Consider the following 47,590-nt stretch of genomic DNA (forward strand, 5'->3'; position numbering starts at 1 on the left):
CGAGGCCTGCTGCGAGGCGCTCAAGACGGATCGGCGCACGCGGCGCGAGGTCGTGGCGATCGGGGCCGTCACCCTGCCCTCGCCCGCGGAGCCCGGATCCGAGGCGGACGTCCGCCGGCTGCTGCGAGCGCACGGGTCCCGTCCGGCGCCCGACCGGATCGCCGTGGCCCGCGCGGATCTCGCCGCCGGATCGCTCCCGACCGACGGCCTCGACGCGCTGCGCGCCGCGGTCGAGGCGCAGGTCGCCGCGGGGGCGCCCTTCGCGATCGCCGATCTCGACATCAAGGGGGGCGATCTCACCGCCGCGCTCGGGATGGCGCCGGGGCCGCAGGTCGGCCGCCTCCTCGAGACGCTGCTCGATCACGTCATAGATCACCCCGAGGACAACCGCCGCGACGCGCTCGTCGAGATCGCGAGGGCGCGCGGCCGGATTTGACGCGCCGCGAGCGGCGGGATAATCCCCGAGGTCATGATCTGGCCCTTCGGCGAACGTCGTCCCGCGCCGTCGAGGATCCGCGAGCTCGCGCCCGGCGGGCTCGTCGATCTGCACGGCCACCTCCTGCCCGGGCTCGACGACGGCCCGGCCGACGCCGCCGAGCGCCGCGCCATGCTGGATCTCTACGCCTCGATCGGCTACGCCCGCGTCGCGGCCACGCCGCACTGGAACCACTCGGGGTTCGAGACGCCGGCGCGGGCCGAGGTCGAGCGGCTCGTCGCCGAGGCGAACGCCGAAAGGGGCGGCGCGCCGCCCGAGGTCGTGCCCGGCGCGGAGATCGCGTTCGACGAGCGCTTCCTGCCCGCGTTCGCCGCGGACGAGCTGCCGCGCCTCGGCGCCGGGCGCGCGCTCCTCGTCGAGCTCTCGGCGCTGCCGGGCGCCCTCCCCCGCGGCTTCGACGAGCTCGTCTTCCGGGCAACGGCCCGGGGCGCGGCGATCGTGCTCGCCCACGTCGAACGCGTCCCCGATCTGCGGCGCGATCGCGGCCCGCTCGCCGATCTCCGGCGCGCCGGCGCGCTCGTGCAGGTCGATCTCGTGTCGCTCGCGGGGAAGCACGGGCGGACCGCCCGGCGGCACGGGTGGGCGCTCGTGGAGGGCGGGACCGCGGACGTCGTCGCGACGGACGCCCACGGGCCCCGCGACTTCCCGCTCGTCGAGCGCGCGCTCGAGGATCTCGCGCTGCTCGACGCCGCCGAGGCCGCCCGCCTGGCGGCCGCCAACCCGGGCCTGATCCTGTCCGGCGCGCACGGCGAGGTCGAGCGACATGACTAAGATCCTCGTGCGGCTCGCCGTCTCGATCGCGATCGCCGCGGGGCTCGCGTACTGGCTCCTCTCCCAGGGCTTCGACGTCGTCCCGTCCTGGGGCTCGATCGTCGAAGTCGCCGATCCGCTCTCGGCGCTCGCGTACGTCGCGCTGTTCGCGGTGTTCAACGTGCTGCGCGCCTTCCGCTGGGAGTACCTGCTCAGGCCGTTCACCGCGGTGCGGCGCGGCCCGATGATGGAGACCGCGTTCGTCGGCTTCGCGGCGATCCAGATGATGCCGCTGCGCACGGGTGAGGTCGCCCGCCCCTACCTGCTCGACCGCTATGCCGGCATCTCGAAGAGCGCGCTGTTCGGCACCATCGCGATCGAGCGCGTCATCGACGGGCTGCTCGTCTCGCTCCTCCTCACCGTGGCGCTGCTCACCGTGCCGCTCGGGAGCGGGCCGTACGTGCTCGCCCTGCGCGTCGTGCCGCTCGCCGTGTTCGTCGCCGCGCTCGCCATACTGGTGGCGTTCCACAGATCGCCGGATCGCGTGGGCGCGGTCCTCGGCAGGCTCATCGGCGCCTTCTCGAAGCGGCTCGCGGAGTTCACGGTCGGCGTCGTTTCGCGCTTCCACGCCGGCCTCGCCGCGCTGCCGGACAAGCGCGCGTTCTGGACGTTCACGGTGCAGTCGGCGCTCTACTGGGGCGTCAACGCGCTCGCGTTCTGGATCCTCGCGCGCGGCTGCGGTCTCGAGCTGTCGTTCTCGGGCGCGGTGGCGGGAATGGGCGTGCTCGCCGTCGGGATCCTCCTGCCGAGCGGCCCGGGCTACTTCGGCAACTTCCAGATCTCGGTCCTCGTCGCGCTCGAGATGTACCTCGGCGCCGCGGCGCGCACCGAGAACGCGGCCGTGTTCATCTTCCTCCTGTACGTCTTCCAGACCGGGCTCACGCTGATCTTCGCCGCCGTCGCGGCGATCCCGATGCTGCGCCGCCCGGTCGTGCACCGCACGTCGCTGCCGCCGCCGCCCGACGGAGATCGCCCCTGACGCCCCGGTACCCGATTATTTTACTAGCGTAAACGGCCGCACTCTCGCACTCGATCCAGGGAGGTGAAAAATGCGGAAACTAGAATTCACGGCGGCGATCTACTTAGCGGCGTTGCTCGCGCTCGGCTGCAACTCGACGTCAGAGAACACATGCGACGAGTGCGACGACGGCGACTGCGGGGACACGGATACGGATTCGGATACTGACACCGACTCGGATACTGATACCGGTTCGGACACAGACGGCGATACCGACACCGACAGCGACACCGATTCGGACGCCGTCGAATGCCCGGAACCGATCGGGGAGACGTGCCCGAGCGATCTGGAGGCTGTGATCCCGCCGCTCGTGTTCGAGGCATCCGAGTTCGGGGAAGGGACGCGTTTCATCGACGCGGCGCCGTGGTCGGTCCTCGCCGAGCGCGAGGGTGTCGGCACGCGCACCATCTCGATCATCGCGTACGACCAGGAGGGCGACGGGACGTGGACGGCCGCTAACTCCCTGGTGGCCGCGCTCGATGTATCGACCGACTCCGGCGTGCGCGCGCTCGCCCTCTCAACAACGGAGTACGGTGGCGGGCCCGATCTGCCGTCGTATGTGGCCATACTGTGCAACGACGTCGCCTGCGCGCTGTATGGCGCCGATCTCGACGCCTATTCGCCCGACGCGGAGCTCGCACCGATCCCGGGCGGCGACCTCCCGCCGAACACGGCGGTTCACGGCCTCTGGCGAGGTTTCGAAGGCGACTTGGTTTGCGCGTACGGCGACGGGATCCACTGCTTCGACGGGACTACATGGACGTCGCCCATCCCGGCCGACGCCGAGAATCCGCTGTTCAACGACATGTGCACCGCGTTTTTCGACGATACCGCGGGAGCGTTCGCCGTGGGAGATCTCGGCCGCTACGCCATGTCCGGCTTCCCGGATTGGGAGAGCTCCTGGGGGACCGCGTACCCCGACAGGACCGCCGTGGCCGCCTACTACCCCGACGGCTGGACGATCGCCATCGAGGGAGGCGACCTGCAGATCGAGGTCGGCGACGAGGTGCTCTACAGCTGCGACTTCTCGGGCGAGGACATCGTCGAGCTGCACGTGTTGAACTCGTGGTTCTGGTCGGAGAACAAGAGCTTCGGCGTCACGGCGTCGGGCCGCGTGTTCGCTGCCCACGGTCCGGTCACCGCGATGGAGGGCGCGTGCTATGCAGAGCAGACCCTCGGCGCGAATTCTAAAGCCCTCTCCTTCTGGTGCGGTATCGCCATAAACGTGTTCTTGATGGACGAGAACGCGCTGTACGGCACGACCGAGTGCTACATAGACTAGCGCCATGGAGGCGAAAATGCGGAGGCGCGGATTCATCGCGACGGTGCTCTCGGCCGCGTCGCTCACGACGATACTCGGCTCGGGGTGCGGCGAGGACACCCGCGGGAGCGGCGGCGGGGGAGCGGACTCGGATACCGACTCTGACACCGACTCGGACGCCGACGCCGGCACGGACACCGATACCGATTCGGATTCGGACACCGACACCGACGGGGACTGCACCGAGGCCGACTACCCGCCCGGTCCTTACGCCTGGTTCCTCGACGGGGTGGTGGACGACGTGACGTTCCCGGCGATCTTCGACGACGCCGTGACGGAGCTCGTGCTGAGCGAGGCCCACTGTTCGGAGGTGAAGTCGCTGGTGTTCGCCCTCGGCGCCAACACGTGAAGCAGCTGCCCTGCCCGGTTCGGGCAGATCGGCGAGATCGAGGACGAAATCCACGCCGCCCACGGCGAGCTCGTCGGCCTCTACTGGGCGGACATGGTCACCTATTCAAATCAACCGCTGGAAGACATCGACGAAATCCTCGACTCCGACGGCTGGGAAGGCGGCTGGCGCGTCCAGGAGGACGCCGCCCAGACGATTTCGTCTACCCTTTACGACATTCCCTACTTCTTCGAATACCTGCCGTTCGTGTTCATCATCGAGACGTCCACGATGCAGATCGTCGCTACCGACAGCGGCGACGCGGTCACGCCCATCAACGTGGACATCCTCGGCGTCGTGCAGGAGATCGACGACGCCGATTGAGCGTGCGGATTCGCACGAGACGCACCTGACGATCCGGCGGCCGTGGTATCCTCCCGGACGAGGGAGGCGAACATGAAGACGCTGGGAACCATCGCAACGGTGCTTTCGGCCGCGGCGCTCGCGATCGGCTGCGGCGAATCCGGATCGCCCGGGGATGGCGACGCGGATTCGGACGCGGACTCCGACACCGATGGGGATTCGGACACGGACACCGACACCGACGCCGACACCGACACCGACACCGACGCCGACACCGATTCCGACACCGATTCCGATTCCGACCTGTGGCACCCGGCGCCGGGCACGACGTGGCAGTGGCAGCTCACCGAGGAGATCGATACGAGCTTCGATGTGGCGATGTACGACATCGACCTCTTCGACGCGCCGGCGGAGACGATCGCGGCGCTGCAGGGCGCGGGCCGCGCGGTCGTCTGCTACTTCTCGGCCGGCAGCCGCGAGGACTGGCGGCCGGACGCGGCGGACTTCCCGGAGGAGGCGATCGGTTCGGCGCTCGACGGGTGGCCGGGCGAGAGCTGGATCGACGTCACCTCCGAGGCGATCCGGGAGATCATGACGGCCCGGCTCGACCTCGCGGTGGACAAGGGCTGCGACGGCGTGGAGCCGGACAACGTGGACGGCTACGCGAACGACAACGGGCTCGGGCTGACGGCCGAGGCGCAGCTCGACTACAACGCGTTCCTCGCGGACGCGGCGCACGCGCGGGGCCTGTCGGTCGGGCTCAAGAACGATCTCGAGCAGGTCGCGGCGCTCGCGCCCCTGTTCGACTGGGCGCTGAACGAGGAGTGCCTCTCCTGGGACGAGTGCGGGATGCTCGCGCCGTTCCTCGCCGCAGACAAGGCGGTGTTCCACGTGGAGTACGTCGACGACGAGCCCGAGGGCGCGGCGAAGATCGCCGAGGTGTGCGGCGATCCTGCGATCGAAGGGTTCTCCACGCTCGTGAAGACCTGGGATCTCACCGCCTGGATGCTCGCCTGCGATTGACGATCCGCGCCGGGCGTGTGGTAATGTCCGCGCGGAAAGCCGCGAGGGTAGAGCTTGGATCTCCAGGAGCACGCCGAGTCGGCCATCGCCCCCGGGACGCTGGTCGACAACTTCAAGGTCGCCCGTCTGATAGGCCGCGGCGGCATGGGCGAGGTCTACCTGGCGCGCGACATGAAGCTCGGCCGCAAGGTCGCGCTCAAGGTGGTCCACCCGGAGGCGCTCGGCGACGCCACCGCCGTGGAGCGGTTCCAGTTCGAGGCGCGGGTCACCGCGCGCTTCAGCCACCCGCACATCGTGACGATCTTCGCGGTCGGCGAGCACAACGGGAGCCCGTACGTGGCGCTCGAGTACCTCGAGGGCCAGACCCTGCGCGAGCGCATGGAGGAAATGCGCCTCTCGGTGCGCGAGACGATGCGCATCGGCCTCGCGATCGCCGAGGCGCTCGCAGAGGCGCACCGGCACGGCGTGCTGCACCGGGATCTCAAGCCCGAGAACGTGCTCCTGCCCCGTGACGGCCGGCTGCGGGTCGTCGACTTCGGGCTCGCCAAGGCGGTGGCGGGCCAGGAGGGGCTCCTCACCCAGACGGCGCGCCACGCGGCCACCGTCCGGCTGGAGTCCTCGACCCAGGCCCGCTTCCTCACCAGCGGCGGCGTGGTCGGCACCCCGCTCTACATGGCGCCCGAGCAGTGGATGGACCAGGAGCACACCTCGGCGATCGACGTCTGGGCGCTCGGCACGATCCTCTACGAGCTGATCTGCGGCCACCCGCCGTTCGACGACGAGACCATCTTCGCCCTGTGCGCGCGGGTGTGCTCCAAGGACCCGTCCCCGGGCCTGACCCAGGTCGACGACGTGCCCGCCGAGCTCCAGGAGATGATCCGGGCCTGCCTCGACAAGGATCCCGCGCGGCGTCCGGCGGCCGACGCCGTCGTCGAGGCGCTGGGCGGCCTGGTCTATCGCGGGAAGGTGCGCCTCGAGGGCGAGGTCAGCCCCTTCCGCGGCCTCCTGCCGTTCACCGAGCGCCACGCCGATCTGTTCTTCGGGCGCGAGGACGAGATTACCGCCTTCCTCGAGCGCATCCGCGTCGAGCCGGTGCTGCCGGTCGTCGGGCCCTCCGGGGCCGGCAAGAGCTCCTTCGTGCAGGCGGGCATCTTCCCGCGACTGCGCGAGCAGGGGCGCTGGTCGGTGCTGTCCCTGCGGCCCGGCCGGCAGCCGTTCGAGACGCTCGCCTCGCGCGTAATCCGCGGCGAGAGCGACGGCGCCTACCTGAGCGCGTCGATCCGGCAGACCCGCCACTCGGTGCCGGCCGACCGTCCGTCGCAAACGACGACGGACGAGGAGAGCCTCGGCCAGCAGCTGCGCGAGTCGCCCGGGCGGCTGTCGCTGATCCTGCACCAGCTCGCGGAGCGTGACGGCGTGCGGGTGCTCCTGTTCGTCGATCAGCTCGAAGAGCTCTACACGAACGTCGACGACGACCGCGAGCGGTGCGCCTTCATGGAGGCGATCTGCCGCGCGGCGGACGATCCGAACGGGCCCGTGCGCGTGGTGTTCAGCCTGCGCGACGACTTCATGGTGCGGCTGGCCGAGACCGCCGTGGCCCGCGACGTCATGGCGCACATCGCGGTGCTGCGCAGCCCGGGCCCCGAGGCGCTCAAGGAGATCCTGACCCGATCGCTGGAGGCCAGCGGCTACAGGTTCGAGGACCCGCAGCTGACCTCGGACATGGTGCTGGCCGTGAGCGGCGAGCCCTCGTGCCTGCCGCTCCTGCAGTTCGCGTGCAGCCAGCTCTGGGAGCGGCGCGATCGCGAGCGGCGCGTGCTCACCCGCGCGTCGTACGAGGCGATGGGCGGCATCGAGGGCGCGCTCGCGAGGCACGCCGACTCGATCCTGGCGGGCTTCACGCCGGAGCAGACCGACGTCGCGCGCCAGATCTTCCTGCGGCTGATCACGCCCGAGGGCACGCGCCAGGTCGCGTCGCGCTCGCAGCTCGTCGAGGGGCTCGGCGCGGCCGGGGAGGAGGTGCTCGACCGGCTGATCAACGAACGCGCGGTGCTCGTGCGCAAGGGCCGGGAGCGCAGCGGCGGCGCCGAGGTGGAGCTGGTCCACGAGTCGCTGATCCGCAACTGGGAGCAGCTGCGGCGATGGATCGACGAGAGCCGCGAGGAGGTCGCGTTCCTGGCCGAGGTCAGCCAGGCGACCCAGCTCTGGGAGAAGCGCGGCTGCCGGCGCGAGGAGGTCTGGCAGGGGGACGCCCTGCGCGACGCCCTGCGGAAGGCGGATCGCCTCGCCGGCATGCCGGAGACCGCACGCCGCTTCCTCGACGCGGGCAAGCGCAAGGAGGAGGCCCGGCTCCGCCGTCGGCGGTTCCTGACCCTCTCGGGCGTCGGCCTGCTCATGCTGATCGCCGTGGTGTCCGTCATCGTCACGCTGGTCGTGATCAGCCAGGCCCGCGAGGTGCGCCTGCAGCACGACCGGGCAGAGGAGAAGGGGGCCGAGGCGCTGCGGGAGAGCGCCCGCGCCGCGATGATGCGCGGCGATCTGCTCGAGACCCGTGCCAAGCTGCGCGGCTCGCTCGAGTCCCAGGACTCCACGCTGGCGCGCGTCCTGTGGCTGCAGCTGCAGGAGAACTCGCTGATCGGCTCCAAGGAGCTCGGCATCTTCGTCAAGCGCATCTCGGTCTCCCCTGACGGGCGCACCTTGGCCGCGGTCGGATCGAACCGCGCGGTCTACCTGATGGACGTCCAGACCCACGCGATCCGCGTGCTGCGCGGACACTCCGAGACCGTGGTGACCGCGTCTTTCTCGCCGGACGGGAAGCTCCTGGCGACCGGCACGATCGACGGCGACGTGTGGCTGTGGAACCTCGAGCGCGACACCCTGACGATCCTGCGCGGGCACGAGCGCGGCGAGGCGGGCAAGGTCACCGACGTGTGCTTCAGCCCCGACGGCAAGCTGCTCGCCAGCAACAGCTACGATCAGACGATCCGGCTGTGGGACGTGGCCACCGGCGCGCAGCGGAGCGCCATCGACAGCGGCAACCGGGGCGGCAGCCTGGCGTTCAGCCCGGACGGCCGGACGCTGGCGTCGACCGGTCGCGACGCGCTGGTCCGCCTGTGGGACGTCGCCTCCGCGGCGCAGGCGCGCGAGCTCGCCGGGCACCGCGACTGCACCAACGCCGCGGTGTTCAGCCCCGACGGCCGGCTGATCGCGTCGTCGGGCTGCGACCGCCGGGTAGTGCTGTGGGACGCGCGGAGCGGGAGCGAGCTCCGCGAGCTGGGGGGCCTCGGCGACATCGCCACCGGCGTGGCGTTCAGCCCGGACGGCGAGCTCGTCGCCGCCGGCAGCTGGGACAAGACCGTGCACGTGTGGGACGCGGCCACGGGCGCGGTGGTCAGATCGATCCAGGGGCACGACGACATCGTGACCGCGGTGGCCTTCGGTCCCCGGGGCCGGGTGCTCTTCTCGGCCGGCGCCGACAAGACCATCCGCATCTGGAACGTCGAGGCGGGCGAGTCGCGGGGCGCGCGCGGCGGGCACCAATCGCGGGCGCTGGCGGTGGCGTTCAGCCCGGACGGCAAGCTCCTCGCCTCGGTCGGGACCGACAAGACCGTGCGACTCTGGGACGCGTCCAGCGGCGAGCTCCTGCGCGTGATGCTCGGACACGAGGCGATCGTCACCTGCGCCGCCTTCAGCCCCGGCGCCGAGACCCTCGCCACGGGGTCGATCGACGGCAGCGCGCGGCTCTGGGACACGGCCACCGGGAACGAGCTCGCCGTGCTCGGCAAGCACGAGAGCGGGGTGCGCGAGGTCGCGTTCAGCCCAGACGGCGCCACCCTCGCCTCGGGTTGCAACGACGCGAGCGTGGATCTGTGGGACGTGAAGACCGGCACGCGGCGCGGCAGGCTGTCCGGCCACGCCCTACAGGTCTGCGCGATCGACTTCAGCCCCGACGGCCGGTACCTGGCCACCGGCAGCCGCGACAAGACGATCCGCGTCTGGGAGAGCTCCGGCGGCGAGCCGATAGCGGAGCTCACCGGCCACGAGGCCGAGGCCTGCCCGCTTCGGTTCGATCCGAACGGGAGGGGCCTGGTCTCCGCGAGCAGCGACGGGACGATCCGGATCTGGAACACCGACACTTGGAAGGGCGAGCTCGGCGGCCGACACGGCGGGAACCCGCACGCCCTGCACGCCATGGGCGACGACGTGCGCGTCTGCGTCGAGCGCGAGGCCGAGGGCCGCGGCCAGGAGCACTCCCTCTTCCTCTGGAGCGCCGCCGGGGCGACCCCCACGAGGCTGGGGTTGACCATCCCGCCGGCGTCGCGGGTCTCGTTCAGCCCGGACGGCTCCCGGGTCGCCACGTCCACGGAGGAGGGCAACGTCGTGCTGTGGGACGCGTCGACGGGGCGGCAGATCTGGCGCGCTCCGCTTCTCATGCACGATCCGCCCGCGGTGCTGACCCACCAGGGCTGGGTCGATCTGCGCGCCGCGCCGACCCCCGGACCGGCGCCCGAGGCGCGCTGGCGCGACGCGGTCGTGCGGCGGGCCGATCAGGCCTCGCAGAGCGCGGACGGAGCGCTCCTGTGCATGCGCACGTTCGACGACGAGCTCGAGTTGTGGAGTCCGCCCCGGGACGAGCGGCTCTTCGCCGATCGGATCGAGGATCTGGCGCAGGCCCTGGCGCTGCCGAAGGGTTGCCTCGCGCGCACCGGCTCCGGTGAGCTCCGCCTGTACGGCGAGAGCGGATCGCACCAGCTGCTGCACGAGCAGGCGCGCGCCGTCGCACGCGACGACACGACCGGCGAGATCCTCGTCGCCGCGGACCGCGAGGTGAAGATCTTCGACGCCGCCGGCGGCGTGCGGCAGACGCGCAAGGTCGACCCGGGCGTCACCGCGCTCACCCGCATCGGCGAGGTCCTCGTGCTCGGCTTCCGCGAGGGCGACATCCAGCTCGTCGATCTCGGCGGCGGCGAGCCGACGGGCGGCCCCCGCGGCACGGAGTTCGGCTTCGAGGGGGTGCCCGCGAGCGAGGTGCGCAGCTTCCTGCCCGGCCCGCTCGACACGCTGGTGGCGGGCTACGCCAACGGCTTCCTCGGGATCTGGAGCCTGCGCAGCGGCACGCTGCTCTACCAGCTTCGGCTCCACGGCTCGATCGATCACCTGGTGGTCGACGACGAGACCCTCTACGCCGCGTCGGGCCTGGGCGACCACGTCACCCTCGATCTGGGCGTGCTCGGGCGCCCCTACTGCGATCTGATGCGCGAGGTGTGGTCGGCGGTTCCGGTCGCCTGGTCCGATGGCCACGCCATCGCCCAGCCTCCGCCGGGCAAGCACGTCTGCGCCGGCCCGTGACCCTTTCGCGAAACCTGTCACGCGGCCCGGGGTGTGCTATTATCTCGACATGAGGATATTCATCACCGCGCTGGTTGTCGCAGCGGCCGTCGTCGTCGCAGGACCGTCCTGTGTCATCGGCGGGGACGAGCCCTGGGACGACAACCCCGGCGACACGGACACGGACATCGACGGCGACGGCGACGGCGACGGCGACACGGACACGAACACGGCGCTGTACGACGGGGACGGCGGGATCGACGGCAGCGTCGACGCGGGCTGATCGCGGGGAACGTGACATGAGCAAGGCGCGCGCGCTGTTCGTATTCGCCCTCGTCGCGACGCTCTTCTCGGGCTGCATCATCGGCGGCGACGAGCCCTGGGACGACAACCCGGACGACACGGACACCGGCATCGCCTCCGACGCCGACACGGACTCGGACGCGGACACCGACTCCGGCGGCGACGCGGACGGCGACGCGGACAGCGACGCCGACGACGGCGGCCCGACCTACGGCGACGGCGGCGTCGACGCCGGCAACGACGCCGGCTGAGCGCGACGCGGGGAGTGTGACATGAGGATCTTGCGCGCGATGCTCGGGATTGCTTTCGTTGCGACGACCGCCTCGAGCTGCATCATCGGCGGGGACGAGCCCTGGGACGACAACGCCGGCGGCACCGACAGCGACGGGGACACGGACGTCGATTCCGACACGGACACGGACACCGACACCGACACCGACACGGGCCCGGACGGCGACTCGGACACCGACATGGATTCGGACGATGACAACGCCGGGCTGGAGGCCGCCAACGACGGCTTGCTGCACCTGATGCCCGACGGCGGGGTCGACGCCGGCACCGACGCCGGCTAGCGCGCCATCTTCCGGATCAGGATCTCGGAGATCTCGGGGCGGATGATGCGGGCGTCCGGCTTGGTGCCGGCGAGGAGCTCGGCGCGCACCTGCTTGCCGGAGATGAACACCGGCTTCTCGTCCGGGTGGTTGTCCATGAGGTCGACGCGGCCCATCGACTCGTAGTACGCGGCGAACCCGACCTTGACGGGCTTGATGTGGAGCTCGCCGGGGAGCCTGTCGAAGATCGCCTGCGCGTCGAAGTCGCCCCAGATCGCGCTGCCGTCGTCGAACGGCGCGTCCGCGTGCTTGCGGCCGATCACGATGTGGGAGAAGCCGAAGTTCTGTCGGTAGATCGCGTGCATGAGCGCCTCGCGCGGGCCGCCGTAGAACATCTTGATGTCGAGCGCCCAGAGCTCGAACTGGTCGTTCAGATCGTAGCCCTTCGACTTCCACAGCGCCTCGTCCTTGTCGCCCTGGCCGAGCAGCTTCTCGTCGCGCAGCGCCTCGTAGGTCCGCATGCGGGTCACGGCGTCGACGTCGTCGCCCTTGGTCTCGCCGACGAGCGGGTTGAGCACGACGCCCGCGAAGAGTCCCTTGCGCGTCAGCTCCTCGACGCCGTGCACGAGCGCGTACTCGTGGGCCCTGTGCAAAGGGTTGCGCGTCTGGAACGCGACGACCGCCTCCCACTTGCGCGCCGCGATCCGCGCCCGCGTCTCGACCGGCGAGAGGACGTACTTGCCGAAGTGCGGGTTCTTCGGGCGATCGAGGACGGAGATCTCGCCGCCCACGAGCCAGCCCCGCGGATCGTCGTTCGCGATGCGCGCGCCGGGGTGATCGGCCCGCGGCGTTCCGTACACCGCGGCGTTGTACCGCGCCTTGTCCCAGGCGAAGATCGACGAGAGCCGGATCGTCCCGAGCAGCTCGCCCTTCTCGTCCGCGAGCGCGGCCTCGCCGCCGACCTTCAGGGCCTTCCGCTCGTCGTCGGTGACGGGAAGCGACAGCGGGATGCCCCACACGTACGGCTTGCCCCCGCGCACGATCGTCGTCGTGTCGAGCACGCGGTAGAACTCCGCCTCGTCCATGAATCCCTCGAGAGGGGTCAGCGTGCCGTCCGCGATCCGGCCGACCGTCGAACGATCCGAGTCCTTGACCGCGATCCGCGGCAGCTTCGCGGCGCGCGCGGCGAGCTCCTCGCCGGCCTTGCCCTGGACGATTCGGTTCACGGGCGCGTCGAGCCCGCCGTGCCATGGTACGAGATGTGTCATCGTCTCCGTCCTTCCTGAAGCGCCGTCGCGCGCCTTCGTTCGTTCATCCCGTACGATGATTCCCGGCGAATCGCAAACTTCTTTCCCGGTCGCGGCGGGCAGATTTCTGGACATCCGCGCGTTCGAAGAAACATCCTCGCCGCAGGAGGAGGGTCGATGGTCCGCAAGGGAAACCGGAAGAGGAAGCCGAAGGGCGATTCGCGCGCCCCGGCCGCGGCGCTCGCCGCCATAGGCGCGCTGGCGCTGTGCGCGTTCGGTCTGTGGCGTTGCATGGACGGAGGCGACGAGGCCGGGCCCGAGACGCCGCGGCTCCGCGCCGCCGCGGTGAGCGCCGTGGACGTCGGACCGGGCGCGGAGGTCGATCCGACGATCCTCGGCGAGGCGAACCTGCTCGAGCAGGAGAAGGCGCCGCCCGCGGCCGAGGACGCCGCGGCGGCCGTCGATCCGAAGGCCGCGCAGCCGTCCGCTGGGATCGACGCCGCGGGCACGTCGGCCGCGGCCGAGACGATCGCGGCGCCCGCGGTCTCGGAGGCCGAGTTCCCGCTGCACGCGGTCGCGTTCCACTTCCACACGCAGATCTTCGCCGAGCCGAAGGACGGCGCGCGCGTGATCGCCTACGCGCGGCGCGGGGCCCAGTTCCGCGTCGGCGAGCGGGTCTCGACGGACGGCTGCAAGAGGGGCTGGCACGAGATCGCGGGCGGCGGCTTCGTGTGCGACGGCCAGGGGATCAACGTCGCGAAGCAGAAGGTGACGTTCTCGCCGTCCCCGCCGGAGCCGGACCTTACGTCGCCGCTCCCGTACAGCTACAAGTACGCCGTGGGCGACGAGACGCCCGAGTACTGGCGCATCCCGACCCCCGAGGAGGTGGCCCTAGCGGAGAAGGCGTTCGCACGGCTCGCCGAGGCGCCGAAACCCGGCCCGAACGGCGAGCGCCACGACGCCGAGGCGCTCCGCGAGGTGCTCGCGCGCGCGGCGGCGCTGTCCGAGGCGGCCGACGCCGGTCCTATGGAGGCGCCGTCCCGCGCGCCGGCGGCGGCGCCGAGCGCCGAGGCCGACGCCGGCGAAGACGACGACGGGCTGCCCGCGTACGTCTACCAGCGGATGATCAAGGGCTTCTACGTGAGCACCGACGACACGGTCACCGAGAACGGCGTGACCTACGCGCGGACGGTGCGCGGGCGCTTCGTCCCCGACAAGAACCTCGCGAAGGCCAAGGCGTCGACGTTCGAGGGCGTGCTCCTGAGCGAGCGCCGGACGCTTCCATTCGCGTTCGTGGTCGCCGGCGGCTCGAAGACGCTCACGAGAAAGGTCTCGGGCGCGCTCAAGGAGGCCGGCGCGGTCTCGCGGTACGACCACTTCCCCGTGCTCGAGGAGCTCACGTACAAGGGGCAGCGGTACGTGCGGATCGGCGACGAGGCGTTCCTCCCTGCCCGCTCGGTCGCGATCGCGCGCGCCGCCGAGCCGCCGGCGGATCTCCTCCCCGACGAGCGCTGGATCGACGTGAACCTCGCCGAGCAGACGCTCGTCGCCTACGAGGGCGCGACGCCGGTCTTCGCGACGCTGATCTCCTCCGGCAGGCCGGGGCACGAGACCCCGATCGGCTCGTTCCGCATCTACGGCAAGCACGTCGCCATCACGATGGACGACACGGCCGCCGGCGACGAGGCCTACTCGATCGAGGACGTCCCCTGGACCCAGTACTTCCGCGAGGGGTACGCGCTGCACGCGGCGTTCTGGCACGACAGGTTCGGCCGCGTGCGATCGCACGGCTGCGTCAACCTCTCCCCGTCCGACGCGCGCCGCCTGTTCTTCTGGACCGGCCCGCGGGTCGGGGCGAGCCTCCACGGCACGGTCGCGACCAAGGCCAACCCCGGCACGCGCGTCGTCATCCACAAGTAGAGGACATCACATGCCGCGACTCTCGATCATCGCCATCGCGCTCCTCGCTCTCACGGCGTGTTCCGGCGCGAAACCGAAAGAGCCCGCCACGGCGCCCGCGCCGCCGCCCGGCCCGACCGCCGGGGTCGTCGATCTCTCCACACACCTCCGCGGCATGGACGGCGCTTTCGTCCTGTACGACCGGAACGCGGATCGCTACGTCCGGCACAACCCGACGCGCGCCGCCAAGCGGTTCTCGCCGTGCTCGACGTTCAAGATCGCGAACTCCCTCATCGCCCTGGACACGGGGGTGGCGAGCGGCGCCGAGTTCGCGATCCCGTGGGATCGCGAGAAGGACCCGCCGCAGCCGTGGTGGGCCGAGCTCGGCCTCGACTGGGAGCGCGACCACACGCTCGCCTCGGCGCTGCGCAACTCGGTGGTGTGGTTCTACCAGGAGCTCGCGCGGCGGATCGGCGCCGAGCGCATGGCCGCGTACCTCGAGCGGTTCGACTACGGCAACCGCGACATCTCGGACGGCGTCGACCGGTTCTGGCTCACGGGCAGCCTCGCGATCTCGGCCGACGAGCAGGTCGGGTTCCTGCGCCGGCTGTACGACGAGCGCCTCGGCGTCTCGCGCGACGCCACGGAGGTCGTCAAGCAGATCCTCGTCCTCGAGCGCGGGGACGGCTACACGCTGAGCGCCAAGACGGGGTCCGGCGCCGTGGAGGGCGCGCCGACGATCGGCTGGCTCGTCGGCTGGGTCGAGGCGGGCGGCAACGTCTTCTTCTTCGCGTTCAACGTCTCCGGCACGGACGCGGCCGCGGTCCGCGCCGCCCGGATCGATGTCCCGAAGGAGATCCTCCGGGAGCTCAGCGCCCTGCCCGCGGGCGGGTGAGCGCCAGCGGATCCCCGGCGCGATCCCCTGCCCCCAAGAATATTCTGCCCTCCGTGCAAACTTCGAGTTGAACTGTCCGCTTCGGGTTGCTAAACAGAAGAACAGGCTCCGGTCGGCGGTGAAGCGCCGCCCGGATCTCGGTCAGCCAACGGGAAAGGCGAAGATGGACAGCTCAGGCGAATCAGGTGGCCCTAGTAGCGTCGCGAGACGCACCGAGATGACACCCCGGTAGAGGAACCCGACCCCGCGCGATCACCCACCCGCGGGCGCGCTCCTCTCCCGGAAGGGAAAGAGGAGGTGCCCGATGGCACACGTTCCTTGCGGTTCGACGACCACCTCCGGCGGTGGCGGCCAGGAGGCGGACCGATGCTCGACGTGCTAGTTCCGTCGGCCGGCAACGGGCTCGTGCGCGGCGACGAGATCGCGGAGGGCTGCTGGATCAACCTCGTCGCCCCCACCGAGGACGAGATCCGCGCGGTGCAGGAGCGCCTCGGCATCGAGCCGGACCTGCTCCGCTACCCGCTCGACTCCGAGGAGCGCTCCCGCGTGGAGATCGAGGAGGACCAGATCCTGGTGACGGTCGACATCCCGATCATCAAGGGGACGCAGGAGTACGCCACCATACCGCTCGGCATCGTCCTCAAGGGCGACACCATCGTCACGGTCTGCCTGAAGCCGAACCCGATCCTGGACGAGTTCACCGACAGCCGGGTCAAGGCGTGCTCGCCGCGGCGGCGCAACCGCTTCGTGTTCCAGATCCTGATGAAGACGGCGACCTACTACCTCCGCTACCTCAAGACCATCCACAAGGTGTCGGAGGAGATCGAGGACGATCTGCAGCGCGCGATGAAGAACACCGGGCTCGTCGTGCTGATGGCGCTCGAGAAGAGCCTCGTGTACTTCGGCACCTCGCTGCGCGGCAACGAGCTCGTGCTCGAGAAGCTCGCGCGCCTGAAGTCGCTCGCGATCCAGGAGGAGGACGAGGAGCTGCTCCAGGACGTCATCATCGAGAACAAGCAGGCGATCGAGATGAGCGCCATCTACACAGGCATCCTGGGCGGGATGACGAGCGCCTTCGCGTCGATCATCTCCAACAACATGGCCCGCGTCGTCAAGTTCCTCACCGTCGTCACGATCATGATCGCGATCCCGACCATGGTGGCGGGCTACTTCGGCATGAACCTCGAGCTTCCGGGTCAGCACAGCCGCTGGGCGTTCTCGATCGTCGCCGGCGCCTCCCTCGCGGTCTCCATAGCGCTCGGCTTCATCCTCGGGCGCCTGAAGATCGGCTGAGCGGCGGCGGCGGGGCGCGCTCTCCTCGCCCCCGACGAATCAGAACCCGTGCAACGCGCCGTGCTTGGCGGTGAGGTAGTCGACGAAGTGGCGGGCGTCGGGCGGCGCGCCGCACGCGGTCTCGATGAGGTCGCGCGGGCGGAACGTCCCTCCCCGCTCGTGGACGTTCGCCGCGAGCCACTCGAGCAGCGGCGCGAACTCCCCGCGCGCGAACCCGTCGCCGAGCGGGCCGAGCGCCGCCTCGGCGGCGGCGTAGAGCTGCGCCGCGTAGAGGTTGCCGAGCGTGTAGGTCGGGAAGTAGCCGACGAGCCCGGCGGACCAGTGCACGTCCTGCAGGACGCCGCTCCGCCGATCTGGCGGGGTGAGCCCGAGGTGCTCGCGCGTCTTCTCGTTCCACGCGTCCGGGAGCTCCGCGACCTCGAGCGCGCCGCGCAGCAGCTCCACCTCGAGCTCGAACCTGAGGAGGATGTGCAGGTTGTACGTCACCTCGTCCGCCTCGACGCGGACGAGGCTCGGCTCCACGGCGTTGATCGCCCGCAGGAACGCGTCGAGCGGGATCCCCGCGAGGCTCGGAAAGGCCGCCTGCGCCTTGGGGTACGCGAAGCGCCAGAAGCCCGCGGAGCGCCCGACGAGGTTCTCCCAGAGCCGCGACTGCGACTCGTGCACGCCGAGCGAGGGCACCTGCCCGCGGGGGGTCCCCCAGTGCGCCTGCGGGAGCCGCTGCTCGTAGATGGCGTGCCCCGCCTCGTGCAGGCAACCGAACAGCCCGCCGCCGAGGAACTTCTCCTGGTAGCGGGTCGTGATGCGGACGTCGCCCGGCCCGATCCCGATCGTGAACGGGTGCGCGGACAGGTCGACGCGGCCCGCCTCGAGATCGTAGCCGATCGCGGCGACGATCTCGCGCGAGAACGACGCCTGCTCGCCCAACGGGAAGCTCCCGACGAGGGGCGAGCGATCCGGGGATCCGCCCGCGCCCCGGATCCTCTCGACGAGGCCCACGAGCGCCGGCCGGAGCCGGCCGAACAGCTCCGCGATCTCCGCGGTCGTCGTGTCCGGCTCGTACTCGTCGAGCAGGGCGTCGTAGCGCTCGCCCTCGTGGCCGAGCGCGTCGGCCTTCTCGACGAGCAGCGCGACGATCCGCTCGAGCAGCGGCGCGAACCGCGCCCAGTCGTCGTCCCGCTTCGCCCCCTCCCACGCGGTCTCGCCCTCGGCGGTGGCGCGCGCGAGCTCCACCGCGAGCCGCTCGGGGACGCGCGTCGACTTGTCGTAGCCGCGCCGCCACTCGCGGACGTTCACGGCCTCGGGCGACCCGGCGTCCGCGACCACGGCGCTCCCCTCGACGGCCGCGAGGCGATCGCCGATCCGCTTGTCCGTGGCGCGCTCGTGCAGGAGCTTCGCGAGCACGGCGATCTGCTCGGCGCGGTGCGGGCCCCCCTTCGGAGGAATCATGGTCCGCTGATCCCACGCGAGCACCTCGGCCGCGGACACGATGTAGCTCGTCTCTATGGAGTGCGCCTTCAACCAGGCGTAGGCCTGCTCCGGGATCATTCCGCCGCCTTCCCGCCGGCTGCGCCGGCCGCCCCCGCCGTCTCCTCGGCGCTCCGCCCGTCCAACGCGGCGCGGACCGCGGCGCCGAGCACGTCCATGGGCCCGGGCTTCTGGAGGAACGCCGCGGCGCCGGCCTCCGCCAGTGCCCGCTGGTACGCCCCGCGATCGTACCCGCTCATGACGACGATCGCCATCCCCGGGCGCGCCTCCCTGAGCGCGTGGAAGAGATCCATGCCGTCCATGCCGGGCATGATCATGTCGAGCAGCGCGAGGTCGATCGCACCCTCGCGCCGGGCGCAGATCTCGAGCGCCTCGTCGCCGTCCGAGGCCTTGAGCACGGCGTAGCCGCACCAGGAGAGGCAGCGCGACACCGCGTGCCGCACGATGTCCTCGTCGTCGATGACGAGCACGACCTCGCCGCGCCCGGTCTGCTCCTCGACCGCGGGCCTCGGGGTCGCGGAGCCGATGCCCGCCCGCGTCGCCCCCTCGGCGTCGGCCGCGGGAAGGTAGACCGTCACCCGGGTCCCGACGCCCGGCGCGCTGTCGACGGCGATGTGGCCGCCGTGGCCGTGCACGACCCCGAACACGCCGGCGAGGCCGAGCCCGCGCCCCTTGCCCTTGGTGCTGAAGAAGGGCTCGAACATCCTCGCGCGGATCTCCGGCGCCATCCCGCACCCTCCGTCGGAGACCTCGAGCACCGCGTAGCGCCCGGCCTCGAGCCACGGCCGCTCGGGATCGTCTCCGGAGACGATCTCGGGGGCGGTCGTGACGAGCACGCGCCCGTCGCCGCGGATCGCCTCGATCGCGTTCGCCACGAGCTGCGCCGCGAGGAGGCTCATCTGCGACCTGTCGGCCTCGATCCGCCAGGCCGCGCCGTCGAGCCGCGTCTCGATCCGGATCCCGCCGGGGCAGCTGCGCGCCTGGATCGCCACGGCCTCCTCGATCACGCCGTTCAGGTCGATGATCTCGGGCGCGAGCCTGCCGCCGCGGGCGAACGCCAGCAGGTGATCCGACAGCCGGCCGGCGGACAGGGCCGCCGCCTCGATCTCGCCGAGGAGCGGCGCGGCGGAGGGCCTGTCGCCTATCTCCCGCAGGACGAGGTTCACGTTCGCCGCGACGCCCGCCATCAGGTCGTTGAGCTCGTGCGCGATTCCCCCGGCGACCGTGGCGGACGCCTGCGCCCGCACGGCGACCTTGATCGCCTCCTCGGCCGGGGCCAGCGCCGACGCGTCGAGCGTGCTCGCGATCGCGCCGATCGTCCGGCCGTCGTCGCCCACGACCGGGAACGCGCGCTGCAGCATCCTCCCACCGTCCGGGCTGACGACGACGGCCTCGTGCGGCTCGCCTTTGCGGAGCGCGCGCGGCACCGGACACTCCGCGCCCGAATCGCCCGGACGCCAGATCTCCTCGTCGAGCGTCCCGAAGAGCGGGTCGATGCGGCGGTTGTCGGCGTCGGTCTCGCCGGCGTTCGACCAGAGGATGCGCCCCTCCGCGTCGTGGTAGGTGATCAACGACAGGCACGCGTTCAGCATCGCCGACCACTGGCGCTCCTTGTGGCGCAGCGCGTCGACCACCCGGCTGCGCGCCTGGGCGTCCCTGTGGCGATCGATGGCCCACATCAGCACGGCCGGCACGAGCCGCAGGCAGTCGCGATCCGCGCCCTTGACGACGTAGCCGTCGAGCCCGGCCTCGAGGCTCGCGTAGATGAGGTCGCAGCTCTCCGGAGGCAGGAGGCCGAGGACCGGCGCGCCGAGGCGGGCGGCCCCTTCGACGAGCCTCGGAACCTCCCGGATCGGGACCCCGTCGAAATCGATCAGCGCCGCGTCGCAACGCGGCGAGGCCGCCACGGGGAGCCTCGGCCCCCCCTCCCCGAGCGCCTCGGCGAGCGGGACGGTCGAGATCGCGCACGGGTAGCCGCACTCCCTGAACGTCCGCTGGCAGCGCAGGCCGACGCTCCCGTCGGCCGCGATCAGGACGATCCGCAGGGCGGACTCGCCGAGCCTTTCACCCATGACACAGTGCCCTTTCCGCCGATTCCAGGAGGTCAGTATAGCGCCGATCCGGGCGCGCGCTCCCCGAACTCCGCACGCCCCCAGGCCGTCTCCTGGCCTAGGCGGGCGAGGTGTGGTAACCGCTAGTCGATGAGCCGGTTCGCGCACACCGCTTTCGCCGCCGCCGCAGGGGTGCTGCTCGTGACCACCCTCTTCGTCGTGCTCTTCGTCACGCCCGCGGAGGCGTCCCTCGGGATCGTGCAGAAGATCTTCTACTTCCACGTGCCGGCTGCGTACGCGATGTACCTCGCCTGGGCGACCTGCGCCGTGGCGTCCGTGGTCTACCTCGCGCGCCGCGGCGAGCGGGCCGACGCGCTGGCGCGGAGCGCCGCCGAGGTGGCGCTCGTGTTCGCGATCGTCGTCATGATCAGCGGGCCGCTCTGGGGGCGGAAGTCCTGGGGCGCGTTCTGGACCTGGGACCCCCGGCTGACGTCGACGCTGCTGCTCACGGCGATCATGGCCGGGTACGCGCTCGTGCGGACCCTCGGCCGCGGCGAGGCCGAGAGGAGGTTCGCGGCCGCCCTCGCGATCCTCGGCGCGTGCGTCGCGCCCATCATCCACGTCTCGGTGTCGATGTGGCGCGGGCAGCACCCGACGGTGTTGGGCGACGCGGGCGGCGGCCTGGCGCCCGAGATGGTCCCCGCGTTCGCGCTCGGGCTGGCCTCGTTCACGATCTTGTCCGCCGCGCTCGTCGCTGCGCGCTACCGGCTCGAGCGCGCGCGGCGCAGGCTCGCCGATCTCGAGGAGCGGGCGGTGGTCGCCGGGATCGCGGCCGCGGAGGAGCCGTGAGGCGGGGGGCCTGGGCAGCGGCCCTCGCCGGGGCGCTCCTCTCGGGCTCGCCCGCGCTCGCGGACGGCGCCGCGGGAATCGCGTTCGCTGCGGACGCTGCTCCGCCGGGAGAGGCGCTCGGGTCCGCCGCGTGGATCCTGTTCGCCGGCGCGTGCGCGGCGCTCCTCGCGTTCGTCGCCCTGCTCGCGGCGGCGCACGGGGCGCTCGGCCGCTGCGGGGCGAGCCTCGACGCGGCCGAGCGATCCTTGCCGGACGAGGAGGCGAGATGAACGGTTTCGTCCCGTTCGACCCGGCGGCCCAGGACGCGGTGAGCGGCGCCGCGCTCATGATCGCGGCGTACGCGGTGATCTGCGGTATCCTGGTGCTGTACGCCGCCACGCTCCTCGCGCGCTCCGCGTCCGTCCGAAGGCGCGCCCGGGCGCTCGAGGCGAGGCTCGCGCGCGGCGCCGGGGCCGGGGGGACGACGGCGTGATCTTTTTCTGGTTCCCTTGCGGGGGCTCGCGGGTCCAATGTTTGAGAACGAGGAGCGGTCGCGCACGGCGCAAGGGGCCGCTCCCCCTATGGAGGACGCGATGATCAGGCATTTCAGGACGGCTTCGATATTGTGCGCGATCGCGCTGCTCGCGGCGCTCCCCGCCCAATCCCAGGAGAAGAAGGCCAAGAAGAAGGCGCCCAAGGCCGCGGCGGCCGAGGTCGCCCCCCCGGCGGAGGGACCGGCGCTCCCGGAGGCGGAGCCCGAGAACACGTTCGAGGCGTGCCAGGACCAGTTCGACAACGACGGCGACGGGCACGTCGACTGCGTGGACCAGGACTGCGAGGTGTTCGCGATCTGCGTTCGGCCGGCCGTGATCGAGCCGCCGCCGCCGCCGATGCCGCCGGAGCCCCGGTTCGTCATACCGCCGCCGCCCGTCCCGGAAGAGGAGCGCGGCTGGATGTGCAGCGACGGCATCGACAACGATCGCGACGGGCTCGTCGATTGCTACGAGAAGCTGTGCCAGTCCCACAGGCGGTGCAAGCGCGAGATCTACTACGTACCGGTCGATCCCGACAAGGCGCCGGGCCTGCTCGTCTCCTTCGGCGGCGGGCTCGCGGTGCCCAACTTCCGCGGCAACCAGACCAAGGGGCACAGCGACATCTACGGCGACGTGCCGTTCCACCCGGACTACGGCGGGCTCGTGGACCTGTCGATAGGCGTGCTCCCGGTCAAGTTCTTCGGCGTGGGCCTCAACCTGATCGCCGGCGGGACGTACGGCACGAACCGCCAGGACTGGGACGACGGCGATCACATTTTCGACGACCCCTACAAGTACGACGCCGTGAAGGGGTTCGGCCACGTCGGCGGGTACGTCCGCTTCCAGTGGCCGTTCGAGAGGTTCGTGCCGTACCTGCAGATCTCGGGCGGCTACACCTACGCGCGGGAGCGCTGGTGGATCTACGACGGCCAGGAGCCGTGGTCGAACATCGACGAGCAGGACGAGGCGGAGCTCGACAGCATGAGCGACTACGACGTGAAGATCTACCGCCACTTCACCGTCGCGCTCGAGCCGGGCTTCGACGTGTTCGTCGCCAAGCGCTTCTTCGCCGTGGGGCTGCGGGCGTGGATGCCGGTCTGGGCGACCTCCAACCCGGACGTCGACAACGTCGGCGTGATGCTCAACTTCTCGTTCACCCCGATGTGGCGCGAGCGGCCGGTCGTCAAGCCCGAGTACGCGAACCCGGCGTCGACGCTCGAGGAGGAGACGAGGGAAGAAGAGCCCACCGAGCCTCCTCCTCCCCCGACGCCCGCCGCCGAGCCTGCGACGCAGGGGACCGTCGTCGCCGCCGAGCCGGCCGTCCCGCCCCCTGCCGACCCGATCACCCCGTTGGACGATCCCTACGCGACCCCGTAGGACCGAAGCCCCCGCCTCAGAACACGAGCGTCACGCCGCGGTCTTCCAGCGCTTCGATGTTGGCCGCCTGCTCGCCCATCTCGAGGGGGTTGTCCGCGAGCCACACGACGTCGCCCTCGCCGAGCCCCGCGTTCGCCACGAGCGGCGCGAGATCACTCACCTCGTTGGAGTGGAGCGAGAGGGTGGCCAGGTCGGTCAGCCCCTCGAGCGGCCCGATGTCCGCGATTCCGTTGACCTCGAGGACGAGGTCCTGGAGCGACGTCAACCGCTCGAGCGGTCCGATGTCGGAGATCTGGTTGTCGCCGAGGTACAGCTCGGTCAAGGCCGTCAGGCACTGGATGCCGTCGAGGAGGGCGATCTGGCGGCTGCTCGCCTCGAGGTAGACGAGCTGCGAGACGTCGTCGGCCAGGATGTCCCCGGTGGGCTCCCCGACCGCGTCGCGGACCGTCTGTTCGAGGTTCGCGTCGGCGAACTGGAGCGGACCGTCGCAGCTCCACGAGCCGTACCCGTCCGAGCCGTCGCACCCTGCAGGTCCGAGCGCGACGATCAAGACCAGCAGCCCGAGGGCGGCGCGCGGCGATTGCAGTGATGCTCCCATGTCACGATCACCTTATCAGTGTTCCGCCACGCGGTCATCGGGGCGCGCGCGCATGACCTGCATCGCGGCGCACGCGGCGATGACCACGATCCCGCCGAGCGCCGTGACGAGATCGGGGGAATGTCCCCACAGAACGAGGTCGAAGCCGGTGCCGAACACCGCGCCCAAGCCGCCTATCACGGTGAGCCTGCCGACCTCGCCCCTCCTGTACGCCATGGTGAGGAGCAGCTGCCCGACCGCCGCCGTGACCCCGATGCCCGCGAGCGCCGCGAGCTGGCGCGGCGACGGCGTGACCCAGGTCGCGACCGCGAACGGCGCGGTCGAGAGGGCGCTCAACGCGGTGAACCAGACGACGATGGTCGTGGTGGCGTCGGTCTTCGTGAGCCGGCGCACGCAGACGTACGACGCGGCCGAGAACAGCGCCGAGGCGAGCGCCGCGAGCCCCGGCACGTTGACGAACCCGACGCCCGGGCGGATGACGATCACGACGCCGAGGAGCGCGACGGCGGCGAGCGCGGCGTGCCTCCGGGTGATCCGCTCGCCGAGCACGATCGCCGCGAGGGGCAGCGCGAAGATCGGCGTGCACTGGTTCAGCAGCATCGCCTCGCCGACCGGGATCCGCGCCACGGCGAAGAACAGGAGCACCATCGCGAGCGTGCCCGTCCCGCCGCGCAGGAGGAGCAGCCTGCGGTTCACGCCGCGCAGATCGACGCCCTGACGCCACGCCGCGAGCAGGAGCAGCGGCAGCCCGAAGGCGCCGCGGAAGAGGACGATCTCCACGGTCGGGATCCCGGCGCCGCCGACCTTGACGAGCGCGCTCATCGTCGAGAACGAGAGCACCGCCGCCGCGAGGAAGAGCGCGCCTCTGATCTGCGGTCCGGGCATCGGGCCGGCAGTATGCGACAGGGCGCTCGCGGTGTCGAGGCGACGCGACGCGCGGCCGTGACAGGCCGGGCTGACGCCGCTAGAATCGGCGGACGGAGGCTCCAGTGCGCGACCTCTTCCTGCTCGATTCCGATCTCGTCTTTCTCAACCACGGCTCGTTCGGCGCGTGCCCGGCGCCGGTCTTCGACGAGTACCAGCGCCTGCAGCGCGAGCTCGAAAGGAACCCGGTCGAGTTCCTCGCGCGCCGGTCCGGGGCGCTGCTCGCCGGGGCACGGGCGGAGCTCGCGGCGTTCCTCGGCACGCGGGCCGAACGCGTCGTGTTCGTCTCCAACGCGACGACCGCCGTGAACACGATCGCCCGCTCGCTCGGGCTGCGCGCCGGCGACGAGGTGCTCTCCACCTGCCAAGAGTACGGCGCGTGCGACGACGCGTGGTCGATCGCCTGCCGCGCCGCGGGCGCCGCCTACGTGAGGCGCCCGAGCCCGCTGCCGTACCCGGGCGACGAGGCGTTCGTCGAGCTCCTCTGGGAGGGCGTGACGCCGCGGACGCGCGCGATCTTCCTGAGCCACGTCGCGTCGCCGACCGCGCTCGTCCTCCCGGTCGCCGCGGTGTGCCGGCGGGCCCGCGCCGAAGGGCTGCTGTCCGTGATCGACGGTGCGCACGCGCCGGGGCAGATCGATCTCGCCCTCGACGAGCTCGGGGCCGACTTCTACGCGGGCAACTGCCACAAGTGGATGTGCGCGCCGAAGGGCTCGGGCTTCCTCTACGCGAGGCCGGAGCACCACGAAGCGCTCCAGGGGCCCGTCGTGCGCTGGGGCTACCACGCCGAGCTCCACGACGACACCGCCCACGACCCCTACACCGGCGCCGACCTGCTCGCGCGCCGGCACCAGTGGCAGGGCACCCGCGACCTCGCCGGGTTCCTGGCGGTGCCCGCGGCGATAGGCTTCCTCCGCCGGCACGCCCCGCCCGAGCGGCGCGCCGCGTGCCACTCCCTCGCTATCGAGACGCAGCGCAGGGCGGGCGAGATCACCGGGATCCCGCCCCTCGCCGCCGCGGCGTCGTTCGGGCAGATGGTCGCGATCGGCCTGCCGCCGTGCGATCCGGCCGCCGTCCAGGTCGAGCTCTTCCGCCGCTTCCGGATCGAGGTGCCGTGCTTCCCGTTCGCCGGGCGCCCCCTCGTGCGGCCGTCGTTTCACGTCTACAACACGCCCGAGGACGCCGACGCGCTGATCGGGGCGCTCGCGCGGCTCGTCGGGAAACCGCGCAGCGGCGCGGCCTAGCCGGGTGCGGCTCCGGAGTTTCTTGACTTCAATTCGTCCGGATTGATACGTTTGTTCGATTTCCGTAGGTTGAAGAGCGAGGGAGAACCCCATGCGTCGAACAGCGGCTGGCTTCGTTCTCGGCTTTTGTCTGGCTACGGCGTTCGCCGCCGCCCCGCGCGACGCCTCGGCGAACAAGCTGGACCTCGCGGTCGGCCGGTTCATCAACTGTACGGAGTTCGGCTACTGCTCCGCGGACATCGCCGACTACGAGCGGTTCCTCGCCGAGTACTTCTTCGCCCTGTCGCCGAAGCTGATGGCGCCGGCGGACACGCTCGGCTACTCCGGCTTCTACATGGGGCTCGAGGCGACGACGAACGGGGTCCCGGACTGGAACGCCCCCACGATGGCCGAGGATCCCTGGTACTACGCCACCGGCCCGGCGAACGACAAGCCGAGCGCCATGTTCGTCCCGGCGATCCACGTCCGCAAGGGGCTGCCGTGGTCGTTCGAGATCGGCGGCTCGCTCAACTACCTCGCGCAGTCCGAGATCGCGGGGATCGGCGGCGAGGTGAAGTGGTCGCTGTTCGAGGGCTACCTCCACGGGTTCCGCGGCGCGCTGCCGAACATCGCCGCGCGCGGGTCGGTCGTGCGCATCATCGGCACCACGGACCTCGACGTCACGATCGTCGGCGTCGACGGCTCGATCTCGCGGCCGTTCGCGATAGGCGGCCAGATCACGCTCACGCCGTACGGCGGCTTCCAGTACGTCTGGACCTGCATCCGCACCGAGCCCATCACCTGGCGCGACGCGAACGACAATTTCCACCCGATGGACGCGCAGTACTGGGACACGACGATGCTCTCCGGCCCGAACCTCGGCCGCATGAAGGTGTTCCTGGGCTTGCGGTTCAAGTACGAGCTGCTCGCGATCGTGGTCGAGGGCGCGTGGGGCATCAAGGACGAGTGGGCCACGGCGATCGTGAAGCCGGGGGGGAACGCCCCGGAGGGCACGGTCGAGGCGTACAACGATCAGTTGAACACGAAGGTCGGCCACCAGTTCCAGTTCAACACGGGCATCGGCCTCGATTTCTAGAGGAATCCGGAACCCAGGGCGTCCGAGAACGCGGTTGCGCCCGCGGACCGCGTTCGTTATATAGTGCCCGCCGTTGTGCGGCGAGCGCCGCCCTCCAAAAGGGCTTCGGCGGACGCTCGCCGGGTGAGTTGACGCAGTGCGAAGAGTTCTCCTGATCGCCGTGGCGCTCCTCGTCGCGGCCGCTTCCTGGCACGGCTGCCAACGGAAGCTCGAGCTGGGGTTCGACCCCGACGACGGCGGGCCTCCAGACGCCGCGCCCGACGCGGGCGGCGACGGCGGCGCTCCGGACGAGCCGGACGCGGGCGGCGACGCCGCCACCCCAGGTGAAGACGATGCCGGCCCCGACTGACCGGCGCCCAGCGCCCTGCGACGCCGAGTCGCCGTTCTCGGTGCCGCCCCCCTCGGACGTGAGCCCCGAGCTGCGCGTCGTGGATCGCCCGCTCGCGGAGAGCTCGCTCGACGACGACGCGGTCAAGGTGATCCGCCGGCTCGAGCGGCACGGCTTCGAGGCGTACCTCGTCGGCGGCTGCGTCCGCGATCTCCTCCTCGGCCGCACGCCCAAGGACTTCGACGTCGCGACGTCCGCGCGCCCGGCGGAGATGCGCCAGCTGTTCCGCAACTGCCGGCTCATCGGCAGGCGGTTCCGCCTCGCGCACCTCCATTTCCGCGACCGCAAGATCATCGAGGTGGCGACGTTCCGCCGCTCGCCGACCGCCGAGGACGACGTGACGGAGCGCCACGCCGCGGAGAACCTCTTCGGCTGCGCGGGCGACGACGCGCTGCGGCGCGACTTCACGATCAACGCGCTCATGTACGACGTCTCGCGCCAGCAGATCCTGGACTGGGTGGACGGGATCGGCGACATCGAAAGGCGCGTGATCCGCACCATCGGCGCGCCGGGGAGGCGCTTCGCCGAGGATCCGGTGCGCATCGTGCGCGCCGCGAAGTTCAGCGAGCTGCTCGGCCTCGGCTTCGAGGAGTCGATGCTGCCCGCCATCGCCGAGGGCGCGCCGCTGATACCGTCGTGCGCCCCGGCGCGCCTGTTCGAGGAGATCCTGAAGGTCCTGAAGAGCGGCGCCGGCGCGCGCTGCTTCGATAGGTTCGGCGCGCTCGGCATCCTGCCGCACGTGCTCCCCGGGCTCGCCGCGATCCGGGACAGGTCGCAGCCGCCGGCGGACGCCTTCGCGGCGCTCGCGCGGTGCGACGCCCTCACCGGGCAGGGCCGCGTCTTCTCGGAGTCCGTGCTGATCGCGGCGCTCCTGTTCGAGGGCTGCCGCGGCGCGCTCGAGACGGAGGGAGACATCGCGCCGGTCCTCGACGAGGCGCTCGCGGCGCTCACCGCGCCGATCCCGTTCACGCGGCGGCACATGGCGAACGTGCGCCAGATCCTGCTCGCGCGGCGCAGGCTCCAGGACGGCCCGCGCACGCGGCGCGCGAAGAGGATCCTCTCGCGGGACTTCGCCGCGGACGCGCTCGATCTGCTCGAGGCGGTCGCCGCGGACGAGGACGCGCTCGCCACGGTCGCCGCGTGGCGCGAGGCCGGCACGCCAGCGGCCCAGACCGCGGAGGGCAGCGAGACGGGCCGAAGGCCGCGCCGCCGTCGCCCCCGACGCCGCCGCACCCCGTCCGGGACCGAGACGGCGCCGGAGTCCGGCTCCGGATCCGACCCCGGTCCAAACGACTGAAATGTCGCGGATTTGACGGGGTTTTCCCCGTCGCATAGAATCTGGCCAGCGCGCCGCGGGCAGACGAGCCCCGTCTCTTGAGCCCGCAGGGAAAGGAAGACGCCGATGGCTGGACCGGCTTTCGACGCGGCGGATTACGTCCAATTCGATCTGCGGGCGGGTGCGATCCGCTCCCGCGACGACGACGCCCTCGTGCTCGTCCCGCGCGAACTGCTCGGCGGCGAGGCGCTCGGACGCTCGGCGCGGACGTTCGGGGAGACGCGCGGCAAGCGGTTCGCGGCGTGGGCCGCCTCCCGCACGGGGCAGGATCCGCTGGCCCTCGACGCGCTCGCGGACTCGGTCGACGGCGCCCTCGCGGTGCTCGGCTTCGGGAGGACGGAGATCGAGATCCGCGGCGACGCGCTTCTGTTCAGGATCAAGGGCGCGGCCGAGGGCGCGGCCGACGCGACCGTCGCCCTCCTCGGCGGCTTCCTCGGCGGCTTCCTCTCCGCGCTCGATCCCGAGATGCGGTTCGAGGCGGCGCACCTCGGCGCCTCCGCCGGAGGGCCCGACGAGATCGTCTTCCTGGTCGGCAACGCCGACGCCCTGCGGCGCGTCGCGCGCTCGATAGCCGACGGCGAGGCCCCGTACGCCGCGATCGAGAAGATCCACCGCGAGGGAGGGAACCCATGAGCTCCGAAGCGCACGTCGCGCAGCTCCAAGATCTCCTCGAGCGCGTCCAGCGCAACCGGCTGAGCCTCGCCGAGGCCCGCAGCCGCGCTGCGGAGAAGCCTTCGGAGATCGCGCCGCCCGGCGCCGAGACCGCGGCGGAGGAGGTCACGCCCATCGAGATCACGCAGCCCATCGAGCTCGTTCCGTCGGTCGAGGCCGCCGCGCCCGTCGAGATCACGCAGCCCATCGAGCTCGTTCCGCCGATCGCGGCCGTCGCGCCCGTCGACGCCGCCCCGGTCGTCGCAGAGAAGGCGGCGCCGGCGGAGCCGGTCTTCGAGCTGCAGGCGGTCGAGCCGGAGCCGGAGCTCGAGCCGCTGCCGGACGAGCCGGTCATGGAGGCCTCCGAGCCGTTCGCGGAGGTCGCGGCGCCGAGCCCCGTCCCGCTCGCCTCGCCGGGGCAGGCCGAGCTGGATCTCGCGCCCAAGCCGTTCGCGGGGACCGTCACCGCGTCGGGCCCGGTCGCCGAGGTCAGCGGCGCGCGCGAGCTCCAGCGGTCGTTCGCGCTCGAGGCGGTGCTGTTCCGCGCGTGGCGGTTCGGCCGCGAAGGGGGCTCGCGATGACGCGCCCGGCGGTCGCCGCGGCGGCGCTGGTTTTCGTGGGGCTCGCCGTCGGGTGCGGCGGCGCCCAGGAAGGCCCCGCGAAGCTCGACACCCGCCCGCTCGAGGAGCAGAAGGCGCTCGACGTCCTCTCGTCCGTGCTCGCGGCGCGCGGCTACCAGGCCGAGGCCGACGCCTCGATCGAGCTGGCGACGCAGGCGCGTTTCAGGGCGGACGTCCGCGTCAAAGGCCAGAAGATCGCCATCGAGTACCTCGTGCAGCAGGACCGCATCGAGATCGGGTTCATCCCGCCGCCGGCGGCCGGCTCGAGGCTCCACGTGCTGCAGGCGACGACCGTGCCCGCCGAGCCGACCGGGACCGCCGAGCCGCTCTACGTGTTCTTCCTCGACGACAAGAACTACGAGTACCAGTTCAACCCGACCTCCGACAACCGCGCGGACATCACGCTGACCGAGATCCAGTCGCGGCTCGAGCGCGACCTCGTCGACTTCTTCACCTGGTACGAGACGACCCAGGGCAAGGCCCCATGACCTCCCGCGAGCTCCTGTGCGTGGCCGACGTCGGCAACACGCACACGGTCGTCGGCGTGTACGACGGCGAGGAGCTCGTCCACACGTGGCGGCTGCGCACGGACCGCGAGCGCACGACCGACGAGTGGGGGCTGAACCTCGGCACGCTGTTCGGGATGCGGGACGTCGACATGGGCGCGGTGACGGGAGTGGCGATCTCGAGCGTCGTCCCGCCGGCGCTCCACGCCCTGCGGCGCGCCTCGCAGCGCTACTTCGGCTGCGAGCCGCTCGTCGTCGGCCCGGGGATCAAGACCGGCCTCGCGATCCGCTACGACAACCCGCGCGAGGTCGGCGCCGATCGCGTCGTCAACGCCGTGGCCGCTTACGCTCGGTTCAGGCGCGCCTGCATCGTCGTGGACTTCGGGACCGCGACGACGTTCGACTGCATCTCGCAGAAGGGCGAGTACCTGGGCGGCGCCATCGCGCCCGGGCTCCAGATCTCGCTCGAGGCGCTCGTCTCGCGGGCCGCGAAGCTCCCCCGCGTGGAGATCGACACGCCCGGCCAGGCGATCGGCAGGAACACCGAGGAGGCGATGCAGTCCGGCATCCTGTACGGCTACGCCGCGCTCACGGACGGCCTCGTCCGCAGGCTCGCCGCCGAGATGGCCTGCGAGGTGGCGGTGGTCGCGACCGGCGGCCTCGCCGGGACCGTCGCGGCCCAGGCCACGACCCTCGAGACGATCGCGCCCGATCTCACGCTCGAGGGGTTGCGCCTCATCTACCTGCGGAACCGCTAGATAGCCGAGCCTCGGTGCAGATCAAATGATGACCGGCCTCAGCTTTCAGCCGCGCCCACGAGGAGCGCGGCCAGGATTCTCCTACGCGACGAGTCGCTTCGGAGACAAGCCCGGCGGGCTTCCTCATCTCCTGCCCGGAGGGCTTTGTCATCCTGGCCGCGGCCCTCGTGGCCGCGGTCGGCAAGCGACGAGACTCATGAAAACGACTGTGTAGCGGACCAACAGTCGCGTACTTGGGCGACTCTCAGCCGAACACCCGCAGCTTCTTGATGAGCTCCTTCGCGGCGCCCTGGACGGACGGCTCCTCGCTCAGCGACACGATGCGCTTGAGCCGCTGCTCGAGCATCGTCGTGCGGTGCGGCGGGCGGTTGGCCGAGAGCAACTCGTCGACGATCTTCAGCGCCATCGCGATGTACTCGTCGTCGTCGCAGGCGAGCACCTCGACGAGCACGTCGTGGTCCGGCGGCAGCTCCCACTTCGCGAGGTACTCCCGGACCGCGTCGCGCTTCGCGCTCGACGTGGCCGCGTCCTTGATCTTCTGCACCGCGGCCTTGCGCGCCTGCCCCTCGGGCGAGACGTCCTCGATCGCGGCGAGCTTGTCCTTCACCTGCGCCGGCGCCTTGCCCTCGCCGTCGAAGAACCGGTCGAGCTGCGACTTGTAGACCTTGGAGGCGCCGTCCGCGCGCGCCTGCTTCTTCTGGCCCATCGCCGGCCGCTCCTCGCGCCTGTGCAGCGAGCGATCCTTCTGCTTGTCGATCTCGCTCCAGCTCTTCTTCGGCCTGTCGCTGTCGTAGTCCCTCGGCATCGCGAACCTCCGGTGGGGAGATGGGGCGCCTCAACCGGCGTCGGTCTTCAGCAGCTCGTCGAGTACCGTCACGAGCGGTTGCGACCTTCGACAATCGCAATCGCCTCGCGAGCGTGATCCAGCATGTGTCGGAGCCGGATTCCGTCGTCATGCCGCGTCATAGCGCACCTCGGCTTCGGCGAGCACTCGGGCGCGGTAGTAGCGGCTCAGGAAGCCCACGGTGTTGAGGTCCACCTTGCGTCCGATCATCTCGCCGAGCTCGATCTCCATGCCAGCGAGGCGAATCATCCCGACGCGTGCGCCGGGTTCGAATTCGACGAGCACGTCCACGTCGCTGGCCTCGCTGAAATCGTCGCGCAGAACCGAGCCGAACAGCGAAAGGCGCCGGATCCGGTGGCGCCTGCAGAACTCCACGAGCTTCTCTTCCGGCAGACTTATCCTCGAGCTGACCATGATGTGGACAGTCTAATGCAGCTTCGCCCCGACACGCAACGAATCCGCCCGCTTCGCCTGCCGCTCCCTCCCATCCCCCACAGGGAGACAAGTGTCGGGGAGACAGGGGTCGGGAGAGGCTGTGTGAAGAGTGAACACTCTTGACCCCTGTGGTTGACCCCTGTGGTTACGTGCAAGGAAAAGCCCGCGAAGTCTCCTCCGCGGGCCTGGGTGGGTATGCGGGGTGGAACGGGGCGTCACGCGGCCTCGGACTCCTCGGGGCTCTTTCGGGGCCTGCCGGAGCGCTTGAGGGTGAAGCGGTCGAGCTCGGCCATCACGGCTTTGTCTTCGCAGAACGCGCCGCGGGCCGCGTTGAGCGCCCGGATGAACCTCCTGTAGCGCGCCAGCTGCTCCAGGCCGAACGTCTCGTGGAGCGCGAGGTACTGGCTGCGCAGGGTGTCGTGCTCGACGCGCCGGGCGCGCTGCGCCGCGACGTCCGCCTGAAGCTGCGCGATGTCGATGCCGGGGAACAGCCAGCCCTTGGCGACGAACAGGATGACCAGGGCTTCCAGGGCTTCGTCGAAGATCCGGGACGGGTAGAAAGTGCGCTTCGGTTTCATTGCAGTGTCCTTTCGTTGGGCCCGCCGTGTTGTGCGACGAGCGTGTTGATCAGGGCTATTGCAATCGCGATGCCAATGCGATCGTCTGCGGATCTCGCGGCATCCGCGTGTATGATCGTCGCGTCGACGACACACTGCCGTGGCGTTGACGACTCATCGCCATGGCACCGTCGTATGGGCTCGTGAACCACCGGGACGATATCAATTAGATGAGGGAGCTTCTCGACACCGTCGCGTCTGGGTATCAACACCGTCGCGACTGGGTTTTAATGGCATCGCGTTGGGTATCGGCACCGTCGCGCTTGGGTTTTCGAGGCAACGGTTTGTATCGATATATGGTCACGTGACTATATCCGGATAGTCCCGCTTGTATTTTCGAGGCAACCGTTTGTATCGATATATGGTCACGTGACCATACACGGATAGTCCCGCGTGAATTTCCGAGGCAACGGTTTGTATCGATATATGGTCACGCGACTATGTCCGGATAGTCGCGCTTGTATTTTCTTGGCATCGGTTTGTGTGTCGATACCCTCGCGTCGACGATCAAAAGGCACGCCGAAGCCTCGGCGAAGGCGGCCCGGAGCCTCTGGAACGAATCGCCGAGCCTCGGAAATGGATACCCGGAACCGTTCGGCGGATCGCCGAACCCGATTGGCGGAAGCCCGGAGCCGTTCGGAATGTGCGGCGGTTCGGTGTGGTGGATCTTCACACGGTGTGGTGTTAAGAAAGCAACACCATTTCAGACGACTCGGAGCGCTCTTTCGGCAACTCTGTCCAGGCCGGCAAGGGGTACTCGCGCGTAGGCGCCATAAACGCACTTTCGTTCCGAGAACTTGTCATAAGATCCGTTCTGCGACAAAGTTCGACCCCTCGCGAACTATATCACAGCTCGGAGAAGCGAGGCTCCGGGCCGCCATTCCCGAGGCTTCGGCGCGCCTTTCGATCGTCCACGCGAGGGTATCGACACACAAACGGATGCCTCGAAAACCCAAGCGGGACTATCCGGATATAGTCACGTGATCATGTCCGGACACAAACGCGACGGTGCCGATACCCAACGCGAAGCCACTTGAACCCAGCCGCGACGGTTTCGAGAGGCTCCGCGTATCAATTTCATCCCCGAAGATTCAGAAGACTCACGCAGAAATCGGTCGAGCGCGGTCAGCGGGGCGTCGACGGGCGCGGCCAGCCTCGACAACAACCTCTGCGGTTCGAACGTCTATTCAATCGTCGGGTTGATCGGCTTGACGCCCACGCCGCCGAGGTAGGAGTAGGAGTTATTACGCGCGGTCCCCACCACGGACAGGCCCACGGGCGCAGACGCGGTGAGCAGGTGCGCGCCGTCCGTGCAACCTGTGGGCGCGAACGCGTCGTCGATGTAGATCCGCGCCGCCTCGAAGCCGCTCGACCCGACCTCCGTGAACTCCGAGTCCGGGATCAGCCCGAGACAGTCGACCGCCACGTACGCGCCCGAGGGCCGCACGACGATGATGTGGTCGAAATCGTAGTCGAAACCCTCGTCCGTGTTGAAGACATACCGATCCAGGTACTGGCCCGCGGGCGGCGACTGGAGCATATCCGGGTCACCCTCGCGCGAATTGAGGTAGTCGAAAACGCAGAACGGCATCGATGCGCAGGTCATCAACTGATACGCGAGGAAGGGTGCCTCTGGCTGCGCCGGATCCTCGGGGAACTCGAGCGCGCCCTCGGCGAAGTAGTCGCCCGGCGCCAGGAACTCGAGCACGTCGCCCTGGCTCTCGAAGTGGTGCTCCGGGCCCGCCGGCTCGGGCGCCGGCGGATCAAAGGACACGACCATGTCGTCCGCCCCGGCGATGACGCGCCACAGGACGAGATCAGGGTTCACGCAATTGTGCCGCTCCGCGTGCCGGGCGAGCACAGACGAGGCGCCCCAGGCCGAAAGCGGTAGGAGCTGCTCTTCCAGATGATCGCACGCACCGTAGTCGAAGCTCGGTATCTTGGCACAGGAGTGGCCGCCGAACACGGCCACCGGCTTGTCGGCGCTGACCCTCGTGCCCGTGACGTCGTCGCCGACCGTGGTCGGGGCGAGCGTGAGCACGTCGAACGAATCGAGCGTCACGGCCGGGCTCTCGACTCCGGCCGCATACGGCCCCACGCCGCCCATCTCCCGAATGTCCACGGACGGCGTAAACACGACCTGCGTGTCGTCCTCGGTCGCGACCACGGTCACCTGCGAGACCATGTACGGCCAGTCCGGATGATCTGGGGAGATCCCGGTGCCCCACGCGGCGACGATGTAATCCTCTCCGAGGCTCGAGACCGGAAAAAGCAGCGAGGCGTCCGTCACAAAAGAATTGATGCCGTAGGGATTCCACTGGTAGGCGAGCACCGGCACGTCGGAGGTGAGCCGGAACCCCGCGCCCTTTGAAAGTCCCTGAATCTCGACCTGGCGCGGCGCTACCAGGCAACCCGGGTCGCACGCCGCCTCGATCACCTCGAGCTCGCCCGGCTCCAGTACCGCGGTGTAGAGTTCCCCCTCGATTCCGTCCCAGAGCGAAATGGTCGCGTCGACATCCTCTTGCGGATTGGAGACGACCACCGCAAATGGCATGGAATCTGGATTTTCGCTTTCAGTATCACTCGTGTAATTATCCATATCGACCGCGAAAAAGACACACCCCACGGAGGTGGGGTTCTCGGCCGCTTCCTCGCACGTGGCCGGGATCGCCGTGCTCGGGAAATCGGTGTCGATGAGCTCGGTTTCCGTGTCCGTGCCGGTGTCGGAGTCACCGTCAGCGTCCGCATCGCTCGTATCCGGTTCGTGCGAGTCGGGACCCCTTCGTGTGTCGTCACAGGAAATGCCGAGAACGACCAACAGCGTCGCCACCGGGAATATGGAGCGCGTGCGGAGACGGCGGCTGCGCGGGCTCATGACCTCATTCTCTCTCTTCATTCGAAACCTGATCAAGCCTTAGCGCGTAGGCGCCATAAACGCACTTTCGTTCCGAGAACTTGTCATAAGATCCGTTCTGCGACAAAGTTCGACCCCTCGCGAACTATATCACAGCTCGGAGAGCTTATTTGCCGCGCCACAGGGGCAATAACCTGGGAAGAACCGTCGCTACTTTTATTGGCGCTAAACCCACTACGTGTCGGATAACATGATGCGGTTGTATTGTAATGAATAAATTTTCCAGAATCTAGATCATCATCTGACATGCCCTTAAAAAGGTAACTCGAGTAAGTAGTAGTGATGGAATCTGCTACTATTTGTTGTTGAAAAAAAACAGATAATAGAATAATAAAAAAAGATATTACTTTGCATTTCATGTCTGTCTTCCTTTCTTTTCGCACCACAAGTGCGTTAATTGATATCACAAGAATAGACACCAACCTATAGTTGGTGTTCGAACGAACCCATGTCAGCGAAATCTATTGCTCCAACTCCAGTGTTCAATGTTGCAGGATTGTCCACCCGCGGGTTGCCTTCTATATCAAACTCAGGAGCTGCATCACCATTCGCTGCGTCGATGCAGGGTGAACCGGCCATCAGATGGAGGTCGTTGATCGAAACAAAAAAAGGATCGGAATCGATGTTGCCAATTTCGTCGGTAGTGCAGCCAGACACAACGGAGCAGCCGCCTTGCACGTCACTATAGGTCACTGTCGAAAACGAATACATTCCAAAATTCAATATCTCTGGTTCCGAGTCGCCCCAAAGGATACAGTTCGTGATGACCGCATCAGAATAGTCGTTGTAGATACCACCGCCCCAGTCGGACTCTGCATTATTGCTGGAAAAAGTACAATTTGTTATTGTCGGTGAGGAGTTAAATCTATTCGACATACCGCCGCCGGTTTGGCCAGAATTAGCAAGAAATACACTATTCACAACCATGGGCGATGAGTAATCAGTATTCTCCATACCGCCTGCATCCTCTCCCGCGTTGGCAAAGAAGGTGCAGTTCCGTACAGTCGGTGAAGAGGAATGGTTGGTCATACCGCCGCCGCTTAAAGTACCGTCATCAAGAGATAATGAGGCGTTACCCGAGAAGATGCAATCCACCACCGTCGGCGAGGAGGCGACCATGTTGTACATTCCAGCACCATCAACTGCCGCTGTGTTGTTCGAAAAAGTGCAGCTCGTTACGGTCGGCGAAGAACAGGCGTTGAGCATGCCAGCGCCGAAATTGGCGTAGTTACCCGAGAAAACGCAGTTCACCACGATCGGCGAGAAAAAATCATTGATCATCCCTCCGCCATAGCCGGTCGTATTGCCAGGATTGTCCGCGTTGCCTTCAGTGATCGTGAAGCCGTCGATGGTCGCACCGTCCGTGCCGGTAACGACGTGGTAACAATTATCGCTGATATCGTCCGCCGCGCCGATGTCCCCCGAGAGGATCGTCACGTTCGCGACGAAGTCGCGCTCCTCCAGCGTCGCCTCGTCCCCCGCGAAGCCGCCGTACAGGGCGACGCCCGCGCGCAGCCGGAACGTCACGGTCCGCGGGTCGTCGGGCGTGGCCGAACCGTCGGGGTCGTGGGTCGGGTAGTACGTCCCCGCCTTCACCCAAACGTCGCATCCGAGCGGCTCCGCGAGGTCGAGCCCGCGCTCCACGCTGGCGAGCCCCTCGTCCCAGGTACTCCCGCTGGTCGAATCGCTGCCGCCCTCACCGATCACGTGGACTGGGCAGGTTGTCACTGGCGAGGTATCGGTGTCCGTGTCCGTGTCCGTGTCGCTGTCCGTATCAGTATCGACATCGGTATCGGTGTCCCCGCCGTCAGGGCTGCTCCAGTGCGAGTCGTCCCAGCAGGATAAAAAGAGCCCTGCTGCAAGAGAAAGGAATACAACCCATGCGCCTCGTGACATGTTGCCCCCTCAGGAAGAACTGAAACAGATCGTGAATAATCGAGTATACCTCTCATCCGACCCGTCTTTGCGAACTTTTTTTATTGCGCGTAGGCGCCATAAACGCACTTTCGTTCCGAGAACTTGTCATAAGATCCGTTCTGCGACAAAGTTCGACCCCTCGCGAACTATATCACAGCTCGGAGAACCCGCGCACAAACGTGTTCCACGCGCCGTGTTTCGCGATTTTTCGCGCTCAGGGCAGACGTCACCGTTACCCGTCGCGATTCGTGTCGCGGGGATCAGAAGTCGGCGGGAGTTTCTTCGAAAGGTTCGTCGGGCTCGGGCTCGACGTACTCCGGCAACTCGAGCTGCTCCGGCGGAGCGCGCGCCGGTTTCGCGACCGGCGGCTCGGTCGGAAGGCCGAGGTGCGAGAGGATCTTCGCGATGACCGTGGGATCTTCGATCATGGCGATGAGCTTCATCCGCCCGCCGCACTCGAGGCACGTCATGACGTCGTAGCCGAACGTCCGGCGCATCAGCTCGGCCCACGCATAGTAACGGGGCTTCGGTGGATGCGGTTCGACCGCATCGTCACATTCCGAATCTGAATTCTCTTCCTGAACCACCGGACGTTTGTACGCGACGACACGACTTCTCCATTTGGCGCTCGGCGCGAGCAAGCCGTGGTAGATGAGCATATTGATTTGCGGTCTCGGGATGATCGCCGCGAGGCGCTCGAGCAGTTCGAGCGGGTGGAACACGAGGGCGGTCGTGCCGTCCGACCACTTCGTCTTCTGGGTGAGGAGGATATTGCCATCAGGCAGCTCGCGCAGGCGACTCTCTGCAATCGGCGGGCGCAACAAGTAGCGGAGCATCCGTTCGAGGCGATCGCGCTCCTCGGGTTTGGTTGGCGCACCGGCGTGCAGATCGAAACCCTGATACCGTGCGTGTCTCTTGCGCTTCGGCGCCTTGCCGATCTCGTCCGGTTCTTCGCCGATCCGCCGCACCCTCTGCCCCGTTCGAGGACCGAACGCGGAGATCCCCTGCACCGAGGCGCCGCTCGCCGCCGCGAGCGCCGGACTCTCCTCGGCGAACGGGTCCTCCCAGCCGTCGTCTTGGTTGTCACCGTTCGAAATGCGTGATCGGCCGAGCAGGCGGAGGACGCCCTTTCGAACCGACTTCACTATCGCAGCGACATCCTCGGTCGAAGGTGCGGGCAGCCTGCGGAATACGAGCTCCCCATCGACCTCGACGAACACGCCGTCGAGCGCGGCCATGTGGAAGTGGACGTTGAGATTTAGTGCGCCTCCGGCTCTTTGGATGACCGTCACGGCGCCGGTGCGTGCGTTCTCGTACCCTCGCTCCTTCGCCTTCTTCCTCTGGTACCTGTCGAGTGCGCGCCAGAAGACCCGGAGCACCTTCCGGGTGAGATCGTGGTTCCACGCGAGCCGGTATCGCAGGAGGAACGGCAGGCTGAGCACCCATTGTCTCACCGGCACGAGCGGAAACACGGAGTCGACGAGGTGCGCGGCGAGCTCTGCCATGCGCCTCCCAGCGCAGCTCGGGCACGCGGCGCGGCGCTTGCACGAAAAGGGAACGAGACGTTCTTTGCCGCACGTCTCGCACTTCAGCCGCGCGAAACCTCCCGAGAGCGAACCGCACGAGACGAACTTCCGAAGCTCGTCCACGACGAAGTCCGGGACGCCCTCGCCGTCCTCCGAACCGCCGCGAGCTTGGCGGAGAAACTCCTCGAGGTTCTCGCGCACGACCTTGTGCAGCACCGTCGCGTCGGGCGCACGCGGTCTGTATCCGGCGCTCGCCGGGGCGAACGAAGACCCGAGCGACCAGGAAGGTTCGAGTTGGCGGGCACTCTGCACGCGGCGGCGGAAACCACGATGTGTGCCGAATCGGCGGAATCAGGAAAGACGCGGATATTCGCAGTTACGCGTCACCGTGAGCGGCGGCGACGCCGGCGGGTGGCGGCGGACGCCGTCATTCAGTCAGGTGGCAACGCGGCACAGTCCCCCGTAAAACGGCTCAGAGCCATTTCCCATGGAGCAACGATGCGCCCGCATCACCGCTCCCTCCCATCCCCTTCGGAATACCGGACCCCCTCGACTCGTTCCATGGTCGCCTGCGGCGAGGCCGAAAAATTGACTTCGCCTCTACCGGACGACGACAACGATACTGGTGGCCCCGGTCGAAGAAGAGGCGGGGCCGGGAGAACTAGATGGCTGTGAAACACGTGATCCTGATCCTGACGCTCGGCCTCGCGGTGACGGTGGCCGCATCGGGGTGCCATCCGAAGTACCCGAGCTGCAAGAAGGACTCGCACTGCCACGCCGGCGAGTACTGCGTGAACAACACGTGCCAGCAGTGCCGCGACACGGGCGACTGCCCGGCCGGCCAGGAGTGCTCGGGCGGCGCGTGCCGCGAGATCCCCGGCTACTGCAGCGGACCGGCCGACTGCGGCCCGGGCCAGATCTGCCGCGACAACCGGTGCGGCCCTTGCCTCTCGGCCGGCGACTGCGAGAGCGGCCTGGTCTGCCTCGACGGCCTCTGCACGAAGGCGGAGTGCCACACGACGAACGACTGCCCGGCCGGGCTCTCGTGCATCAACTACAAGTGCCAGGTCGACGACATGTCCGCGAGCGGCCTCGGGGCCGGCGCCTGCACGCTCTCCCCCATCTACTTCGACTTCGACTCGTCCGAGGTGCTCGACGAGCAGCGGACGGCGATCCAGCAGAACTACGACTGCCTCCAGAAGCGCGGCGGCAAGCTCATCCTCGAGGGGCACTGCGACAACCTCGGCACGACCGAGTACAACATGGCGCTCGGCGAGCGCCGCGCCGCGATCGTCAAGAAGATGCTCACCGCGCTCGGCTTCGACGGCCAGAATGTCCGCCTGATCTCGAAGGGCGAGGAGGAGGCGACCGGGGCCGGCGAGGAAGGCCGCGCCAAGGACCGGCGCGTCGACTTCGAGTGATGCGCGCAGCAGCCCGCTTCGCGCTCGCAGCGTCGCTCGCGGTCGGGGCCGCGCAGGGCGGGTGCTTCCTGTGGACCAGCCGCGACGACGGCGAGACGCTCAAAATCGAGACGAAGAAGCTCGAGGACCGGCTCGCGAAGGTCGAGGGGGAGTCCGCCGAGGAGCGCGCCCGCCTCACGGAGATGATCGACACCGCGCGAGCGCAGATCGCCGAGCTCGAGGAGACGCTCTCCAAGGCCACGCGCGTCCTCGCCCGGAACTCGGCCGACTTCGGCGCCGAGATGGAGACCCTCAAGGATCAGCTCCGCGCGTCGGACGGCGCGCTCGCCGAGCTGCGGCCTGAGATCGAGACCGTCGGCGCGGCCGCCGAGGAGGCGAACCGCAAGGTCGTCGACTTCGCGCTCGCCGCCGGCCTGGATCTCCCCGTCGATCCCGCCAAGGTGCCGGAGAAGCCCGGCGAGCACTTCAGCGCGATCCGGGCTTCCTTCGACGCGGGGCGCTACGGCGAGGCGCGCGAGCTCGCGAAGCTCTTCTTGCAGCGCTACCCCAAGGACGAGGCCGCGGACGACGTCCAGTTCCTCGTCGCGAGGTCGTTCGTCGCGCAGAAGCGGTGGGCCAAGGCGCTCGGCGCGCTCCGGCAGTTCACGGACGTCTACCCGAAGAGCGAGCTCAACCCCGAGGTGCTGTACGAGATGGCGTCCGCCTTCTTCCAGCTCGGCGACTGCACCGACGCCCGGATCCTCGCGGACACGATCGCGTCCAAGCACGGGGACAGCCCCTTCGCGGCCAAGGCGCGCACCCTCCAGCAGGAGATGAGCAAGCAGAAGTCCCGCTGCACGAGCTGAACAGGCTCGTGGACATCGGGGACCTCCTTGCAAGGTGTCTCGCAACTCCCTGCTGAACCCTCAATGTCCACGTTGTCCAATTCCCGCACGGTCCCAGGCGGACCTCTCCGACGACGTCGTGATCAGCCTACGTCCATGCTTTCATTCCGGGGGGAACCGGAAGAACCATATTTGTTCTACGCTTAGAGAGGGCTTCTGCTACGCTGTTCGTTGAGGGGATGCGTCAGGGACGCGCGGCCAAACGACCGCGATCGCACCGCCCGCGAAGGCGAAGAGTGGATATTCGAACCGTCGAGAGCTTGTGGGAAAGCAGCGCAGAAAGGGTTTCATAATGAGTTGTTTTATCTGCAACTTCGGTCTGAAATCGTCTTTTCTTACATTGCTCGTTCTGATTTTTTGCGCGTCATCGGCCAAAGCCGAAATAGTACCCTATGACCTATGCTATGGTGACGACCCCACTTGGCAAGACGTCGAGTTCTATGACGATGAGTATTCGGAATACGGTTATGACAAGAACTATGTCACTGAGCATGGCAGATCCGTGGGGTTGTTATGTCAGGATATTAATCATCTCGACGATTTGTCTGACCATCCGTATGACTGCGTTTGCAGCGGTACAATGATCAGTGATGAAATATTTCTGACCGCAGGACACTGTGCGAACGAGAGCGACCCCAATTTGCCGGAAAATCTTTGGATTGTTTTCGATTATCAGCTGGAGAACGATGGTTTCGGGAATGAGATGGGGCTCCGAGATTGGACCGCTATTCCTGTCGATTTTATTGCCGAAAATGGAGTCGAGGGCTGTCCTGATGATGCTCCGCTTTGTGTCGATTACGCAATATTAAAGATTTCGGAGCCATGGCCTTATCACACGGAGATATGCGTTCCCCGGAGCGACGTCGGAGAACAACTCGCAATCATTCAGCATCCCGACGCACAGGTCAATCGCTGCGTGAAAAAAGTGGCATTCGGACCTTATGTTGGAAATTCCTTTGACCAAGAGCCTGATTCCAATACTGGATGCTCTGATAGCGCCTTGCCTCATTTTGATTATCGAATCGACACCGCAGGTCACAGCTCTGGTTCCGGAGTGCTGAATCACAAAGGGCAAGAAATCGCTGTTCATACCAATGGTGCCGATTGTAGCGAGAGCGGTGGATACAATTATGGTTACGGCATCGGTTCCGTGCTCGCGAAATCGGAAATCGCACAAAACATTTACGCAATGGGAGATTGCGACGGCGATACCATAACGAACGAACCGGACAACTGCCCCGACGACGCCAACGCCGACCAGGCCGACTGCGACGATGACGGTGTCGGTGACGCGTGCGACACGGACCGCTGCGTCGATTTCTGCGGGGTCGATGCCGTGGATACCTGGGAGCCGACCGGATTCGGACTGGCCACTAAGAATTCGTTCTTCCAGTTCCATTATCAGTATGGACAAACCATAGGTGAAATAGAGATCGACACCTGCGCCCGCGGTGCGGCGTTGCACATCGAAGGGAGTGTCTGCGAAGAAGCCGACGAGGACCAGCCCGACGAGGTGCAGGTCAGGTGGTGCAGCTGCGAGGAGTTCTCTGACGACGAAGCGGGGATTCAAGATTGTATAAATAATAATTGTGTCGAGAACGACGATGAAGCGTGGGGGCGTCAATTTTATCACTCGGGCTGGCATCTGACGAGCTACGTGCGGGACGGGTTCTTCTCGGCGTCGCCGGTGACGCCACCGGCGGACGAGAACACCTACCCCTACTACCCGTCGATCTCCTGCCGGCGGGCGAACGCAATCAGCGACGACTATTGGAGCGTCTGGGGCTCGGACGAGGCGGCCACCAACTACTACACCATACACTGCACTCCGGATATCCACGCGTACAAGAAGCCGACCACGCAAGATATCGTTGCGAGGACGACGCGGTGGGACTGGGACAAGGAGCTGTGGTGGGTGGAGAACGAGTCACTCTACGGCGACCCTGCCGGGTCCTCGACCGTGCCGCTGGACAACGCCGGGGCGCTGCTGGACGGAGAGACCAGGGGGCGCCTCTGGGTGCGACCGAGAGGACCCGTCGGCGAAACGGATATCGACGGCGAGTGGCTCCGGGCGAACAAGTACGCGTCGTTCCAGCTCGACCCCGGGTCGTGGCGCGGCAGGATCATCGGCGTCCCGCACCCGTCGATCCCGGGCTACCGCAAGTGGATCGACCTGCCGCACTGGCCGGATCTGGCGTTCGACCCCGGTATCTCGGCCGCGCTGCCCGAGGTGCGGTACGAGCGGCTCGGCCTCATGGCGATCCCGATAGAGGCGGCGAGTGACGCTGGGGCGTACGCGTACCCGGCCGGCATCGCCGGTCCGAATTCGGCGCTCGGCGGGCTCGTGGTGCAGATCATCGACGGCCGCGGGCTCGACGTCGGTGTATCAGCGTACTCGACCGGCGCGACACAGGGCTCGGTGCCCGAGACGCTCGGGTTCGCGTCAGCGCGGTTCGGGGTCGAGGCGCAGATGCAGGCACAGGAGGCGCTCGCCGCGGGTACGGGTCAGACCGCCGGTTTCGGGATCGCGGTGTTCGGCGGCGCGCTCGCGAACGGCGCCGTGGACGGCCGGCTGTGGCTCGGACGGTTCGGCGGGCTCGACGCGAACGGGGGACCGTACTTCACGTGGCAGGACGCGACGCCGCCATCCGGGCCTCTGCCGCCCGCTCGGTCGGACGCGATCCTGGCGTTCGACGCGCGCACCGGCCGGCTGCTGCTGTTCGGCGGCGAGGGCGCGAACAGCGTGGTGCTGTCCGATCTGTGGGCGTACAGCGTGGGGCGCGGCACGTGGGAGCTGCTCTCGGGCGACTTCCTCGGGCTCGCGGACGCCGAGGCGGCACAGGGCCCGGGGCGGCTCTACGTGGCCGGCGGTCGCACGGCGAACGGCGCGAGCAGCGCGGTGTACGAGTTGGACCTGCGCTCGCTCGAGCTCGAGCCGATCGCGGATCTGGCGGACGGGCCGGGCGCGCGGAGCGGGGTAGCGCTCGGCTTCGAGGCCGCACGTGCGGGCCGGCTGCTCGTGTTCGGTGGCGAGGACGCGAACGGCGTGTCGCACAACGACCTGTGGCGGTACGACATCGAATCCGGAGCGTGGTCGCAGGCGGTGCCGGAGTGCCGCGGCCGGAGCTGCCCGCCGGCCGGGCGGCCGTGGTACCTCGTGACCGGCCTGGGCGGTCGCCTCGCCGTGCACGGCATGGCCGACGGGGACGGGAATAGCTCTTTCCTGCTCAGCGAGGACGGGAGTTGGGAAGGGAACGTATCACGGCTCGCCGAGGCCGAGCCGATCGCGGTCGACTGCGCGGGCGACGGCGACGTGGAGACGCAGACCACGCGCCTGTGCCGAGCGGACAGCGCCTGGTACGCGGAGGTCGGGCGGATGACGTGCGCCGCGCCCGGCGAGTCGGACGACCTCGCGTGCGGCGCGAGGGAGCCGGAGCCGATGGCCGAGGTGGCGTCGTGGAGCCCGGAAGGATGGGAGTGGGTGGTGGACCTCGCGTCGGGAGACGACGGCTACACCTACGTTCTCACCGACGGCGCGCTGCTGTCGTTCGATCCGTTGACCGCCGCAGGCGGGCTCGAGCCGATAGATGTCAAAGAGCTGATCGTTCCCGGCACGTGCTGGTGGTGCGGCGGCCCGGACTTTGGCACCGACATGGAGGTGGTGGGCGACCTCGTGCTCGTGGCCGCGCTGAGCGGCGTGCACGTGTTCCGCGCGACAGACGATGGCCTTCTCGCGCCGACCGGTTACCTGCCCGGGCGGGTGGCGGTGCTCGACGTCGCGGCGCTCGGCGGCGCGGTGTACCTCGCGGACGGCGCCGGGATCACGGTGGCGGCGCTCGACGAGAGCGGGGCGCTCAGCGAGGTGAAGCGGCTGTCGCTCGGCAAGCCGGTGCTCGGCGTCGAGGTGAACGAGCCCGGCGAGAAGCTGCTGGCGCTGACGACGGACAAGCTGCGGCGGTTCGAGCTCGGCGGGAACCCGTACCTGCCGTTCGAGAAGAACAGCGTCTCGGTCTCCGGGCTGCTGTATCCGTGGATGCGGGCGGACGGGGCGTGGACGTACCTGAACGGCTGGTTCGGCACGCTGACGGTCGAGGATTCGGCGACGGGGCTGAAGCTTCGCGATGCTCACGACGTGCGCGACTGGGTGGCCGGTCGGATCGTTCGCGACGGCGTGGCGGAGCGGGTCGCGCCCGGGTGCGCGAACGCCTACGAGGTGTGGGAGGTGGAGCTGTGACGCGCGTTTCGATCATGGTACTCTCGCTCTTGCTCGCCTCGTCGCTGTCCGCGTGCTCCGGCTGCACGGACGACGATCAGCCCGCGGACTCCGGCCTCGACGCCGGGACCGATACCGACGCGGACACGGATGTCGATTCCGACATCGACACGGACACCGATTCCGACTCCGACACGATGCCTGAGGGGTTCGTGCCGGATGCGGGGCCGTGGGTGTGGGAGGATCTTCCGGACGGCGGCGACTGCGGAGTCGAGGGGTGCCGACAGTTGACTTTCACCGATGAAATTCGAGTGCTGGAATGGGACGTTTGGGGGAGTCTGCTTTCTTTTACTGATGGAGATGTCCCTGTTCGAAAAGCTCATATTGTTGACTATTCAGAAGGATTGGTTCTCAACATTCCGGATCCATTTCTAACAGCCACATCAAGCTATGTCTTTTCCCCCGCAACGGTCTATGAACAAACTGTTTGTTATAGTGAAACAACCTATGCGCTAAATGATAGTGCGGAGGTGATTTGTGCGAATCTTCAAACAGAAACTCAGAAACTGATTTTTTCTCGCCACAAGGAAGGTTCTGACTTCCCGATTCCGAGTGAGCACATGGATATCTTTGGTGATCGCATCGTTTCCAAGGGCGGTTGCGGTGACGTCATGGATTCCACTCCTCTGTGCGAGTTCAACCAGGAGGCGCCCGGGTCGTACCACGAGATCATCCCGCTTCAATACGGATCGTACAATTCACTTTGGGAAGACGTGGTGGTTTGGACCACCGGCCTCATCGATGGCGGCGACATCCGCGGCTACGATTTCTCGACCGAGGAGTTCATCGAGATCACCGACGATCCTCAAGCGCAGCTCGCTCCCAGAATCCACGGGAACCGTGTCGTCTACATGGACCTGAAGCTCGGCACGAGTGGTGCCATGGGCGACTGGAACCACGCCGCGATCTTCATGTACGACCTCGAGTCGCACGAGACGACCCAGATCACGAGCGGCGAATGGATCGCCTCGTACCCGGACGTCCACGAGAATATCGTCATCTGGTCGGACTACCGCGACAGCTCGAACCCGAATCATGCGGACAGCTTCGCGGGCGTCCAGATCTGGGGCTACAACCTGGACACGGAGACCGAGTTCCAGGTCACGAATATCCCCGACCGCGTCAAGGCGACGTCCCGCATCTGGGGCGACAAGGTGTTCCTGGACATGGCGCAGACGACGCCGGGCATGGTGAACGCCATCTACATGTTCGACCTGCCGGACGGGGCGAAGTAGCGCGAAAAGGGCCGCGGATGTGGACCGCGCGCGCACCGAACCCTGTTCGAACCGTCCGTGCAAAAACATCCGCGCGCCGGTATAATCCTACATCGGCACGACGATGATCCTTTTTTTCGTATCGTTTGGGCGTGCCGACGACACATTTTCATAAGATGGCGAAAGGAGCCTCCATGAACGGTAAAGCCTCGCCGTACCCCGTGGTCACACCAGGGCGCGATCTCGTCGCCGGTTGATCGTTATCGGCCGATCTCGTTCGGGAGCAACGCCGT

General features: G+C 68.4%; 42 protein-coding genes and 1 pseudogene. 30 read left to right on the plus strand and 13 right to left on the minus strand.

Features of this window, described 5'->3' with window-relative positions:
* From M0R80_14325 to M0R80_14375, 11 genes and pseudogenes are all read left to right on the plus strand, one after another.
* Nucleotides 1-436, plus strand: a 436-nt coding sequence (locus M0R80_14325) for a hypothetical protein (GenBank protein ID MCK9460811.1), incomplete at its 5' end; no start/stop codon positions are given.
* Between the two features lie 33 nt (nucleotides 437-469).
* Entirely contained in the window at nucleotides 470-1,267 is a 798-nt protein-coding gene (locus M0R80_14330) for a hypothetical protein (protein ID MCK9460812.1), read from the plus strand.
* Complete coding sequence (locus tag M0R80_14335; protein MCK9460813.1) at nucleotides 1,260-2,285, plus strand: flippase-like domain-containing protein; 1,026 nt, start codon at nucleotides 1,260-1,262, stop codon at nucleotides 2,283-2,285. Before M0R80_14330 ends, M0R80_14335 begins: the two co-directional genes overlap by 8 nt.
* Nucleotides 2,286-2,355: 70 nt before the next feature.
* A complete protein-coding gene (locus M0R80_14340; protein MCK9460814.1) occupies nucleotides 2,356-3,606 on the plus strand; it encodes a hypothetical protein in 1,251 nt (416 codons plus the stop codon).
* Nucleotides 3,607-3,649: 43 nt separating this feature from the next.
* A pseudogene (locus M0R80_14345) lies at nucleotides 3,650-3,839 on the plus strand (hypothetical protein).
* A 248-nt stretch (nucleotides 3,840-4,087) separates the two neighbouring features.
* Nucleotides 4,088-4,357, plus strand: a complete 270-nt coding sequence (locus M0R80_14350) for a hypothetical protein (protein MCK9460815.1) — start codon at nucleotides 4,088-4,090, stop codon at nucleotides 4,355-4,357.
* Between the two features lie 72 nt (nucleotides 4,358-4,429).
* Complete coding sequence (locus M0R80_14355; GenBank protein MCK9460816.1) at nucleotides 4,430-5,359, plus strand: endo alpha-1,4 polygalactosaminidase; 930 nt, start codon at nucleotides 4,430-4,432, stop codon at nucleotides 5,357-5,359.
* A gap of 54 nt (nucleotides 5,360-5,413) precedes the next feature.
* A complete protein-coding gene (locus tag M0R80_14360) occupies nucleotides 5,414-10,708 on the plus strand; it encodes a protein kinase (protein ID MCK9460817.1) in 5,295 nt (1,764 codons plus the stop codon).
* 49 nt (nucleotides 10,709-10,757) lie between these two features.
* Nucleotides 10,758-10,970 carry a hypothetical protein gene (locus M0R80_14365; protein MCK9460818.1) on the plus strand — a complete coding sequence of 71 codons (213 nt, stop codon included), beginning with the start codon at nucleotides 10,758-10,760 and terminating at the stop codon, nucleotides 10,968-10,970.
* A 16-nt stretch (nucleotides 10,971-10,986) separates the two neighbouring features.
* Complete coding sequence (locus M0R80_14370; GenBank protein ID MCK9460819.1) at nucleotides 10,987-11,241, plus strand: hypothetical protein; 255 nt, start codon at nucleotides 10,987-10,989, stop codon at nucleotides 11,239-11,241.
* 21 nt (nucleotides 11,242-11,262) lie between these two features.
* Complete coding sequence (locus tag M0R80_14375; GenBank protein MCK9460820.1) at nucleotides 11,263-11,562, plus strand: hypothetical protein; 300 nt, start codon at nucleotides 11,263-11,265, stop codon at nucleotides 11,560-11,562.
* Here the strand turns inward: M0R80_14375 and M0R80_14380 are convergent.
* Nucleotides 11,559-12,809, minus strand: a complete 1,251-nt coding sequence (locus M0R80_14380) for a sulfate adenylyltransferase (protein MCK9460821.1) — start codon at nucleotides 12,807-12,809, stop codon at nucleotides 11,559-11,561. The two genes, M0R80_14375 and M0R80_14380, sit on opposite strands and share 4 nt — an antisense overlap.
* A 156-nt stretch (nucleotides 12,810-12,965) precedes the next feature.
* On the opposite strand from M0R80_14380, the gene M0R80_14385 reads away from it, so the two are divergent.
* The 3 genes from M0R80_14385 to M0R80_14395 all read left to right on the plus strand — a co-directional run bounded on the left by M0R80_14385 (nucleotide 12,966) and on the right by M0R80_14395 (nucleotide 16,875).
* Entirely contained in the window at nucleotides 12,966-14,708 is a 1,743-nt protein-coding gene (locus M0R80_14385; protein MCK9460822.1) for a L,D-transpeptidase, read from the plus strand.
* A gap of 10 nt (nucleotides 14,709-14,718) precedes the next feature.
* Nucleotides 14,719-15,582 carry a penicillin-binding transpeptidase domain-containing protein gene (locus M0R80_14390; GenBank protein MCK9460823.1) on the plus strand — a complete coding sequence of 288 codons (864 nt, stop codon included), beginning with the start codon at nucleotides 14,719-14,721 and terminating at the stop codon, nucleotides 15,580-15,582.
* A 366-nt stretch (nucleotides 15,583-15,948) separates the two neighbouring features.
* On the plus strand, nucleotides 15,949-16,875 hold the full coding sequence (locus tag M0R80_14395) for a magnesium transporter CorA family protein (protein ID MCK9460824.1): 927 nt from the start codon (nucleotides 15,949-15,951) through the stop codon (nucleotides 16,873-16,875).
* Nucleotides 16,876-16,914: 39 nt separating this feature from the next.
* On the opposite strand, the gene M0R80_14400 is transcribed toward M0R80_14395, so the two are convergent.
* Nucleotides 16,915-18,423, minus strand: a complete 1,509-nt coding sequence (locus M0R80_14400; protein MCK9460825.1) for a carboxypeptidase M32 — start codon at nucleotides 18,421-18,423, stop codon at nucleotides 16,915-16,917.
* Nucleotides 18,420-20,435, minus strand: coding sequence for a response regulator (locus M0R80_14405; protein ID MCK9460826.1), 2,016 nt, complete (start codon nucleotides 20,433-20,435; stop codon nucleotides 18,420-18,422). The genes M0R80_14400 and M0R80_14405 overlap by 4 nt, the downstream gene beginning before the upstream one ends.
* A gap of 129 nt (nucleotides 20,436-20,564) precedes the next feature.
* Here M0R80_14405 and M0R80_14410 point away from each other — a divergent pair, with 129 nt between their 5' ends.
* From M0R80_14410 to M0R80_14425, 4 genes are all read left to right on the plus strand, one after another.
* Nucleotides 20,565-21,263, plus strand: a complete 699-nt coding sequence (locus M0R80_14410) for a cytochrome c biogenesis protein (protein MCK9460827.1) — start codon at nucleotides 20,565-20,567, stop codon at nucleotides 21,261-21,263.
* Nucleotides 21,260-21,532 carry a hypothetical protein gene (locus M0R80_14415; protein ID MCK9460828.1) on the plus strand — a complete coding sequence of 91 codons (273 nt, stop codon included), beginning with the start codon at nucleotides 21,260-21,262 and terminating at the stop codon, nucleotides 21,530-21,532. The genes M0R80_14410 and M0R80_14415 overlap by 4 nt, the downstream gene beginning before the upstream one ends.
* The gene (locus M0R80_14420) at nucleotides 21,529-21,735 is read left to right on the plus strand and encodes a hypothetical protein (GenBank protein MCK9460829.1); all 207 of its coding nucleotides are present in this window, start codon (nucleotides 21,529-21,531) and stop codon (nucleotides 21,733-21,735) included. The genes M0R80_14415 and M0R80_14420 overlap by 4 nt, the downstream gene beginning before the upstream one ends.
* Nucleotides 21,736-21,835: 100 nt before the next feature.
* Nucleotides 21,836-23,152, plus strand: a complete 1,317-nt coding sequence (locus M0R80_14425) for a hypothetical protein (protein ID MCK9460830.1) — start codon at nucleotides 21,836-21,838, stop codon at nucleotides 23,150-23,152.
* 16 nt (nucleotides 23,153-23,168) lie between these two features.
* Here the strand turns inward: M0R80_14425 and M0R80_14430 are convergent, their stop codons facing one another.
* Together M0R80_14430 and M0R80_14435 are read right to left on the minus strand one after the other, a co-directional pair.
* Entirely contained in the window at nucleotides 23,169-23,750 is a 582-nt protein-coding gene (locus M0R80_14430; GenBank protein MCK9460831.1) for a hypothetical protein, read from the minus strand.
* Between the two features lie 15 nt (nucleotides 23,751-23,765).
* Nucleotides 23,766-24,635, minus strand: coding sequence for a DMT family transporter (locus M0R80_14435; GenBank protein ID MCK9460832.1), 870 nt, complete (start codon nucleotides 24,633-24,635; stop codon nucleotides 23,766-23,768).
* Nucleotides 24,636-24,739: 104 nt separating this feature from the next.
* Here M0R80_14435 and M0R80_14440 point away from each other — a divergent pair, with 104 nt between their 5' ends.
* The 8 genes from M0R80_14440 (at nucleotide 24,740) to M0R80_14475 (ending at nucleotide 31,252) form a co-directional block, all read left to right on the plus strand.
* On the plus strand, nucleotides 24,740-25,918 hold the full coding sequence (locus M0R80_14440) for an aminotransferase class V-fold PLP-dependent enzyme (protein ID MCK9460833.1): 1,179 nt from the start codon (nucleotides 24,740-24,742) through the stop codon (nucleotides 25,916-25,918).
* Between the two features lie 91 nt (nucleotides 25,919-26,009).
* On the plus strand, nucleotides 26,010-26,993 hold the full coding sequence (locus M0R80_14445) for a hypothetical protein (GenBank protein MCK9460834.1): 984 nt from the start codon (nucleotides 26,010-26,012) through the stop codon (nucleotides 26,991-26,993).
* Between the two features lie 136 nt (nucleotides 26,994-27,129).
* The gene (locus tag M0R80_14450) at nucleotides 27,130-27,342 is read left to right on the plus strand and encodes a hypothetical protein (GenBank protein MCK9460835.1); all 213 of its coding nucleotides are present in this window, start codon (nucleotides 27,130-27,132) and stop codon (nucleotides 27,340-27,342) included.
* Nucleotides 27,326-28,678, plus strand: coding sequence for a polynucleotide adenylyltransferase PcnB (gene pcnB / locus M0R80_14455; protein MCK9460836.1), 1,353 nt, complete (start codon nucleotides 27,326-27,328; stop codon nucleotides 28,676-28,678). The genes M0R80_14450 and pcnB overlap by 17 nt, the downstream gene beginning before the upstream one ends.
* A gap of 105 nt (nucleotides 28,679-28,783) precedes the next feature.
* Nucleotides 28,784-29,350, plus strand: a complete 567-nt coding sequence (locus M0R80_14460) for a hypothetical protein (protein MCK9460837.1) — start codon at nucleotides 28,784-28,786, stop codon at nucleotides 29,348-29,350.
* A complete protein-coding gene (locus M0R80_14465) occupies nucleotides 29,347-29,949 on the plus strand; it encodes a hypothetical protein (protein ID MCK9460838.1) in 603 nt (200 codons plus the stop codon). Before M0R80_14460 ends, M0R80_14465 begins: the two co-directional genes overlap by 4 nt.
* Complete coding sequence (locus tag M0R80_14470) at nucleotides 29,946-30,476, plus strand: hypothetical protein (GenBank protein MCK9460839.1); 531 nt, start codon at nucleotides 29,946-29,948, stop codon at nucleotides 30,474-30,476. The genes M0R80_14465 and M0R80_14470 overlap by 4 nt, the downstream gene beginning before the upstream one ends.
* Nucleotides 30,473-31,252, plus strand: coding sequence for a type III pantothenate kinase (locus M0R80_14475; protein MCK9460840.1), 780 nt, complete (start codon nucleotides 30,473-30,475; stop codon nucleotides 31,250-31,252). The genes M0R80_14470 and M0R80_14475 overlap by 4 nt, the downstream gene beginning before the upstream one ends.
* A gap of 244 nt (nucleotides 31,253-31,496) precedes the next feature.
* Here the strand turns inward: M0R80_14475 and M0R80_14480 are convergent, their stop codons facing one another.
* The 7 genes from M0R80_14480 to M0R80_14510 all read right to left on the minus strand — a co-directional run bounded on the left by M0R80_14480 (nucleotide 31,497) and on the right by M0R80_14510 (nucleotide 39,817).
* A complete protein-coding gene (locus M0R80_14480) occupies nucleotides 31,497-32,057 on the minus strand; it encodes a hypothetical protein (protein ID MCK9460841.1) in 561 nt (186 codons plus the stop codon).
* 147 nt (nucleotides 32,058-32,204) lie between these two features.
* Nucleotides 32,205-32,510 carry a nucleotidyltransferase domain-containing protein gene (locus M0R80_14485; GenBank protein ID MCK9460842.1) on the minus strand — a complete coding sequence of 102 codons (306 nt, stop codon included), beginning with the start codon at nucleotides 32,508-32,510 and terminating at the stop codon, nucleotides 32,205-32,207.
* A 236-nt stretch (nucleotides 32,511-32,746) separates the two neighbouring features.
* A complete protein-coding gene (locus tag M0R80_14490) occupies nucleotides 32,747-33,109 on the minus strand; it encodes a hypothetical protein (protein MCK9460843.1) in 363 nt (120 codons plus the stop codon).
* 469 nt (nucleotides 33,110-33,578) lie between these two features.
* The gene (locus M0R80_14495; GenBank protein MCK9460844.1) at nucleotides 33,579-33,821 is read right to left on the minus strand and encodes a hypothetical protein; all 243 of its coding nucleotides are present in this window, start codon (nucleotides 33,819-33,821) and stop codon (nucleotides 33,579-33,581) included.
* Nucleotides 33,822-34,331: 510 nt separating this feature from the next.
* Complete coding sequence (locus M0R80_14500) at nucleotides 34,332-36,044, minus strand: IgGFc-binding protein (protein ID MCK9460845.1); 1,713 nt, start codon at nucleotides 36,042-36,044, stop codon at nucleotides 34,332-34,334.
* A gap of 441 nt (nucleotides 36,045-36,485) precedes the next feature.
* Nucleotides 36,486-37,958, minus strand: coding sequence for a right-handed parallel beta-helix repeat-containing protein (locus M0R80_14505; GenBank protein ID MCK9460846.1), 1,473 nt, complete (start codon nucleotides 37,956-37,958; stop codon nucleotides 36,486-36,488).
* Nucleotides 37,959-38,239: 281 nt separating this feature from the next.
* Entirely contained in the window at nucleotides 38,240-39,817 is a 1,578-nt protein-coding gene (locus M0R80_14510) for a transposase (GenBank protein MCK9460847.1), read from the minus strand.
* Between the two features lie 353 nt (nucleotides 39,818-40,170).
* On the opposite strand from M0R80_14510, the gene M0R80_14515 reads away from it, so the two are divergent.
* On the plus strand, nucleotides 40,171-40,926 hold the full coding sequence (locus tag M0R80_14515; GenBank protein MCK9460848.1) for an OmpA family protein: 756 nt from the start codon (nucleotides 40,171-40,173) through the stop codon (nucleotides 40,924-40,926).
* Nucleotides 40,926-41,771: a tetratricopeptide repeat protein gene (locus tag M0R80_14520; GenBank protein MCK9460849.1), complete on the plus strand. Its 846-nt coding sequence runs from the start codon at nucleotides 40,926-40,928 to the stop codon at nucleotides 41,769-41,771. Before M0R80_14515 ends, M0R80_14520 begins: the two co-directional genes overlap by 1 nt.
* A gap of 844 nt (nucleotides 41,772-42,615) precedes the next feature.
* Here the strand turns inward: M0R80_14520 and M0R80_14525 are convergent.
* Complete coding sequence (locus tag M0R80_14525) at nucleotides 42,616-43,443, minus strand: hypothetical protein (GenBank protein MCK9460850.1); 828 nt, start codon at nucleotides 43,441-43,443, stop codon at nucleotides 42,616-42,618.
* Nucleotides 43,444-43,467: 24 nt separating this feature from the next.
* Here M0R80_14525 and M0R80_14530 point away from each other — a divergent pair, with 24 nt between their 5' ends.
* Entirely contained in the window at nucleotides 43,468-46,044 is a 2,577-nt protein-coding gene (locus tag M0R80_14530; GenBank protein MCK9460851.1) for a kelch motif-containing protein, read from the plus strand.
* Nucleotides 46,045-46,643: 599 nt separating this feature from the next.
* Nucleotides 46,644-47,318 (plus strand): hypothetical protein, encoded by a 675-nt coding sequence (locus tag M0R80_14535; GenBank protein ID MCK9460852.1) that lies wholly within the window; start codon nucleotides 46,644-46,646, stop codon nucleotides 47,316-47,318.
* Nucleotides 47,319-47,590 lie beyond the last annotated feature (272 nt).

It is taken from the genome of Pseudomonadota bacterium (assembly GCA_023229365.1).
Taxonomy (GTDB): Bacteria; Myxococcota_A; Polyangia; order JAAYKL01; family JAAYKL01; genus JALNZK01.

Coding starts and splice junctions, on each gene's coding strand:
- M0R80_14330 (MCK9460812.1), top strand. CDS start 470: ATGATCTGGCCCTTCGGCGAACGTCGTCCCGCGCCGTCGAGGATCCGC.
- M0R80_14335 (MCK9460813.1), top strand. CDS start 1,260: ATGACTAAGATCCTCGTGCGGCTCGCCGTCTCGATCGCGATCGCCGCG.
- M0R80_14340 (MCK9460814.1), top strand. CDS start 2,356: ATGCGGAAACTAGAATTCACGGCGGCGATCTACTTAGCGGCGTTGCTC.
- M0R80_14350 (MCK9460815.1), top strand. CDS start 4,088: ATGGTCACCTATTCAAATCAACCGCTGGAAGACATCGACGAAATCCTC.
- M0R80_14355 (MCK9460816.1), top strand. CDS start 4,430: ATGAAGACGCTGGGAACCATCGCAACGGTGCTTTCGGCCGCGGCGCTC.
- M0R80_14365 (MCK9460818.1), top strand. CDS start 10,758: ATGAGGATATTCATCACCGCGCTGGTTGTCGCAGCGGCCGTCGTCGTC.
- M0R80_14370 (MCK9460819.1), top strand. CDS start 10,987: ATGAGCAAGGCGCGCGCGCTGTTCGTATTCGCCCTCGTCGCGACGCTC.
- M0R80_14375 (MCK9460820.1), top strand. CDS start 11,263: ATGAGGATCTTGCGCGCGATGCTCGGGATTGCTTTCGTTGCGACGACC.
- M0R80_14380 (MCK9460821.1), bottom strand. CDS start 12,809: ATGACACATCTCGTACCATGGCACGGCGGGCTCGACGCGCCCGTGAAC.
- M0R80_14385 (MCK9460822.1), top strand. CDS start 12,966: ATGGTCCGCAAGGGAAACCGGAAGAGGAAGCCGAAGGGCGATTCGCGC.
- M0R80_14390 (MCK9460823.1), top strand. CDS start 14,719: ATGCCGCGACTCTCGATCATCGCCATCGCGCTCCTCGCTCTCACGGCG.
- M0R80_14395 (MCK9460824.1), top strand. CDS start 15,949: ATGCTCGACGTGCTAGTTCCGTCGGCCGGCAACGGGCTCGTGCGCGGC.
- M0R80_14400 (MCK9460825.1), bottom strand. CDS start 18,423: ATGATCCCGGAGCAGGCCTACGCCTGGTTGAAGGCGCACTCCATAGAG.
- M0R80_14405 (MCK9460826.1), bottom strand. CDS start 20,435: ATGGGTGAAAGGCTCGGCGAGTCCGCCCTGCGGATCGTCCTGATCGCG.
- M0R80_14410 (MCK9460827.1), top strand. CDS start 20,565: ATGAGCCGGTTCGCGCACACCGCTTTCGCCGCCGCCGCAGGGGTGCTG.
- M0R80_14420 (MCK9460829.1), top strand. CDS start 21,529: ATGAACGGTTTCGTCCCGTTCGACCCGGCGGCCCAGGACGCGGTGAGC.
- M0R80_14425 (MCK9460830.1), top strand. CDS start 21,836: ATGATCAGGCATTTCAGGACGGCTTCGATATTGTGCGCGATCGCGCTG.
- M0R80_14430 (MCK9460831.1), bottom strand. CDS start 23,750: ATGGGAGCATCACTGCAATCGCCGCGCGCCGCCCTCGGGCTGCTGGTC.
- M0R80_14435 (MCK9460832.1), bottom strand. CDS start 24,635: ATGCCCGGACCGCAGATCAGAGGCGCGCTCTTCCTCGCGGCGGCGGTG.
- M0R80_14445 (MCK9460834.1), top strand. CDS start 26,010: ATGCGTCGAACAGCGGCTGGCTTCGTTCTCGGCTTTTGTCTGGCTACG.
- pcnB (MCK9460836.1), top strand. CDS start 27,326: ATGCCGGCCCCGACTGACCGGCGCCCAGCGCCCTGCGACGCCGAGTCG.
- M0R80_14460 (MCK9460837.1), top strand. CDS start 28,784: ATGGCTGGACCGGCTTTCGACGCGGCGGATTACGTCCAATTCGATCTG.
- M0R80_14465 (MCK9460838.1), top strand. CDS start 29,347: ATGAGCTCCGAAGCGCACGTCGCGCAGCTCCAAGATCTCCTCGAGCGC.
- M0R80_14470 (MCK9460839.1), top strand. CDS start 29,946: ATGACGCGCCCGGCGGTCGCCGCGGCGGCGCTGGTTTTCGTGGGGCTC.
- M0R80_14475 (MCK9460840.1), top strand. CDS start 30,473: ATGACCTCCCGCGAGCTCCTGTGCGTGGCCGACGTCGGCAACACGCAC.
- M0R80_14480 (MCK9460841.1), bottom strand. CDS start 32,057: ATGCCGAGGGACTACGACAGCGACAGGCCGAAGAAGAGCTGGAGCGAG.
- M0R80_14485 (MCK9460842.1), bottom strand. CDS start 32,510: ATGGTCAGCTCGAGGATAAGTCTGCCGGAAGAGAAGCTCGTGGAGTTC.
- M0R80_14490 (MCK9460843.1), bottom strand. CDS start 33,109: ATGAAACCGAAGCGCACTTTCTACCCGTCCCGGATCTTCGACGAAGCC.
- M0R80_14500 (MCK9460845.1), bottom strand. CDS start 36,044: ATGAAGAGAGAGAATGAGGTCATGAGCCCGCGCAGCCGCCGTCTCCGC.
- M0R80_14505 (MCK9460846.1), bottom strand. CDS start 37,958: ATGTCACGAGGCGCATGGGTTGTATTCCTTTCTCTTGCAGCAGGGCTC.
- M0R80_14515 (MCK9460848.1), top strand. CDS start 40,171: ATGGCTGTGAAACACGTGATCCTGATCCTGACGCTCGGCCTCGCGGTG.
- M0R80_14520 (MCK9460849.1), top strand. CDS start 40,926: ATGCGCGCAGCAGCCCGCTTCGCGCTCGCAGCGTCGCTCGCGGTCGGG.
- M0R80_14535 (MCK9460852.1), top strand. CDS start 46,644: ATGGATATCTTTGGTGATCGCATCGTTTCCAAGGGCGGTTGCGGTGAC.